57 protein-coding genes and 1 pseudogene (1 of these 58 cut by a window edge) are annotated in these 55210 nt (G+C 63.6%); 25 read left to right on the plus strand and 33 right to left on the minus strand.

Annotation, left to right across the window (positions count from 1 at the left end):
- Window positions 1-860 precede the first annotated feature (860 nt).
- The 11 genes from NTD82_RS00005 to pedF form a co-directional block, all read right to left on the minus strand.
- Entirely contained in the window at window positions 861-1901 is a 1041-nt protein-coding gene (locus NTD82_RS00005; RefSeq protein WP_262127323.1) for a Rieske 2Fe-2S domain-containing protein, read from the minus strand.
- Window positions 1902-2083: 182 nt separating this feature from the next.
- Complete coding sequence (locus NTD82_RS00010; RefSeq protein WP_262127324.1) at window positions 2084-3472, minus strand: DUF1329 domain-containing protein; 1389 nt, start codon at window positions 3470-3472, stop codon at window positions 2084-2086.
- A 150-nt stretch (window positions 3473-3622) separates the two neighbouring features.
- Window positions 3623-5212: a glucan 1,4-alpha-maltotetraohydrolase domain-containing protein gene (locus NTD82_RS00015; protein ID WP_410017015.1), complete on the minus strand. Its 1590-nt coding sequence runs from the start codon at window positions 5210-5212 to the stop codon at window positions 3623-3625.
- Window positions 5213-5439: 227 nt separating this feature from the next.
- Entirely contained in the window at window positions 5440-6648 is a 1209-nt protein-coding gene (locus NTD82_RS00020; protein WP_095153534.1) for a helix-turn-helix transcriptional regulator, read from the minus strand.
- 136 nt (window positions 6649-6784) lie between these two features.
- Entirely contained in the window at window positions 6785-7759 is a 975-nt protein-coding gene (locus NTD82_RS00025; RefSeq protein WP_095153535.1) for a WD40/YVTN/BNR-like repeat-containing protein, read from the minus strand.
- A 176-nt stretch (window positions 7760-7935) separates the two neighbouring features.
- Window positions 7936-9144, minus strand: coding sequence for an acetyl-CoA C-acyltransferase (locus NTD82_RS00030; protein ID WP_262127326.1), 1209 nt, complete (start codon window positions 9142-9144; stop codon window positions 7936-7938).
- A gap of 11 nt (window positions 9145-9155) precedes the next feature.
- Window positions 9156-9620 carry a MaoC family dehydratase gene (locus NTD82_RS00035; protein ID WP_262127327.1) on the minus strand — a complete coding sequence of 155 codons (465 nt, stop codon included), beginning with the start codon at window positions 9618-9620 and terminating at the stop codon, window positions 9156-9158.
- Between the two features lie 10 nt (window positions 9621-9630).
- Window positions 9631-10416: an SDR family oxidoreductase gene (locus NTD82_RS00040; protein WP_175650169.1), complete on the minus strand. Its 786-nt coding sequence runs from the start codon at window positions 10414-10416 to the stop codon at window positions 9631-9633.
- 80 nt (window positions 10417-10496) lie between these two features.
- A complete protein-coding gene (locus tag NTD82_RS00045; protein ID WP_262127328.1) occupies window positions 10497-11423 on the minus strand; it encodes a quinoprotein relay system zinc metallohydrolase 1 in 927 nt (308 codons plus the stop codon).
- 8 nt (window positions 11424-11431) lie between these two features.
- Entirely contained in the window at window positions 11432-12187 is a 756-nt protein-coding gene (locus NTD82_RS00050; RefSeq protein ID WP_262127329.1) for a quinoprotein dehydrogenase-associated SoxYZ-like carrier, read from the minus strand.
- Between the two features lie 4 nt (window positions 12188-12191).
- Window positions 12192-12629 carry a cytochrome c-550 PedF gene (pedF, locus tag NTD82_RS00055; protein WP_095153540.1) on the minus strand — a complete coding sequence of 146 codons (438 nt, stop codon included), beginning with the start codon at window positions 12627-12629 and terminating at the stop codon, window positions 12192-12194.
- A 315-nt stretch (window positions 12630-12944) separates the two neighbouring features.
- Between pedF and exaA the strand changes: the two genes are divergently transcribed.
- Window positions 12945-14774, plus strand: coding sequence for a quinoprotein ethanol dehydrogenase (exaA, locus tag NTD82_RS00060; protein ID WP_262127377.1), 1830 nt, complete (start codon window positions 12945-12947; stop codon window positions 14772-14774).
- 191 nt (window positions 14775-14965) lie between these two features.
- Complete coding sequence (locus tag NTD82_RS00065; RefSeq protein ID WP_262127331.1) at window positions 14966-15625, plus strand: pentapeptide repeat-containing protein; 660 nt, start codon at window positions 14966-14968, stop codon at window positions 15623-15625.
- Between the two features lie 42 nt (window positions 15626-15667).
- Here NTD82_RS00065 and NTD82_RS00070 read toward each other — a convergent pair whose 3' ends face one another.
- Window positions 15668-16324: a response regulator transcription factor gene (locus NTD82_RS00070; RefSeq protein WP_262127332.1), complete on the minus strand. Its 657-nt coding sequence runs from the start codon at window positions 16322-16324 to the stop codon at window positions 15668-15670.
- 158 nt (window positions 16325-16482) lie between these two features.
- Here NTD82_RS00070 and NTD82_RS00075 point away from each other — a divergent pair, with 158 nt between their 5' ends.
- From NTD82_RS00075 to NTD82_RS00135, 13 genes are all read left to right on the plus strand, one after another.
- Window positions 16483-17031: a PQQ-dependent catabolism-associated CXXCW motif protein gene (locus NTD82_RS00075; protein WP_262127333.1), complete on the plus strand. Its 549-nt coding sequence runs from the start codon at window positions 16483-16485 to the stop codon at window positions 17029-17031.
- Between the two features lie 46 nt (window positions 17032-17077).
- Window positions 17078-17743, plus strand: a complete 666-nt coding sequence (locus tag NTD82_RS00080) for a response regulator transcription factor (RefSeq protein WP_095153544.1) — start codon at window positions 17078-17080, stop codon at window positions 17741-17743.
- Window positions 17744-18281: 538 nt separating this feature from the next.
- Entirely contained in the window at window positions 18282-19364 is a 1083-nt protein-coding gene (locus tag NTD82_RS00085) for a 3-deoxy-7-phosphoheptulonate synthase (RefSeq protein WP_262127334.1), read from the plus strand.
- 112 nt (window positions 19365-19476) lie between these two features.
- Window positions 19477-19758 (plus strand): peptidylprolyl isomerase, encoded by a 282-nt coding sequence (locus NTD82_RS00090; protein ID WP_095153546.1) that lies wholly within the window; start codon window positions 19477-19479, stop codon window positions 19756-19758.
- Window positions 19759-19824: 66 nt separating this feature from the next.
- Window positions 19825-21672 carry an extracellular solute-binding protein gene (locus tag NTD82_RS00095; protein WP_262127378.1) on the plus strand — a complete coding sequence of 616 codons (1848 nt, stop codon included), beginning with the start codon at window positions 19825-19827 and terminating at the stop codon, window positions 21670-21672.
- A complete protein-coding gene (locus NTD82_RS00100; RefSeq protein WP_095153548.1) occupies window positions 21669-22721 on the plus strand; it encodes a microcin C ABC transporter permease YejB in 1053 nt (350 codons plus the stop codon). Before NTD82_RS00095 ends, NTD82_RS00100 begins: the two co-directional genes overlap by 4 nt.
- Window positions 22721-23743, plus strand: a complete 1023-nt coding sequence (locus tag NTD82_RS00105; RefSeq protein ID WP_262127336.1) for an ABC transporter permease — start codon at window positions 22721-22723, stop codon at window positions 23741-23743. The genes NTD82_RS00100 and NTD82_RS00105 overlap by 1 nt, the downstream gene beginning before the upstream one ends.
- Before the next feature lie 27 nt (window positions 23744-23770).
- The gene (locus tag NTD82_RS00110; protein WP_262127337.1) at window positions 23771-25165 is read left to right on the plus strand and encodes a sigma-54 interaction domain-containing protein; all 1395 of its coding nucleotides are present in this window, start codon (window positions 23771-23773) and stop codon (window positions 25163-25165) included.
- Between the two features lie 277 nt (window positions 25166-25442).
- Window positions 25443-26834, plus strand: coding sequence for a GntP family permease (locus tag NTD82_RS00115; protein ID WP_095153551.1), 1392 nt, complete (start codon window positions 25443-25445; stop codon window positions 26832-26834).
- Window positions 26835-26844: 10 nt separating this feature from the next.
- Entirely contained in the window at window positions 26845-27615 is a 771-nt protein-coding gene (hbdH, locus tag NTD82_RS00120; protein WP_262127339.1) for a 3-hydroxybutyrate dehydrogenase, read from the plus strand.
- Window positions 27616-27682: 67 nt separating this feature from the next.
- Window positions 27683-28162 (plus strand): serine protease inhibitor ecotin, encoded by a 480-nt coding sequence (gene eco, locus NTD82_RS00125; RefSeq protein ID WP_095153553.1) that lies wholly within the window; start codon window positions 27683-27685, stop codon window positions 28160-28162.
- A 34-nt stretch (window positions 28163-28196) separates the two neighbouring features.
- The gene (locus NTD82_RS00130) at window positions 28197-30158 is read left to right on the plus strand and encodes an acetoacetate--CoA ligase (protein ID WP_262127340.1); all 1962 of its coding nucleotides are present in this window, start codon (window positions 28197-28199) and stop codon (window positions 30156-30158) included.
- Between the two features lie 38 nt (window positions 30159-30196).
- The gene (locus NTD82_RS00135; protein WP_095153555.1) at window positions 30197-30472 is read left to right on the plus strand and encodes a peptidylprolyl isomerase; all 276 of its coding nucleotides are present in this window, start codon (window positions 30197-30199) and stop codon (window positions 30470-30472) included.
- A gap of 24 nt (window positions 30473-30496) precedes the next feature.
- Here NTD82_RS00135 and NTD82_RS00140 read toward each other — a convergent pair whose 3' ends face one another.
- From NTD82_RS00140 to NTD82_RS00190, 11 genes are all read right to left on the minus strand, one after another.
- Window positions 30497-30751, minus strand: coding sequence for a DUF1652 domain-containing protein (locus NTD82_RS00140; protein ID WP_371864248.1), 255 nt, complete (start codon window positions 30749-30751; stop codon window positions 30497-30499).
- A gap of 163 nt (window positions 30752-30914) precedes the next feature.
- Complete coding sequence (locus NTD82_RS00145) at window positions 30915-32027, minus strand: hypothetical protein (RefSeq protein ID WP_256587658.1); 1113 nt, start codon at window positions 32025-32027, stop codon at window positions 30915-30917.
- Window positions 32028-32226: 199 nt separating this feature from the next.
- Window positions 32227-32853 carry a LysE family translocator gene (locus NTD82_RS00150; protein WP_262127341.1) on the minus strand — a complete coding sequence of 209 codons (627 nt, stop codon included), beginning with the start codon at window positions 32851-32853 and terminating at the stop codon, window positions 32227-32229.
- Window positions 32854-32947: 94 nt separating this feature from the next.
- A complete protein-coding gene (locus tag NTD82_RS00155) occupies window positions 32948-35287 on the minus strand; it encodes a TonB-dependent siderophore receptor (protein WP_262127379.1) in 2340 nt (779 codons plus the stop codon).
- Window positions 35288-35467: 180 nt separating this feature from the next.
- Entirely contained in the window at window positions 35468-36295 is an 828-nt protein-coding gene (locus tag NTD82_RS00160) for a FecR family protein (protein WP_262127342.1), read from the minus strand.
- Window positions 36292-36813: an RNA polymerase sigma factor gene (locus tag NTD82_RS00165; RefSeq protein ID WP_262127343.1), complete on the minus strand. Its 522-nt coding sequence runs from the start codon at window positions 36811-36813 to the stop codon at window positions 36292-36294. Before NTD82_RS00165 ends, NTD82_RS00160 begins: the two co-directional genes overlap by 4 nt.
- Window positions 36814-36933: 120 nt before the next feature.
- Entirely contained in the window at window positions 36934-37875 is a 942-nt protein-coding gene (locus NTD82_RS00170) for a LysR family transcriptional regulator (protein WP_262127344.1), read from the minus strand.
- Window positions 37872-38846 carry a quinone oxidoreductase family protein gene (locus NTD82_RS00175; protein ID WP_262127345.1) on the minus strand — a complete coding sequence of 325 codons (975 nt, stop codon included), beginning with the start codon at window positions 38844-38846 and terminating at the stop codon, window positions 37872-37874. The genes NTD82_RS00170 and NTD82_RS00175 overlap by 4 nt, the downstream gene beginning before the upstream one ends.
- Before the next feature lie 133 nt (window positions 38847-38979).
- Window positions 38980-40407 (minus strand): hypothetical protein, encoded by a 1428-nt coding sequence (locus tag NTD82_RS00180; protein ID WP_262127346.1) that lies wholly within the window; start codon window positions 40405-40407, stop codon window positions 38980-38982.
- Between the two features lie 15 nt (window positions 40408-40422).
- Entirely contained in the window at window positions 40423-41883 is a 1461-nt protein-coding gene (locus tag NTD82_RS00185) for a DUF4105 domain-containing protein (protein ID WP_262127347.1), read from the minus strand.
- The gene (locus tag NTD82_RS00190) at window positions 41880-42770 is read right to left on the minus strand and encodes a PEGA domain-containing protein (RefSeq protein ID WP_262127348.1); all 891 of its coding nucleotides are present in this window, start codon (window positions 42768-42770) and stop codon (window positions 41880-41882) included. Before NTD82_RS00190 ends, NTD82_RS00185 begins: the two co-directional genes overlap by 4 nt.
- Between NTD82_RS00190 and NTD82_RS00195 the strand changes: the two genes are divergently transcribed.
- Window positions 42769-42969 carry a hypothetical protein gene (locus NTD82_RS00195; protein WP_262127349.1) on the plus strand — a complete coding sequence of 67 codons (201 nt, stop codon included), beginning with the start codon at window positions 42769-42771 and terminating at the stop codon, window positions 42967-42969. The genes NTD82_RS00190 and NTD82_RS00195 overlap by 2 nt on opposite strands.
- 98 nt (window positions 42970-43067) lie before the next feature.
- The gene (locus NTD82_RS00200) at window positions 43068-43862 is read left to right on the plus strand and encodes an alpha/beta hydrolase (RefSeq protein WP_262127350.1); all 795 of its coding nucleotides are present in this window, start codon (window positions 43068-43070) and stop codon (window positions 43860-43862) included.
- Here the strand turns inward: NTD82_RS00200 and NTD82_RS00205 are convergent.
- Window positions 43841-44539 (minus strand): metallophosphoesterase, encoded by a 699-nt coding sequence (locus NTD82_RS00205; protein ID WP_262127351.1) that lies wholly within the window; start codon window positions 44537-44539, stop codon window positions 43841-43843. The two genes, NTD82_RS00200 and NTD82_RS00205, sit on opposite strands and share 22 nt — an antisense overlap.
- 86 nt (window positions 44540-44625) lie before the next feature.
- On the opposite strand from NTD82_RS00205, the gene NTD82_RS00210 reads away from it, so the two are divergent.
- Complete coding sequence (locus tag NTD82_RS00210; protein WP_262127352.1) at window positions 44626-45123, plus strand: DUF3016 domain-containing protein; 498 nt, start codon at window positions 44626-44628, stop codon at window positions 45121-45123.
- A gap of 87 nt (window positions 45124-45210) precedes the next feature.
- Window positions 45211-45438 carry a hypothetical protein gene (locus tag NTD82_RS00215; RefSeq protein ID WP_095153568.1) on the plus strand — a complete coding sequence of 76 codons (228 nt, stop codon included), beginning with the start codon at window positions 45211-45213 and terminating at the stop codon, window positions 45436-45438.
- Between the two features lie 12 nt (window positions 45439-45450).
- Here the strand turns inward: NTD82_RS00215 and NTD82_RS00220 are convergent, their stop codons facing one another.
- Window positions 45451-45624, minus strand: a complete 174-nt coding sequence (locus tag NTD82_RS00220) for a hypothetical protein (protein ID WP_177454387.1) — start codon at window positions 45622-45624, stop codon at window positions 45451-45453.
- Between the two features lie 54 nt (window positions 45625-45678).
- Window positions 45679-46185 carry a GNAT family N-acetyltransferase gene (locus tag NTD82_RS00225; protein ID WP_262127354.1) on the minus strand — a complete coding sequence of 169 codons (507 nt, stop codon included), beginning with the start codon at window positions 46183-46185 and terminating at the stop codon, window positions 45679-45681.
- A 205-nt stretch (window positions 46186-46390) separates the two neighbouring features.
- Here NTD82_RS00225 and NTD82_RS00230 point away from each other — a divergent pair, with 205 nt between their 5' ends.
- On the plus strand, window positions 46391-46675 hold the full coding sequence (locus NTD82_RS00230; protein ID WP_095153570.1) for a hypothetical protein: 285 nt from the start codon (window positions 46391-46393) through the stop codon (window positions 46673-46675).
- A gap of 4 nt (window positions 46676-46679) precedes the next feature.
- Here NTD82_RS00230 and NTD82_RS00235 read toward each other — a convergent pair whose 3' ends face one another.
- Both NTD82_RS00235 and NTD82_RS00240 read right to left on the minus strand, forming a co-directional pair.
- Window positions 46680-47030 carry an SH3 domain-containing protein gene (locus tag NTD82_RS00235; RefSeq protein WP_218241179.1) on the minus strand — a complete coding sequence of 117 codons (351 nt, stop codon included), beginning with the start codon at window positions 47028-47030 and terminating at the stop codon, window positions 46680-46682.
- A gap of 34 nt (window positions 47031-47064) precedes the next feature.
- On the minus strand, window positions 47065-48147 hold the full coding sequence (locus NTD82_RS00240) for a PDZ domain-containing protein (protein ID WP_262127355.1): 1083 nt from the start codon (window positions 48145-48147) through the stop codon (window positions 47065-47067).
- A 166-nt stretch (window positions 48148-48313) separates the two neighbouring features.
- Between NTD82_RS00240 and NTD82_RS00245 the strand changes: the two genes are divergently transcribed.
- Window positions 48314-48640, plus strand: coding sequence for a DUF2388 domain-containing protein (locus NTD82_RS00245; RefSeq protein ID WP_262127356.1), 327 nt, complete (start codon window positions 48314-48316; stop codon window positions 48638-48640).
- A 2-nt stretch (window positions 48641-48642) separates the two neighbouring features.
- On the opposite strand, the gene NTD82_RS00250 is transcribed toward NTD82_RS00245, so the two are convergent.
- The 3 genes from NTD82_RS00250 to NTD82_RS00260 all read right to left on the minus strand — a co-directional run bounded on the left by NTD82_RS00250 (window position 48643) and on the right by NTD82_RS00260 (window position 49541).
- Window positions 48643-49017, minus strand: coding sequence for a hypothetical protein (locus NTD82_RS00250; RefSeq protein ID WP_262127357.1), 375 nt, complete (start codon window positions 49015-49017; stop codon window positions 48643-48645).
- Window positions 49018-49086: 69 nt separating this feature from the next.
- A complete protein-coding gene (locus tag NTD82_RS00255) occupies window positions 49087-49263 on the minus strand; it encodes a hypothetical protein (protein ID WP_262127358.1) in 177 nt (58 codons plus the stop codon).
- A 116-nt stretch (window positions 49264-49379) separates the two neighbouring features.
- Complete coding sequence (locus NTD82_RS00260; RefSeq protein ID WP_159985193.1) at window positions 49380-49541, minus strand: hypothetical protein; 162 nt, start codon at window positions 49539-49541, stop codon at window positions 49380-49382.
- 106 nt (window positions 49542-49647) lie between these two features.
- Between NTD82_RS00260 and NTD82_RS29120 the strand changes: the two are divergent.
- The 3 genes and pseudogenes from NTD82_RS29120 (at window position 49648) to NTD82_RS00270 (ending at window position 52972) form a co-directional block, all read left to right on the plus strand.
- Window positions 49648-49998 (plus strand): annotated as a pseudogene (locus NTD82_RS29120) (integrase).
- Between the two features lie 32 nt (window positions 49999-50030).
- Entirely contained in the window at window positions 50031-51617 is a 1587-nt protein-coding gene (locus NTD82_RS00265; RefSeq protein WP_262127359.1) for an ABC-F family ATPase, read from the plus strand.
- Between the two features lie 164 nt (window positions 51618-51781).
- Entirely contained in the window at window positions 51782-52972 is a 1191-nt protein-coding gene (locus tag NTD82_RS00270) for an MFS transporter (protein WP_262127360.1), read from the plus strand.
- Here NTD82_RS00270 and NTD82_RS00275 read toward each other — a convergent pair.
- Both NTD82_RS00275 and NTD82_RS00280 read right to left on the minus strand, forming a co-directional pair.
- Window positions 52966-53997, minus strand: a complete 1032-nt coding sequence (locus NTD82_RS00275) for an alpha/beta hydrolase family protein (RefSeq protein WP_262127361.1) — start codon at window positions 53995-53997, stop codon at window positions 52966-52968. The genes NTD82_RS00270 and NTD82_RS00275 overlap by 7 nt on opposite strands.
- Before the next feature lie 134 nt (window positions 53998-54131).
- On the minus strand, window positions 54132-54743 hold the full coding sequence (locus NTD82_RS00280) for an FMN-dependent NADH-azoreductase (RefSeq protein WP_262127362.1): 612 nt from the start codon (window positions 54741-54743) through the stop codon (window positions 54132-54134).
- 119 nt (window positions 54744-54862) lie between these two features.
- Between NTD82_RS00280 and NTD82_RS00285 the strand changes: the two genes are divergently transcribed.
- Window positions 54863-55210: the start of a LysR substrate-binding domain-containing protein gene (locus NTD82_RS00285; RefSeq protein WP_262127363.1), read on the plus strand. It continues 561 nt past the right edge of the window; only the first 348 of its 909 coding nucleotides appear in the window; the start codon lies at window positions 54863-54865; the stop codon falls past the right edge of the window.

Genomic DNA, 55210 nt, shown 5'->3' on the forward strand with positions numbered 1-55210 from the left:
ACAACTCGCGTCTTCGGCTATCGCCGAAGGTGCTGCGCACCGCCCCTACAGGCACCTCCGCTCGGCCTCCTGAAGTCGCGAAGTTACGGGCGGCGTCTGGGATGACGGGTCTTCGAAATCAAAGTTTGGTGCTGGCTTGCCGGATGAGGCCAGATGGTTTGTCACTCGGCGGAGGACGCTATCGCCGGCAAGCCGGCTCCCACAGGGTTCGCGGTGTGAGCAGTTTTTGTGGGGCCACTGATTGTCTTTTGCTGTTGCTCTTGATGCCCGCAAGTTCAGACGCCACAGATTGCGACGTCAGAAGGCCGAGTGGAGGTGTCTGTAGGGGGCAGGTGCGCAGCACCCTTCGGCGTTAGCCGAAGACGCGAGGTGAAGACTTGCGAAGCAAGTCGTAGGCCGCGTGGCCCCCGGAAGACACCGGAGGGAGGGAACCCGGAGCGCAGCGTAGGGCCGGATGCAGGAGCCAGCGGTTTTCGTCTATTTTGCCAAGACAAAATGGACTCGCCGTAAAGGCGAAAGGGGCCGGCAGCCTCGCCGCATCGAACGGATAAGCTCAGAGCCCCCACAAGGGCTGCATCACTTCAGGAACTCATAAGCTCAAGACACCCGAAACGACCATTTAACGCAAACTAGGCCAGCCCTGAAACGACGCCACCACACTGACGCAACCCGGCATCTGTCGGCAGGCTTTGACGCTGCGTGGCTCAGGCGGCACCGACACAAGCACCGTCAGCACCACGAAAAACAGAATGGAAAGCGGAACACTGTAGGCAAGAAGGCTTTTTATTTTCATTGTCGGCATTCTCCGGACCTGTGGTTCGGTCAGGGCCCGCCTGCGTGGCGACGGGCCCCGGGGTCACTCAACGCTCGTCGACGGTGACGATCTCGCGGCGCTCGGCCATGCTCGCCGGCACTTGGTCCTCGTCGGTAAAGAACTGCTCGTACCATTCGCGCAACTGATAGACCGGGCCATCGGTCTCGGCCAGCACCGGTTTGTCGATGCGGATCTTGTGCTTCCAGATGTCCACGTCCTGGTAGAACGAGGCACGGTTGCCCATGACGTAGGCCTTGGCCACTTCCTGGTTCTGCTCCTCGGTCCAGCCCGGCACGCGCTGGACCATGCAGCCGAAACGCAATTCAAAGCTGTTGGGGCCGACGGGAACGTGGCTGTTGAGCAGGATGGCGTGGATACGCACGTCGCCGAACATCGAGCTGAGGTGGGTGAAGTGGGTCGCCGGGCCGTAGTAGGCCGATTCGGCGATCAGGTCGCCGCCCAGGCGCTCGGAGTCACCGTGGAAGATCTGGTGGCCGATATGGCCTTCGAAGATGTTGGAGAAGAATTTGGTCGGGGTGCCGTGGACCGGGCCGAAGTGCTGGGCATCCACCAGGTTGTCGACCAGCTCGCGCGGGTTGGTCTCGATCAGCATGGTGTCGATGTTCCAGTCGTGGATCCAGTCAGGGCTGTCCATCACGGCCAGGTGCGGGATGACCACGCCTTCGCTCGGGGCCTTGCCTTCCGGGTTGTTCCAGATGAACAGCAGGTTGTTTTCTTCGCAGGTCAGCCAGGCGCGGGTCTTGGCTTTCGGCGGGATGCGCTTGCAGTACGGGATCTCGACGCACTTGCCGGCGGTGTCGTATTTCCAGTGGTGGAACGGGCAGACCACGCGGTCGTTCTCGATGGTGCCCTGGGACAGGTCGGCGCCCATGTGCGGGCAATAGGCATCAAGGACGCTGATGGTGCCGTCGCTGGCGGCGAAGCCTACCAGGCGGGTGCCGAAGATGTTCAGCGTGTGCAGCTTGCCATCGCGGTAGTCAGCAGCGTTGCCCAGGCAATGCCAGCCGCGCGCGTAGCGGTGAGTGCGCTGGGCATTGTCGAGGGAGATTTCAGCGAGTTTGGTCATTTTGTTGTTGTCCTCGGGTGAAAACCTGGGGGTCGGCTAATACCCCCTTTCTGAATGGGTGAATTCATGACCGCCATGATTGGGCAGATGCGCCAAGGGCTTCATCCTCCAATTGGACTAGGCGGTTTTGCAGCGTTCTCATCGCCGGCAAACCGGCGATGAGGCCCTTGGAAATCAGGCGATCACTGACCGAAACGCCGCGCCGCCTCCGGTCCGAAATCCTTCGGACTGAAGCCCGGCTTGTTCAACTGGTAGCCGTTGCGCTGTTCGTTGATCAGGTTGAACGCCAGGTAGCTGCCGGCGTTGAGGTCGTGGTACAGCCCTACCCCGGCCTGCTGGCCGAAGGACTCGTAGGCGTAGAAGTAATTGACCATCGAGGTGCGCCACAGCTCGCCACGGTTGTCGTAGTTGTCGGCGAGCATCGGGAACCAGGTGTCTTCGTCGATGTACAGCTTGCGTTTGCCGTACAGGTGGCGATAACCGGGCTTGAGGGTGCCTTCCAGTTCCCACACGCGGTGGCGCTCGTAGCGCATGGCATCGGGGTTGATATGCCCCGGGGTCAGCAGGTCGGCGTATTTGAGTTGCGGCGAATGGAGGCGGTAGGCGTTGTAAGGGATGTACATCTCGCGCTTGCCGACGATCTTCCAGTCGTAACGCTGGCCGGAGCCGTTGAACAGGCGCACTTCGTCCACGGTGATCGAGCCGCCGCTCCCCGGGAACGACATGTCGAAACCGTAGCCCGGCGACTGGCGCACGCGACGGGTGCCGGGGTCGTAGCGCCAGGCTTGGCGCGGCTCGGTCTTGTCGTTCCAGAACTCGGTGCCGGTGTTGATCTCGCCCTTGTCACGCTGCGGCAGCAGGGTTTCGTTGAGGTAGAACGAGGAGTTGCCGGTGGTGTCGCCGATCTTGCCCGGCTCCAGCGACGGCGCCAGGTTGCGCGAATGCACGCGGCCCCAGTTGATATTGCCGTCCTTGAGCACGTAGGCGTTGTCGGAGATGTATTCCTCGGTCCAGGCGCGCAGGGTGAAGGTCGAGGCGTTCTTCAGCAATTCCAGGCCGCTGCGCGGCACCGGGAACGGCGTGCCGCCGGTCTTGCCGACCACGCCTTCGCCGTCGTCCACCAGCTTGGCGATGGCGGCGTTTTCCTTGGTGGCCTGGCACACCGTGTCGCTGGGGCGGAAATCCCGGTGGCTGGGGTAGATCGGCATTTTGAAGGTGGTCGGGTACAGCTTGAACAACGCTTTCTGGCCGTCGGACAACTGCTCGGCGTACTGCGCCAGGTTGGCGGCGGTGATGACGAACAGCGGCTTTTCGTCCGGGTACGGGTCGATCGGGTGGTTGCCGGTGCCCTTGAAATCCACCTGGGGCGGCACGCCCAGCCATTTGCCGGAATACGGTGGGATGCTGCCGTCGGCATTACCGCTCTTGTCGGCGCCCAGGCAGGTCAGCTCGGCGCCCAGGCGTGGCACGTCTTCAGGGGCGGCGCTGGCGGGGGCGATGGCGGTGCAGCCAAGCAGGGCCGCAAAAGTCCACGAAGCCAGGCCACGGGGGGCCAGGTTACTGCCGGTCATTGTTGTTCTCCTTGGGATACCGATAGCGGGGAGCCCAGTATCGGCAGGCGCCGGAGGCGGCAGCATCGTCCGTGCGGACTAACGCATTTTGGGAGGTTCGGTGGTGGGGAGCCGCCCCTGTGGTGGGGCAGCCCATTTGGCATCCATCGCTCAAAAGCTGCCGGTGCTGCTGGCGCCTTCCCCAACCTTCAGCACATTGTTGTTACCCGGTTGCCAACGCGGCTCGCTGTTGGCGTCGGCCTCCCGGCGCACGATGCACTTCCATTCCAGCGTCTGTTGATCCGGTACACGGACTACCCCCTTCCAGCTCGGGTATGCACTTGTGTCCGTCAGGCGAATGGCATGCGCAGGCTTCCACTCACCCAGTTCCGCACTACTGCCCACTACGTAGACGCTTTCCCCTGGCTGAGTGATGCTTTGATTGCAGGTAAAGGTGACCTCCACGGAAGCCTGGGACTGCGCAGACCGCCACACCCGGATCTGACCGTTGTCGGCATCGAGCACTGAGGTGAATCCAGCACCGGCAGCGCTGAGGTTTGACCCCAGTGCAATCAGCAGCGTGCCTTTGCCTCCGGTGGTCCGTGCGACCAACCCGGAGTAGTTGCCCAGAAACGAAATAGCCGAGTCGGCTTTGACACCGGCGTCGCGACGAATCCTGATCAACTTGCGAATCAGCTCGCCCCGCGGCCAATCGTACATGTCTGGCCAGTACACGGTCGGTGTGCCGGGGCTGGTCAGGATGTACGCATACGCTTGACTGCGGCGCTCTTCAGGCAGAGCCCAATGGTGCTGCCCGCCATTGGGCCCTGGCGAATAGCCCGTGTCGTGGTTGTCGACGAACGTGACGGCTACCTCCCTCCAGCGTGGGTCAGGATTGCCGTTGAGCCCATGGCGCCAGTCGGCGATTGCGCCATTTTGCATGCGCTCCTTCAAGGCAAAGTCGAACACCGTGCAATGGGCGCGATCCGACCAGTCCTTCAAGGCATCCTGCCAACTGGCCTTGCTACGCCAGTCATCGCTGGCGTATTCGTTCGGTGCCTTCCACAGCTCGCCCACGCAGAAGCCTTGGGTGCCGAACCCTTGCATCCAGCTGTCGACACGCTCGGCCGCGTAGCCTTTGACAAAGTCAAAGCGAAGCCCCTGCGCACCGTAGTGATCCCGCAGGTTGGCGAATTCATCCTTGAACATCTCGAACACACGCGGATTGGCGGTATTGAGGTCGGCGTCTCCCGTCATGAACCCCTCGCCGTCATCACATTTGCTGACGGGCTGGCAATCGTCGCGCCAGAAATTCTGCCCTTTGGGTAGCTGAACTTCCTGGCCCGGAAAATTGCCGTTCATGTGATTGGGAACCACGTCATAGATCGGCTTGACGTGGACCTTGTTCAACGCCGCGGCGGCTTGCTTGAGCTGGTCATCACTGCCGTATTGACTGTTTTTGTTGAAGTCTTGCCAGAAGTACCCTTCGCCGCCGCCCGAGGTACCCGACGCGGCATCAGCCCACTTGGAGCCATCTCGCCAGGGCGGTGGCATCCAGATTGCGGTGAAGCCATCCTGCGCGATGGTTGCAGCCTTGGCCGCCAGGATCGTGTACCAGCTTTCGCCCGAAACACGGCTGGAGTTCCAGTGAAACCCCTGCAGGATGATTTCATCACCACCGTCGTTACGTATTGAACCGATGGTATTGCCTTGAAGGTCCTCTCTTGCCAGTGCAGCGTTGTGAGTACCCAGCAAAGACATAAGCAACAACGAGCAAATCGCAGCCTTCATGGTGGCCTCCCAGGTGCCATGGCCGTAACCAGACAAAACCAGACAGCGCGCCAATGGACGCTGTCCGCAGGTAGACGAAAGCAATATGGGAGATATCCAGACGCTCAACTACTGGCAAAAATGATAGTTCTCAGCGGTCTTGGTTACCGCTGATCTGCTTTTTTCAGGCGATCACCTGAAATCCGCAACAACACCCCTCACACCGCGCTGGCCGGCAACGGCAGCGTCCCCGGCTGCCCCAGCGCCACCACACTGTTGAGCATGATCCGCACCAGTTCGGTCTGCCGTCGCACACCGGTCTTGGAGAAGATCGAACGCAAATGCGCCCGGGCAGTGTTGCGACGGATATTGAGCAGCTCCGACGCTTCTTCCAGCGACAGACCGTTGGCCAGTTCCAGCGCCAACGCGGTCTCCGCCGGGGTCAGGTGATAGAGCTGCGAGGTCACCACCGTGCTGACCAGGGATTTGCCCACCGCATCGCGCACATAGACCATCACCGTCGGCTTGCCCTTGCCCTCCAGCAATTCCTGCGACGGAATCAACTCCACCACCACGCCCAGGTTGACCTGCCCGGACGGCCGCGACACCGACATGGCCTCCGCGCCCTGGCGGTCGCCCTCCCCTTGTTTGGCGCGGGTGAAGGCATTGCGCACGAGTCGGCTGAGTTCCCGATTGTCGCTCGGGTAAGTCGCTTCCAGCCGGCCGCCCACCAGCTTGAGGCCGTCATTGCTGTCGAGGATTTCCCGCGCCACCGGGTTGAGTTGCAGCACGCTGCCGCTTTCGTCGAGGACGATGGTTGCCACCGCCAGGCGGCTGATGGTCTGGCAATACAGGCTGCCCAGCGATTCGCTGCGGTCCAGCAGCGAATGCATGTGCAGGGCCCGGCGCAGGTGCGGGATGAGCATGGCGCACATGGCCCGCTCGGTGTCGCCGAAGCGCGCCTGCTCGCGGGTGCGGTTGATGCGCAGGCGCAGGATGCCGCCGTCCGGCATGCTGATATCGACGCCGAGCATCTGGTGGCAACCGTAGGGTTCGCAGTACAGCAGGTAGAACGACGACCCCAGCCATTCGGCCTCGGTCATCAGGTCGTCGATGGTGAACACCTGGTCGGAGGGCAATCGGTCGAACAGGGTCGATTTGGCGTAGTAGGCGTAGTGGTTGACGCCGCCCTCGCCCAGTTCGATGTCGCCGGCGACCATCATCGGCGACAGGAACGGTTCGTCCGCCACCCGCAGGATCAGGGTGACGAAATTGGCCTGGAACAAGGCGCGGACCTGTTGCAGCGACTCGGTCATGCAACGGGTGTCCATCGCCGCGTCGTACATGTTGCCGATCAGCCGCTCGTACTCGGCCAGCTCCAGTCCCATTGTTTCGAGGACACGGGCGTTGGGCATCACGGTTTGCATGGTCAATCCCCCACGGGCCCGGCCCCCCGGAGCCCGCAACATTGTTTTTATTGTGGTGGAGCATCCGGGCGAGGTCGCCCGGCAGCACGCCGGCACCGGCGCACGGGAAACGCCAGGCGGTTCATCAACAATCGTCTTACTTCACGGCGGCCAGCGCGCTGTCGCCACTGCCCTGGAATACGCCGCGCTCGCCGGCCACCAACAGGTGGCGGGCATTGAGCACCAGCGCCGAGGTCAGGGTGCCCAGGCCCATGCGCTGCGAGCTGTCGAGCAGAGTGCCTTTGGCATCCAGGCGGATCAAGCGACTGCCGGCACCCACCAGCACCAGGCCCTGATTGTCGGGTAAAAGCGCGTGGCCGTAGATCGGTTGGGTGCTGCCGACATCGACCGGCTTCCAGCTCTCGCCGAAGTCGGTGCTGAGAAACACGTTGCCGCGCATGCCATACGCCAGCCAGCGCTCGGCGGACAAGCGCACCACGCCAAACAGCGAGCCGCTGTAGAACGGCGTCAGGCTCTGCCAATGCTGGCCGGCATCGCTGGAACGCAGCACCAGGCCCTGTTCGCCGACGAGCATCTGCCGGCCATCGGCACCGCCGTCCAGTCCGTTGAAATGCGCGCCGTCGCCGGGCATTTCGCGCGCGCTCCAGTGCTGGCCGGCGTCGCTGGACTCCAGGTATTTGCCGTAGCTGCCGTAGGCCACCACGTGTTGGCCGTCGCTGCTCCAGACCCCCAGCAGCGGCTCGCCCAGTTCGGCGTCGTAGTGCATTTCCTGCCATTGCTGGCCGCCGTCGGTGGAACGCAGGATCCAGCCGTCGTGACCGACCGCAATCAGCAGGCCGGGAGCCAGGGCGGTGACCGCGGTCAGCGTCGCTTCGCGCTCGCCGCCGACCTGGCGGGTCTGCCAGGACCGTCCGCCGTCGTCGCTGGTGAGGATCGTGCCGCGTTCGCCGACGCCCAGCAGTTGCGGGCCGTCGGCCACCAAGGCGTTGACCTGGACGCGGTCGGCGTTAATCTGCGAGACCGCCAGCGGCGCCGGCTGGCGAGGAGAGAAGGCCAACGCGACGGCGGCGATGACGATGGCGCTCATGGCGTATCCGATCAGATTGCGCATGACGGACTCCATGACGACAGGTGCGGGCACGGTGCAGGCTTCATCGGGTGATCCTCTGGTTTTTTCTTGTCAGCGGATCATCTGACCGGGTGGTCGCGGAGGCATCGTCCAAATGGGGTAGCTGGTTGTTACAAGGGCCGTCATCGCTGGCTCGCCAGCGATGAGGCCGGTAAAGATCAAGGAAGCTCGAACAACCCCGCCGCCCCCATCCCGCCGCCAATGCACATGGCGATCACCACATACCGCACGCCACGCCGCCGCCCTTCCAGCAGCGCATGCCCGACCATCCGCGCCCCGGACATGCCGAACGGATGGCCGATGGCGATCGCGCCGCCGTTGACGTTCAGCCGCTCCGGCGGGATCTGCAGGGCATCGCGGCAATGCAGGACCTGGCAGGCGAACGCTTCGTTGATTTCCCACAGGCCGATGTCCGCGACATTCAAGCCAAAGCGCTTGAGCAGTTTGGGGATCGCCACCACCGGGCCGATGCCCATTTCTTCCGGCGCGCAGCCGCCCACGGCGATCCCGCGGTAGATGCCCAGCGGTGTCAGCCCGCGACGCTTGGCCTCGGCGCTGCTCATCAGCAGGCTGGCAGCGGCGCCGTCGGAGAACTGCGAGGCGTTGCCGGCAGTGATGAACTCGCCCTGCCCGATCCATTTGCCGTCCTTCCACACCGGCTTGAGCGCAGCGAGGTCGTCCAGGGTGGTGGCGGGCCGGTTGCACTCGTCGCGTTCGACGATCACCCGCTCATGGCCGGCAGGCTGGCCTTCTTTGTCGAACAACAGGCGGTCGGCGGCGAGCGGTACGATTTCGTCATCGAACAGCCCGGACCGTTGCGCTGCCGCGGTGCGTTGCTGGCTTTGCAGGCTGTAGTCGTCCTGGGCGGCGCGGCTGATGCCGTAGCGGCGCGAGACGATTTCGGCGGTTTCCAGCATCGGAATGTAAGCGGACGGCATCACCTCCAGCACCGCCTGGGATTGGGCGCGGTAGGTGTTCTTGTGTTTGGTCTGGGTCAACGACAGCGATTCCACGCCGCCGCCGATGGCGATGTTCATTTCTCCGGCCATGATGCCCTTGGCCGCCACGCCAATGCTCATCAGGCCGGACGCGCACATGCGGTCCAGGGCCATGCCCGGCACGCTGTCCGGCAGGCCGCCGGTGTAGGCACACAAGCGGCCGATGTTGTAGGCCTGGGTGCCCTGCTGCACCGCCGCGCCCATGATCACGTCTTCCACCGCGTCGGCTTCGATGCCGGCGCGCTCCACTACCGCCCGCACCACATGGCCGCCCAGCACCGGGGCCTCGGTGTCGTTGAAGGATCCACGGAAGGATTTCGCCAGGGCGGTACGCGCCGTGGCAACGATTACGACTTCATTCAGGCTCATGACGGGTTCTCTCAAACAGGATTGAAGGTGTAGCGGCTGATGGTGTCGACCACGCAGCCTGGGCGGCTTTCGCCCTCGATTTCGACGCTGACGCGGACCACCGCCTGCACCGCCTCGCCCAATGGCTCGACGCGCAGGATCAGGCCATGCCCGCGCACGCGCGCGCCGACCCGCACCGGGGCCGGGAAGCGCACGCGGTCGGAGCCGTAGTTGACGCCCATGGCCATGTTTTCCAGGGTCATCAGTTGCGGCAGGAACAGGTTGGCCAGCGACTGGGTCAGGTAGCCGTGGGCGATGCACACGCCGAACGGGCCGCTGGCGGCGCGCTCGGGATCGACGTGAATCCACTGATGATCGCCGGTGGCTTCGGCGAACAGGTCGATGCGCGCCTGGTCGATCGTCAGCCACTCGGTGCGGCCCAGGTCCAGGCCCTCGGCATCGAGCAGCGCCCGGGCACTGCTGAAGGTTTGGCTCATGGCGGACTCCTCAGGCCTGTTGCGAACTGACGGACAGCACTTCGCCGACCATGTACGAGGCGTAGTCGCTGGCGAGGAACATCATCACATTGGCCACTTCCCAGACTTCCGCGGCCCGGCCGAAGGCTTCGCGCCCGGCGAGGCTGGCCAGCAGTTCTTCGCTGGAGGCTTTCTTGAGGAAGTCATGCAGGGCGATGGACGGCGACACCGCGTTGATCCGCACGCCGTGTTCGGCGGCCTCGAGTGCGCTGCAACGGGTCAGCGCCATGACCCCGGCCTTGGCGGCGGCGTAGTGGGCCTGCTCCTTTTGCGCACGCCAGCCAAGCACCGAGGCGTTATTGACGATGGCGCCGGCGCCGCGGCGCTGCATGTGCGGGAGGATGGCGCGGGTCATGCGGAAGGTGCCGGTGAGGGTCACGTCGAGCACCCGCGACCATTCTTCGTCGCTCATCTCGACCACGGTTTTCTGGCCGCCGAGGCCGGCGTTGTTGATCAGCACATCGACGCCGCCGAGCTGGTGTTCGGCGGCGTCGACCAGGGCCTGGACCTCGGCTTCGACGGTGACGTTGCACAACTGGCCGTAGATCGCCTGCAGGCCGGTTTCCGCCTTCAGGCGCTCGACGGCCTCTTCCAGGCGGCGCGGATGGATGTCCGAGATCATCAATGCCCGGCAGCCTTCCTCGGCGCTGCGCCGGGCCGCCGAATAACCGATCCCGGCACCGGCAGCGGCGGTGATCAACACCGATTTGCCGGCCAGCAATTGATGGCCGGGTACATAAGGGGGAGCTTGTTTCACAGCGGTTACCTCCAGGTAAATAACCCTGAGAGGTATACGGGGGCGGGATCAGGTGGGCATCGTCAAAACGGGGTATGGAATCACTGCTCCACCCGACTCATCACCGCCTGCTCATACCGCGGATACAGATGCGTCACGCTGCGAATCAACTCGTACTTGCTCAACTTGACCGAGGCAAAGCGCTCGGGAATCGGCGTCGCGATCACTTCGTTCATGTCCAGGCCATGCACCGCGCTGTCGCGCAGCAGGTCGTCCAGCCAGCCGAGGTAGTCGACCATCTGGTCGAACGGCGCGCGGTCGTGGCTGACCGGGCCATGCCCCGGTACCAGCACTTTCCACGGCAAGCGCTGCAACTGTTGCAGGTCATCGACCCACTGGTTCAAACCCGGGCTGTGCGGGGTGGTCAGGGCGCGCTGGTAGAACAGCAGGTCACCCGCAAACAGCACGCCGGTCTTTTCGTCGAGAATCGCCAGGTCCGCGCCGCTGTGCCCGCTGAACGCCAGTAGCTTCAACGGATGCGAACCGAAGGTCTTCACCCCCGGCTGCAACGCCTGATCCGGCAGGCGCACCTGGGTGCCGCGCATCCAGTCGCCGACCATGCGGTACATGTTCTCGCTGAGGGCATCGCCCTCTTTCTCCAGTTGCTCGCGGGTGCCGGGCAAAGCGCCGATCGGCACGTCGGCGAACGCCTGGCTGCCCAGCGCGTGGTCGGGGTGGTGATGGGTGATCAAGACCTGCACCACCGGCTTGTCGGTGACCTTGGCGATGGCCTGGCGCAGGGCCTGGCCGTAGCGCAGCGACGGGCCACTGTCGATCACCACGACGCCGTCCTCGCTGACGATGAACCCGGTGTTGACGATGTTGCCGCCGTTGTCGCGGGAGAAGTTGTCGGTGCTGCCTTCCAGCACGTAAGTGTCCGCCGCCACCTGGCGCGGTTCGAGTCGGTAGTCCAGCTCCGCCAGGCTCGGCAGGCTGACAAGGCTCAACAGGCACAACAAAGCACGCATCAGCGACCTCATTCGATAGCGGCGTCGAACGCATTGCCGTTGTTGTCACGCAGGCTCAGGCGTACCGGGCCCGGACGGCGCAGGTCGAACGACAGGCTGGGGTTTTCGCTCACGGCCGGGAACAGTTCCAGGGTCGCCAGCGACTGGCCCTGGGCGTCGAACAGTTCGGCGTGTTCGATGAAGAATTCCGGAATCCCGGCCATCAGGCCGTTATCCATGGGGTGCGAGACCGACAGGCGCAGGCGGCTGTAGTCTTCGCGCGGGTAGCGGCCACCGAGCACCTGGCCCAGCCGCTGTTCCCAACCGGGCTCACTGCGCGCCACGCTGGGCGCGGTGCAACCACCACCGGCGGCCTCGATCAGCGTCGAGCCGACATGCCAGACGCCCTCCTCGGTCTGCACCGCGGCCCGCAACGCCGTGGCCTGTTCGATACGCACGCGGATCGCCAGCCAGGGCAGTACTTCGGGACCGGGAGCGAAGTCGACGATGCGCGGAATCGGGTTCAGTTCGGCCCATACCAGCATGCGCTTGACCTTCCCCGGCAGGCCGCGCGCATCGATCTGCAGCGGAACCTGCCGGGCGTCCTCGGCGAACGGCGGCGCGATGACCTTGATCCGCTCGTCGAAGCGGTAAGGCTCATCGCCAATCCATTGTTTTCGGTAAAACTCCCACATCACCGAGGGCACCGGGTCGGGGCCCGGATCCAGGGCGTATGCCGGGGCGCCGACGAGCAGCGCCATCAGCAGGAACGGCACCCGGCCCATGGCATCACTCCTCGACGTGCACGCTGTCGAGGTAAGTACGGATCGCCCAGAGCGCTTCCTGGCTCAGGTAGTCCGCCATTTTCGGCATGTACACGCGACCGTCGCGCACCGAACCGTGTCGCACGCGCTCGACGAACCACTCATCGCCCACCGCGCCTTCGTCCAGCATGCGCAGGTCCGGGGCGATACCGCCGGACTTGGCTTCCAGGCCATGGCAAGCCGCGCAGTTCTGGTTATAGGCCGAAGCACCGATGCTCAACGCTTCGTCGTGATTCTTGCCCGTGCGGTACGGGTTTTCCGTACGCCATTCCTCGCCGAGCTTTTCCAGATTGCCGGTATTGACCGCCGTCGGCGTCACGTTGCCGTGGGCCATGACCGCCCCTGCGCTCATCAGGCCAGCCATAAAGATGGCGCTCATCCAGGCGTTTTTCACTGTTGTCATTGTTTTGCCCTCGACTACTTCAGGTTGCACGATTTGCACGCGAAAACCTCTCTGGCGAAAGGTTCTGCCGGCCATCTTAGGAAGCGCGCCGTACAGCCCCCATGCTGCTTTGGTGGTCGCGACCCAGTGCTTTGGTAGTAGCGCTTGTGGGGCAGTGCCAAATCATGTCCGAACCGGGAAGTTTTCCCGGCAAGGGCGGGAGTTTTTCCGTTTCTCGAAGGGCGTTGGCGTTCCAGTCTATGCAGGCCAAAACCTCCATTGGGAAACACCAACATGACAATAAGATCGTTACCCGCCGCTCTCTCTCCTCTGTCCATGGCCGTCCAGGCCGTGCTGCTGGTCAGCACCCTGGCCATGGCGCCTGCCAGCCAGGCCAAGCCTGTGACCTGGGAAGACATCGCCGACGACCACAAGACCACCAACAACGTGCTGCAATACGGCATGGGCACCAACGCCCAGCGCTGGAGCCCGCTGGCTGTGGTCAACGACAAGAACGTGTTCAAGCTGACCCCGGCCTGGTCGTACTCGTTCGGTGACGAGAAGCAGCGTGGACAGGAGTCGCAAGCGATCATCCATGACGGCGTGGTCTACGTTACCGGTTCCTACTCGCGGGTCTTCGCGCTGGACGCCAAGACCGGCAAACGCCTGTGGACCTACAACCACCGTCTGCCGGACGACATCCGTCCATGCTGTGACGTGGTCAACCGCGGCGCCGCCATCTTCGGCGACAAGATCTACTTCGGCACCCTCGACTCGCGCGTCATCGCGCTGAACAAGGACACCGGCAAGGTCATCTGGAACAAGAAATTCGGCGATCACAGCGCCGGCTACACCATGACCGGTGCGCCGACCCTGATCAAAGACCAGAAGACCGGCAAGGTCCTGCTGATCCACGGCAGCTCCGGTGACGAATTCGGCGTTGTCGGCCAACTGTTCGCCCGCGACCCGGACACCGGTGAAGAAGTCTGGATGCGTCCGTTCGTCGAAGGCCACATGGGCCGCATGAACGGCAAGGACAGCACCCCGACCGGCGATGTGAAAGCACCGTCCTGGCCGGATGATCCGACCACCGAAACCGGCAAAGTCGAGGCCTGGAGCCACGGCGGCGGCGCCCCTTGGCAGAGCGCGAGCTTCGACGCCGAGACCAACACCATCATCGTCGGTGCCGGCAACCCTGGCCCATGGAACACCTGGGCACGGACCTCGAAAGACGGCAACCCGCACGACTACGACAGCCTTTACACCTCCGGCCAGGTCGGCGTTGACCCAACCACCGGTGAAGTGAAGTGGTTCTACCAGCACACCCCGAACGATGCCTGGGACTTCTCCGGCAACAACGAACTGGTGCTGTTCGACTACAAGGACAAAGACGGCAAGCAGTACAAGGCCACCGCCCACGCTGACCGTAACGGCTTCTTCTATGTGGTCGACCGTACCAACGGCAAGCTGAAGAACGCCTTCCCGTTCGCCGACAACATCACCTGGGCCAGCCACATCGACCTCAAGACCGGTCGCCCGGTCGAGAACGAAGGCCAGCGTCCGCCGAAGCCAGAGCCAGGCGAAACCCGCGGCAAGTCGGTCGAAGTCTCGCCGCCGTTCCTCGGTGGCAAGAACTGGAACCCGATGGCCTACAGCCAGGACACCGGCCTGTTCTACGTGCCGTCGAACCAGTGGAAAGAGGAATACTGGACCGAGACCGTCAACTACAAGAAAGGCTCCGCGTACCTCGGCATGGGCTTCCGCATCAAGCGCATGTACGAAGACCACGTCGGTTCGCTGCGCGCCATGGACCCGACCACCGGCAAGATGGTCTGGGAACACAAAGAGCGTCTGCCGCTGTGGGCTGGCGTACTGGCGACCAAGGGCAACCTGGTGTTCACCGGCACCGGTGACGGCTACTTCAAAGCGTTCAACGCCAAGACGGGCGAAGAGCTGTGGAAATTCCAGACCGGTAGCGGCATCGTTTCGCCACCGATCACCTGGGAACAAGATGGCGAGCAGTACATCGGCGTGACCGTCGGTTACGGCGGCGCTGTTCCACTGTGGGGCGGCGACATGGCCGAGCTGACCAAGCCAGTGGCACAGGGCGGTTCGTTCTGGGTATTCAAGATCCCTGCCTGGGATACCAAGACCGCACAACGTTGATCTGAGCTGAACGAGGGGGCCTGACAGCCCCCTTTCGCTTTCGACTTCAGGGCCCGCCACCCGCCCCCCTTGTAGGAGCGAGCTTGCTCGCGATGGCGATCGACAGACAGCCACGGTGGTGGCGTCTGACGCCATCGCGAGCAAGCTCGCTCCTACAAGGAAGGCACGGCACGCCTTCCAAGGAGCTATCCATGAAATACCTCCCGCTACTTCTCGCCATTGCCATTTCCCCTGCCTTCGCCGCCATCGCCAATGACGACGGCGGCGACGACCAGCCGCTGAGCATCAACGGCTGCGTGATCCAGCCGGGCAGCCAGTGCCCCAACGCCAACCTCGAAGGCGCTGACCTGAACAACCAGGACATGAGCAAGATGAACCTGGCCGGCGCCAACCTGCGCAACGCCAACCTGCGTCACGCCAAGCTCGACCTGGCCAATCTGGAAAAGGCCCAGTTGCAGGGCGCCAACCTCAACCGCGCCAGCCTGCAACAGACCAACCTGCGCATCGCCGACCTCACCGGTGCCAGCCTGGTGGCCGCGCAAGCCTGGGGCATGTTCGCCCAGGGCGCGAAATTCAACGACGCCAATCTCAGCGCTGCCTACCTTGAATTCGCCCGCCTTTCCGGGGCCAAGATGCACAACACCAACCTGCAAGCCGCCGACCTGGAAATGACCTGGCTGAGCCGCGCCGACATGAAGGGCGCGATCCTCGCCGACGCCAATCTGCAAGAAGCCAAGTTCGGCGAGAGCAACCTGGAGAAGGCTGACCTGCGCGGAACCCGCAAGCATTACGCGAACTTCCAGGATGCCAACATGGAAGGCTGTGAAGGCTGTCCGAAGACCTGGGACTGACGGCAACTTCAAGCTGCAAGCGACGCGGCTCGCCGAGCGCGCTTAACTTGCAGCTTGCAGCTTGAAGCTTGTCACGTCGCGAAGCAGCCCCGTCTGGATCGCCAGGTGCACCATCTCCGCATGGGAACTCACCTGCAGCTTGCTCTTGAGTAGAGTCAGGTAGTTGGAAACCGTCTTGCCGCTCAGGCACAGGTGTTCGGCGATCACCCGCATCGGCGTGCCCTTGGCGAGCATCAGAAAGATTTCCGTCTCGCGCTGGGTCAGGCCATTCAGCCGCGCGTCCTTGTCCTGTGCCCGCTGCGGCTGGGTTGCCAGTTGCGTGGCGAGGGCCTGTTCGATGTAGGCATGGCCGGACAACACCCGTCGCACCGCTTCCAGCAGCGTGGCCGGCGTCACTGATTTGGACAGGAAGCCGCAGGCGCCAGCGTCCAGCGCCTGGCGCACCAGACCCAGTTCGGTATGTTCACTGAAAAACAGCACGCGCAGTTGTGGCAGGCGCTGGCGCAGGCGGCGGGTGGTTTCCAGGCCGCTGATGCCGGGCAGGTCGAAATCCATCAGCACCAACCCCGGCACCTGTTCGTGCACCCGTTGCAGGGCTTCTTCGCCCGAGCCGGCTTCACGCACCGGCAGTTCCTCGGCGAGCACGGCACTGAGGCCCAGGCGCAGCATGGGGTGATCGTCAACCAGCAGGATGTCCATCGGCGTGGTTCTCGTTGTTGTTCGCCAAACCCCATGCTAGAGCCCTGCCCGGCCTGCCCGGCTACTACTTTGGTAGCGCTTTTGCTGTCGATGGTCGCATTCACAAAGCCGCGCTACTGACCTGTAATACCGGCATAACAAAAATGAGACTGCCGACCATGCTGCCCCGCGTCCTGTCCGCCCTCGCCTGCCTGACGTTTTCAGGCCTGCTCGCCAGCACTGCCCTGGCCGACACCCCGTTGTTTTCCGCCGACGGCTACCGCGCCACCCTTTACCGCAGCCCGACCCCGGCCAGCGCCGAGGGCGCGCAAACCCTCGACACCCCCGGACTCCAGGCACTGCTCGCGGCCCAGCCGCAGCCGCTGCTGATCGACGTCTACAAACGCCAGTGGCTGCACGGCCAGTTCATCGACAGCGAAGCCCACGCCAATCTGCCCGGCAGCCACTGGCTGGCCAACACCGGCGACGGCGAGCTGAACCCGCAGTGGTCGGAGTATTTCAGTCGTCACCTGCAACGCCTCAGCAACGGCGACCGGCAGCGGCCGATCGTGTTCTATTGCCGCTCCGATTGCTGGCTGAGCTGGAACGCGGTCAAGCGCGCCACGGCGCTGGGCTACACACGCCTGTACTGGTACCGTGACGGCCTGGATGCCTGGGAAGCTGCGGGCCTGCCCGTGGTTGCCGCCACGCCCGAGGTCTTTCCCTGAACGACGATTCCTTGCGGTCAACGCCAAAACAATAAGGTGCAAAGCCATGTACAAGATTCTGATCGCTGACGACCATCCGCTGTTTCGCGAAGCCATCCACAACGTCATCAGCGATGGTTTCCCCGGCAGTGAAGTGATGGAAACCGCCGACCTCGACAGCGCCCTGGCGCTGACCGGCGAACACGACGACCTCGACCTCATCCTGCTCGACCTGAACATGCCCGGCATGCACGGCCTGGGCGGGCTGATCAACCTGCGTAACGAAGCGCCGACCATCCCGGTGGTGATCGTCTCCGCCGAACAGGACAAGCAAGTGGTGCTGCAAGCCATCACCTACGGCGCGGTCGGTTTTATCACCAAGTCCTCGCCGCGCTCGCAGATGACCGAGGCCATCGAGCAGATCCTCAACGGCAACGTCTACCTGCCACCGGACATCATCCGCACCCAGAAGAGCGGCAGCCGCCGCAGCCAGAACGAAACCCAGGGCTTTGCCCCGGAACTGCTGCAAGCGCTGACCCGCAAGCAGTTGCTGGTGCTGGAGCGCATGACCAAGGGCGAATCGAACAAACAGATCGCCTACAACCTCGATATCGCCGAAACCACGGTCAAGGCCCACGTCTCGGCGATCCTGCGCAAGCTCAACGTGCACAACCGGGTTCAAGCAATCCTCAGCGCCGGCGATATCGACTTCACGGCGTACCTGCGACGTTAGGCGTAATTAATCGTTTCGATTGAAATTAATCGTTGAAACACGCAGTTACGCTGAAGTAAGCTCGAACGCATTCAACTGGAGCACACCATGCAATCCACCCCTCACAACCACGCACAACACACCGCCCGCCTCGCGCGCGCCGTCGTGTCCGTGGCTGCCTGCGGGACTGCGGCTCCAGTCGGCTTTTATTTTGGGTATTGGTTTAGCCAAAGGCGCCGCTGATACCCACACCGGCGCCCACTCAAAGGGGCCGCCGAACACGAGAATACTCAAACCCCCGGTCGGCCCCGCCCTCCGGGGGTTTTGTTTTTTGGGCCCGATCACACCGACACCATTGAGGAACGACAGATGAACACCACCACTGACTACCGTTACCAACGCTCTGCCTGGCGATTTAGCCACTGCCGTTCGGGCCAGCCAGCCGCCTCCGACCGGTCCAGTACAGGTGGCAATCACACACTTACACGTATCTGTCGAACACAGCGATAGGGCCGAAGGCGCGGGACAGAACCCGCCTTCCGCCCAGGGAAATCCGAACATGCAAGCGTCCAGCCAAGCACTGCCCCTGAACACCAACGCCGCGGCCAACACTCCGGTCAGCCTGCGTCTGCCAAGCCCCGTGCAACTCAAGCAGCAGTTGCCGCTTTCCACGGCCCTCACGGCCCAGGTCCAGCACCACCGCCAGGCGGTGAAAAACATCCTCGACGGCAACGACCCGCGCCTGCTGGTGATCGTCGGCCCCTGCTCCCTGCACGATCCCCGCGCCGCCCTCGAATACGCCGAGCGCCTTGCCGCGCTGTCGCAGCGTGTCGGCGACCAGTTGCTGCTGGTGATGCGCGCCTACGTCGAAAAGCCGCGGACCACGGTCGGCTGGAAAGGCCTGGCCTACGACCCGCACCTGGACGGCAGCGATGACATGCACGGCGGCCTGCGCCTGTCCCGCGAATTGATGCTGGGGATGCTCGAACTCGGCCTGCCGGTTGCCACCGAACTGCTGCAACCCATGGCCTCGGGCTACTTCGACGACCTGCTGAGCTGGGCGGCAATCGGCGCACGCACCACCGAATCGCAGATCCACCGCGAGATGGTCAGCGGCCTCGGCCTGCCAGTGGGCTTCAAGAACGGCACCGACGGCGGCGTCGGCATCGCCTGCGACGCGATCCGCAGCGCCGCCCATCCGCACCGGCATTTCGGCCTCGACGCCCAGGGCCACCCGGCCATCGTCGAAACCCTCGGCAACCCCGACACCCATTTGGTATTGCGCGGCGGCCACAAGGGCCCGAACTACGACGCGGCGAGTGTCGAGCAAGCGCGCCAGGGGCTGGCCAAGGCCGGGATCGCGGCACGGATCATGGTCGATTGCAGCCACGCCAACAGCGGCAAAGACCCGCTGAAACAGCCGGCGGTGTTCGATGATGTGTTGCGTCAGCGGCTGGACGGCGACCGCTCGCTGGTGGGCGTGATGATCGAAAGCCACCTGTTCGACGGCTGCCAGGCGCTGGGCAAGGGGCCGCTGGAATACGGCGTATCGATCACCGATGGCTGCCTGGGCTGGGAAGGCACCGAGGCGATGTTGCGCAAGGCGGCGTGTGAATTGCGCAAGCAACGGGCGGGGCACTGAAGCCCGGACGTTCAGCACAAAGTCTTGAGTGCGGAGTCTTACCACAAGGTTTCAGGAGAAATCGCCAAACAATTGCGTTAGGCTCTGGCTTTTCCCAACAGGAGTACCCCCCATGGCCCGAGCCAGCGCACGCCACATCCTCGTCAGCAGCGAAGACAAGTGCAACGAACTGAAAGCACAGATCGAAGCCGGCGCCGACTTCGCGGACGTTGCCAAAGCCAACTCCACGTGCCCATCCAGCCGCCAGGGCGGTGACCTGGGCTCGTTCGGTCCAGGCCAGATGGTCAAGGAATTCGACACCGTGGTCTTCAGCGCGCCGCTGAATGAAGTACAGGGTCCGGTGAAGACCCAGTTCGGTTACCACCTGCTGGAAGTGACCAGCCGCCAGGACTGATCGGTCTTGCGCCGATACCAGGGACCGCTCTGCGGTCCTTCGCGAGTGAACTCGCTCCTACAGAAGATGTTGCGCAATACCATCACTGTAGGAGCGAGCTTGCTCGCGACGGCGCTCTGCCTGACTGCCCAGGCCGCCCCTTCCCACGCCCTCACCGTCTACGACGAAGCCCCGCGCTATGCGGAGCATTTCCGTCACTTCGACTACACCAACCCTGATGCCCCCAAAGGCGGCAGCCTGCGCCGCTCGGCCATCGAGATCGGCCAGTTCGACCACATCCTTCCGTATATCGACAAAGGCATCGGCGTCAGTGAAATCGACGGCTGGCTCTACTCGCCGCTGGCGGTACGCTCGCAGGACGAGCCCTACACCGTCTACGGTCTGGTCGCCCGCCGCATGGAACGGGCCGCCGACGGTCTGTCGCTGCGTTTCTACCTCGACCCGAAAGCCCGCTTCGCCGACGGCAAGCCGATCCGCGCCGAAGACGTGCGCTTCACCTACGACCTGCTGCTGCGCGAAGGCAACCTGAAATACCGCACCCAGTTCGCCGATGTCGCCGATGTGGTGGTGGAGTCGCCGACGCAAGTGCGCTTCGACTTCAAGACCAACCAGAACCGCACCCTGGCTCTGGACCTCGCGTCCCTGCCGGTGCTGCCGGAACACTGGTGGCGCGACCGCGATTTCGCCAACGGCGGCGGTTTCGAAGCGCCGCTGGGCAGCGGGCCGTACCGCGTGGCGCGGATCGACAACGGCCGCAGCATCACCTTCGAACGCGACCGCGACTGGTGGGGCAAGGACCTCGCGGTCAACCGTGGCCGCTACAACTTCGACCAGTTGCGCATCGAGTACTTCGGCGACACCGATGTCGCCCGCCAGGTCCTGCGCGGCGGCGGCTACGACTACAACCGCGAGTTCTCCGCCACCGGCTACACCATCGGCTACAACGGCCCGGCCCTCGACGACGGCCGCCTGCAACGCGCGCACCTGGCCAAGGACATGGCGCAAAGCGCCCAGGGCTATGTGTTCAACCTGGAACGCCCGATGTTCCAGGACCGCCGCGTGCGCCAGGCCATCGCCCTGCTCTGGGACTTCGAATGGAGCAACCGGCGGATGATGCGCGACCTGTATATCCGCCAGCAGAGCTACTTCGCCAACAGCCCGCTGGCTGCCCGCGAATTGCCGGACGCCGACGAGCTGAAACTGCTGGAGCCGCTGCGCGGAAAAGTCCCCGATGAAGTCTTCATCCAGGTGTTCGAGGCGCCGAAAACCGATGGTTCCGGCTTGATCCGCGACAAGCAGTTGCAGGCCCTGGCGCTGTTGCAGGCGGCCGGCTGGCGCCCGGACGGCGACCGCCTGGTGAATGCCCAGGGCGAGCCGCTGAGTTTCGTCTTCCTCAATGGCCAGAACGGCCTCGAACGCTTGCTGCTGCCGTGGAAACGCACGCTGGCGCAGATCGGCATCGACATGCAGATACGCCGCGTCGACGCCGCCCAGTACGTCAACCGCCTGATGGCCCGCGACTACGACATGATCGTCACCGGCTACCCGGTGTCGCCCTCGCCGGGGCTGGAGTTGTACAGCTACTTCGGCTCGGCGGCGGCCAACGATCCCGGCTCGAACAACTTCATGGTGCTCAAGGACCCGGTGGTCGATGGCCTGATCGACGGCCTGGTGCGCGCCGCCACCCAGGCCGACATGCAACGCCATGCCCATGCGCTGGACCGGGTGCTGCAATGGAATTACTACTGGATCCCCAACTATTACCCGCCGGGCACCTCCAGCGTCTGGTGGAACCGCTTCGGCCTGCCGAAAATCCCGGCCGCCAATGACCCGGCCCTCGACACCTGGTGGGAAGTCAGCCCGACCCCGCTGACCAACGCGCAAATGGCCGAACGCAGCGGAGCCGCGAAATGACCGCCTATATCCTGCGGCGCCTGCTGCTGATCATCCCGACGTTGCTGGTGATCCTGCTGGTCAACTTTGTCATCGTCCAGGCCGCCCCCGGCGGACCGGTGGAACAGGCGGTGGCGCGCCTGCAAGGCATCGGCGGCGGTGCGCCAGGCTCGTCGTCGCTGCAGGTGGATTCGCGGGCCAGCCGCGGCCTCGACCCGGCCCTGCTGGAAACCATCAAAAAACAATACGGCTTCGACAAATCAGCACCGGAACGGCTCTGGCTGATGCTCGGCAACTACGCCCGCCTCGATTTCGGCGACAGCTTTTTCCGCGGCGCCAAAGTCACCGACCTGATCCTCGACAAGATGCCAGTGACGATCTCGCTCGGCTTCTGGGCCACCTTGATTACCTACCTGGTGTCGATCCCGTTGGGTATTCGCAAGGCGGTGCGCCATGGCAGCGCCTTCGATGCCTGGAGCAGCAGCCTGATCGTGATCGGCTACGCGCTGCCGGCGTTTCTCTTCGCCCTGCTGCTGATTGTGCTGTTCGCCGGCGGCACCTCGCTGAACTGGTTCCCGGTGCGCGGGCTGGTGTCGGAAAACTTCGCCGAGCTGAGCCTGATCGGCAAGGTCGCCGACTACTTCTGGCATTTGGTGTTGCCGGTGGGCGCGCTGGTGATCGGCGGTTTCGCCACCCTTACGCTGCTGACCAAAAACGCCTTCCTCAACGAAATCACCCGCCAGTACGTGGTCACCGCCCGCGCCAAGGGCCTCAGCGAGCGCCGCGTGCTCTACGGCCATGTGTTCCGCAACGCGATCCTGCTGGTCGTCGCGGGCATTCCGCAGGCGCTGATCACGGTATTCTTCGCCGGCTCGCTGATGATCGAAGTGATCTTCTCCCTCGACGGTCTCGGCCGCATGAGCTACGACGCGGCGGTGAGCCGGGACTATCCGGTGGTGTTCGGCTCGCTGTTCATCTTCACCCTGTTCGGCCTGCTGATCCGCCTGCTGGGTGACATCTGCTACACGCTGGTGGACCCGCGCATCGACTTCGCGACGAGGGCCCGCTGATGTTTCGCCTGTCGCCGCTGAGCCGGCGCCGCCTGCAGAATTTCCGCCGCAACCGCCGTGGCTGGTGGTCGCTGTGGATCTTCGCCGCCTTGCTGACCCTGAGCCTCGGCGCCGAGCTGATCGCCAACGACAAGCCGCTGCTGCTCGGCCACCAGGGCAGCCTGTATTTCCCGGCGTTCAAGCGCTACACCGAGCAGCAGTTCGGCGGCCAACTGCCGTTCCAGCCGGACTACCGTAGCCAGTACGTGCGTGAACTGATCGAGGGCGACGGCGGCTGGATGCTGTTTGCGCCGGTGCCGTTTAGCGCCGACACGCCCAACTACGATTTGCAGGTGCCGGCTCCCAGCCCGCCCAGCGCGAGCAACTGGCTGGGCACCGACGACCAGGGCCGCGACGTGCTGGCGCGGGTGCTCTATGGCACGCGTATCTCGATCCTGTTCGCCCTGGCGCTGACCGTCATCAGCACGCTGATCGGCGTCACCGCCGGCGCCCTGCAGGGCTATCACGGCGGCTGGGTCGATCTGATCGGCCAGCGCTTGCTGGAGGTCTGGTCGGGGCTGCCGGTGCTGTACCTGCTGATTATCCTCAGTGGCTTCGTCGAGCCGAATTTCTGGTGGTTGCTGGGGATCATGGCGCTGTTTTCCTGGCTGGCGCTGGTGGACGTGGTGCGTGCCGAGTTCCTTCGCGGACGCAACCTGGAGTACGTGCAGGCGGCGCGGGCCATGGGCCTGCCGGACCGGCTGGTGATCGTCCGGCACATCCTGCCCAACGCCATGAACGCCACCCTCACCTACCTGCCGTTCATCCTCACCGGGGCCATCTCGACCTTGACCGCGCTGGACTTCCTCGGCTTCGGCATGCCCGCCGGGAGCGCCTCGCTGGGCGAGCTGGTCAACCAGGGCAAGCAGAACCTGCAGGCGCCGTGGCTGGGTTTCACCGCGTTCTTCGCCCTGGCGCTGATCCTCACCTTGCTGGTGTTTATCGGCGACGCCCTGCGCGAGGCGTTCGACCCACGGGCCTGATCACCTTTTTCTTTGACGGAACACCTCATGCACGACAGCGACAGCCTCAAGGACTACCAGCGGGTGCGCCGCCTGGCGATCAAATCGCTGTTCGAAATCATCGAGCAGTCCAGCGAAGGCACGGTGATCGTCGACCGCGACGCGCGGATCGTCTGGATGAACGAGCGCTATGCCCGGCGCTTCGGCCTGACCGACGCCAGCGCCGCGATTGGCCAGCCGTGCGAACAGGTGATCCCCGGCAGCCTGATGCGCGACGTGGTCACCCAAGGCCGCCCGGCGCTGCTGGACATGCTCGACACGCCGAAAGAACCACTGGTGGTGATGCGCCTGCCCATCCACGATGCCGGCGGCGCGGTAATCGGCGCCATCGGTTTTGCCTTGTTCGACGAATTGCGCAGCCTGTCGCCGCTGCTCAAGCGCTACGCCAGCATGCAGCAGGAGCTGGCCTCGACCCGCTCGCTGCTGCGCGCACGCCAGGCCAAATACAGCTTCAACCAGTTTATCGGCACCAGCGCGCAAAGCCTGGAAGTCAAACGCCGCGCCCGGCGCGCGGCGAGCAGTGATTCGGCGGTGTTGCTGCTGGGCGAGACCGGCACCGGCAAGGAACTGCTGGCCCACGCCATCCATGCCGCCTCACCGCGGGCGCACAAAGCCTTTGTCAGCATCAACAGCGCGGCGATCCCGGAAACCCTGCTGGAAGCCGAGTTCTTCGGCACCGCGCCGGGCGCCTTCACCGGCGCCGAGCGCAAGGGCCGCGCCGGCAAGTTGCAGCTTGCCGAAGGCGGCACACTGTTCCTCGACGAAATCGGCGACATGCCGCTGCCGCTGCAAAGCAAGCTGCTGCGGGTGTTGCAGGAAAAGGAATACGAACCGGTGGGCTCCAACCAGATGCTGCAGAGCGACGTGCGCATCATCGCCGCCACCTCGCGGGACCTGCAGGCGGCCATGGCCCGGGGCGAGTTCCGCGCCGACCTGTATTACCGACTGAACGTGCTGCCGATCGAAGTCCCGGCGTTGCGCGAGCGGCTGGACGATTTGCCGGCCTTGAGCGAGACCATCCTCGAGGAACTGGGCAGCCGTCATGAACTGGAACACGACGCCCTCGCCCTCTTGGGCCGGCATGCCTGGCCGGGGAATATCCGCGAGTTGCGCAACGTGCTGGAGCGGGCGACGTTGCTGGCGGATCAGGCGCGGCTGGGAGTGACGGATATCCAGTCGGCGCTGGGGCCGTTGCAGCCGCTGGCGGTGGTGGATGCGCCGGTGCAGGGGTATCGCGAGGCGTGCGAGGCGTTCGAGCGGGAATTGCTGCAAAACGCGCTGGCGCGGTGTGCCGGGAATGTGCCGGAGGCGGCGCGGCAATTGGGGCTGGGGCGGTCGACGTTGTACAAGAAGTTGGTGGCGCTGGGGATTTCGTCTCCATAAAGAGACTTATGTCTCTTTTTTGGGATTGGACTTTCTGGCCCCATCGCTAGCAAGCTAGCTCCTACAGGGAATCGGGTGCCCGAGTCCCCTCTGTAGGAGCTAGCTTGCTAGCGATGAGGCCCTCAAACCCTAAAAAATTCTCACTTAAGAGACAAATTCGTCCACCCAGACCAAACAACAAACCTTTCCCCTTACAAATCAGCCACTTAACCAATTGGCACGATTCCCGCTATCTCCTTGAACCCAACAAAAACAAGATTCACCAAGGAGACACTCGATGAGTGTGATCATTGCCCTCGCAGCCCTGGCGCTGCTGATGCTCGCTGCCTATCGCGGTTACAGCGTCATCCTGTTTGCCCCCATCGCCGCCCTCGGCGCTGTCCTGCTCACCGACCCGTCCGCCGTCGCGCCCGCCTTCACCGGGGTGTTCATGGAGAAGATGGTCGGCTTCATCAAACTCTATTTCCCGGTGTTCCTGCTCGGCGCGGTGTTCGGCAAGCTGATCGAGCTGTCGGGCTTTTCCCGCTCCATCGTCGCCGCGGCGATCCGCCTGCTCGGCACGCGCCAGGCAATGCTGGTGATCGTGCTGGTCTGCGCCCTGCTGACCTACGGCGGCGTGTCGTTGTTCGTGGTGGTGTTCGCGGTCTATCCGTTCGCCGCCGAGATGTTCCGCCAGAGCAACATTCCCAAGCGGCTGATTCCGGCGACCATCGCCCTGGGCGCGTTCTCCTTCACCATGGACGCCCTGCCCGGCACGCCGCAGATCCAGAACATCATCCCTAGCACCTTCTTCAACACCACGGCCTGGGCCGCGCCGTGGCTGGGGCTGATCGGCACGCTGTTCGTGTTTTGCAGCGGCATGCTTTACCTGCAACGCCAGCGCAACAAGGCCCAGCGCGCCGGCGAGGGCTACGGCACCGAACTGCGCAACGAGCCGGAAACCGCTGACGACCTGAGCCTGCCCAACCCGCTGCTGGCGCTGTCGCCGTTGCTGCTGGTGGGCGTCATGAACCTGCTGTTCACCCACTGGATTCCTGAGTGGTACGGCAAGAGCCACAGCCTGCAACTTCCGGGCATGGCCGCGCCGGTACAGACCGACATCGCCAAGCTCACCGCAATCTGGGCGGTGGAAGCAGCCTTGTTGCTGGGCATCCTGCTGGTGCTGGTGGCAGGCTTCAAGGCGATCAAGAGTCGTCTGGCCGAAGGCACCAAGAGCGCGGTCGGCGGCGCCCTGCTGGCGGCGATGAACACCGCGTCGGAATACGGCTTCGGCGCGGTGATCGCCTCGTTGCCGGGCTTCCTGGTGCTGGCCGACGCCCTGCGCGCGATTCCCAATCCACTGGTCAACGAAGCGATCACCGTGACCCTGCTGGCGGGGATCACCGGCTCGGCATCCGGCGGCATGAGCATCGCCCTGGCGGCGATGTCCGACAGCTTCATCGCCGCGGCCAATGCCGCCAATATCCCGCTGGAAGTGCTGCACCGCGTGGCCGCCATGGCCAGCGGCGGCATGGACACCCTGCCGCACAACGGCGCGGTGATCACCTTGCTGGCGGTGACCGGCCTGACCCACCGCGAAGCCTACAAGGACATTTTCGGTATTACCCTGATCAAGACCCTGGCGGTGTTCGTCGTGATCGCCACTTTCTACGCCACCGGCATCGTTTGAGGAGCCACACATGAGTCTTCACGGAAAAACCGCACTGGTCACCGGCTCCACCAGCGGCATCGGCCTGGGCATCGCCAAGGTCCTGGCCGCCGCCGGCGCCAACGTGCTGCTCAACGGCTTCGGCGACCCGACCGCGGCGCTGGCCGAAGTCGCCGGCCATGGCGGCAAGGTCGCCCATCACCCGGCTGACCTCGGCGACGTCGCCCAACTCGCAGCGCTGTTCGCTTACGCCGAAGCGGAATTCGGCGGCGTCGATATCCTGGTCAACAACGCCGGTATCCAGCATGTCGCCCCGGTGGAGGAATTCCCGGTGGAGCGCTGGGACTCGATCATCGCCCTCAACCTCTCGGCGGTGTTCCATTGCACACGCCTCGCCCTGCCGGGCATGCGCGCGCGCAACTGGGGGCGGATCGTCAATATCGCCTCGGTGCATGGCCAGGTCGGCTCGGTGGGCAAGGTCGCTTATGTGGCGGCCAAGCACGGTGTGGTCGGGTTGACCAAAGTGGTCGGCCTGGAAACCGCGACCACGCCGATCACCTGCAACGCGATCTGCCCCGGCTGGGTGCTGACGCCGCTGGTGCAGAAGCAGATCGACGACCGCATCGCCAACGGCGTCGATCCACAACAGGCGCAACACGATCTGTTGGCGGAGAAGCAGCCATCCGTGGCCTTCGTCACGCCGCAACATCTGGGTGAGCTGGTATTGTTCCTCTGTAGTGAAGCCGGCAGCCAGGTGCGCGGCGCCGCCTGGAACATCGATGGCGGCTGGCTCGCCCAGTGATCGACAGGGCGAGCGACGCCCGCGGCTGACCGGCATGACTGACCCGAAAAACCTGCAAGGAGCCGCTATGCGCCCGCTTTCCCTGACTGCCCTGTTCACCTTGTCGCTGGCGATCAGCCCGTTCGCCGTGGCCGCCAGCCTCAAGGATGTCGCCCCCTACCCGGAAGCCGAGAAAGGCTTCACCCGCCAAGTCATCCACCTGCCCGCCCAGGAAGACGAAAGCGCCTTCAAGCTCGAAGTGCTGGCCGGCAAGGAACTGCTGGTGGACTGCAACCGCCAGCGCCTCGGCGGCACGCTCGAAGAGAAAGATCTGCAAGGCTGGGGCTATCCCTACTACCGGCTGGAAAAAGTCTCCGGCCCGGCGTCGACCCTGATGGCCTGCCCCGACAAGAGCAAAACCAAAGCCTTCGTCCCGGTGATCGGCGACGGTTTCCTGCTGCGCTACAACAGCAAGCTGCCGGTGGTGGTTTACGTTCCTGAAGGGGTCGAGGTTCGCTACCGAATCTGGTCGGCCTCCACCGAGGTGAAAAGCGCCAGCGTCGAATAAACTCAGAACAGGCCGTTGAACAAGGGGAATCGGCATGAACGATGTGCTCTGGCGCCCAAGCGAGGCGCGTATTCAGGCAAGCCACATGGATCAGTTCCGCGGCGAGATCAATCGCCGGTTCAACCTCGGACTGGCCGACTACCACGACCTGCACCGCTGGAGCATCGAGCAGCGCCCGGCCTTCTGGCAGGCGCTGGCCGAGCGCTTCGGCGTGCGCTGGCAGCAACCTCCCACCCAGGTGCTGGAAGAAGGCCCGCGGATGCCCGATGCCCGCTGGTTTCCCGGCGCCACCCTGAATTTCGCCGAGCACCTGCTGCGCCGCCGTGATAACGCCACGGCACTGGTTTCAGTCCGCGAAGACGGCCAGCGCGTCACCCTCACTTACGCGGCACTGGCGGCCGAGGTTGCCGGTCTGCAACGGGCCTTCAAGGCCATCGGCATCGGCGTCGGCGACCGGGTCGCGGCGTGCATGCCCAACACCTGGCAGACCGTGGTGGCGATGCTCGCCTGCACCAGCCTCGGCGCGATCTGGTCCAGTTCGTCGCCGGAGTTCGGCACCCAGGGCATCGTCGAGCGCTTCGGCCAGATCGAGCCGAAGCTGCTGCTGGTCTGCGCCGGCTACCAGTACGCCGGCAAATCCCTGTCCCAGGTGGACAAGATCAACGAGGTGCTGGCGGCCCTGCCCGCCCTCGAACAGTTGCTGGTGGTGCCATACAGTCAGGACGATATCTGCCTGGACGCCTTCCACACCCCGGCCCGCACCGGCCTGTGGCACGACTTTTATCAGCCCGGCGGCGAGCCCGAATTCGTCGCCCTGCCCTTCGATCATCCGCTGTACATCCTCTATTCCAGCGGCACCACCGGCGTGCCCAAGTGCATCGTCCACAGCGCCGGCGGCGTCTTGCTCCAGCACCTCAAGGAACACGGGCTGCACAACGACCTGCGCGAGGATGACTGCCTGTTCTACTACACCACTTGCGGCTGGATGATGTGGAACTGGCTGGTCAGCGGCCTGGCCCTCGGCGCCACGCTGGTGCTGTATGACGGCTCGCCCTTCCATCCCGGACCGGAACGCCTGCTCGACCTGATCGACGCCGAGGGCATCAGCGTCTTCGGCACCAGCGCCAAGTACCTCGCGGCCCTCGAACACGCCGGCCTGCACCCACGCCACAGCCACCGCCTGGAGCGCCTGCGCCTGTTGCTGTCCACCGGCTCGCCGCTGTCGCCGCACAGCTACGATTATGTCTTCCGCGACATCAAGGATGATATTTGCCTGGTTTCCATGTCCGGCGGCACCGATATCGTCTCCTGCTTCGTCCTCGGTAACCCGACCCTGCCGGTGCGCCGCGGCGTGATCCAGTGCAAGGGCCTGGGCATGGCCGTCGAGGTGTGGAACGACCAGGGCCGGCCGGTGCTGGACGAAAAAGGCGAACTGGTCTGCATCCGGCATTTCCCGGCGATCCCCCTCGGTTTCTGGAACGACCCCGACGGCGAACGCTTCAAGGCCGCTTATTTCAGCCAGTTCGACGGCGTCTGGTGCCAGGGCGATTACGCCGAGGAATTCAGCAACGGCAGTCTGGCGATCCATGGCCGCTCCGACGCCGTGCTCAACCCCGGCGGCGTGCGCATCGGCACCGCGGAGATCTACCGTCAGGTGGAAAAGGTCGAGCAGGTAGTGGACAGCATCGCCATCGGCCAGCAATGGCAACACGACGTGCGCGTGGTGCTGTTCGTCCGCCTGGCCGACGGCGTACAACTGGATGACGCCCTGCAGACACGGATCCGCAAGATGATCCGCGACAACACCAGCGCCCGCCATGTCCCGGCGGTGATCGTCCAGGTGGCGGACATCCCGCGGACCATCAGCGGCAAGATCGTCGAGCTGGCGGTGCGCAACGTGGTTCACGGCCTGCCGGTGAAAAACACCGACGCCCTGGCCAACCCGCAGGCGCTGGAGCATTTTCGCGACCGCATCGAGCTGCGCGATCAGGCATAATCGCCGGCTTTTACCCGCAACCCCGAGGCACCCGCATCATGAAAGCACAGGCCCGACACATCCTCGTCAAGACCGCAGAAGAGGCCGAGCAGCTCAAGCAGCGCATCGCCAAGGGCGAAGCCTTCGACGTGCTGGCGAAGAAATACTCCACCTGCCCTTCGGGCAAGCGCGGCGGCGATCTGGGTGAAGTACGTCCGGGCCAGATGGTGGGCGCGATCGACCAGGTGATCTTCAAAAAGCCCCTGCGTACCGTGCATGGTCCGATCAAGAGCAAATTCGGCTATCACCTGGTGCAGACGTTCTATCGCGATTGAGCACACTACAACATGGGGGTGCAGTTACCCGGCGTCGCGCAGTTGAACCACATTGTTCTGCTTGTCCAGCAGATCGCAGCGCAACTTGCTCACCAGGCTGGAAATGGCGCGGCTGCTGTTCAACTGCTCGACACGAATGCCGTTCACCTGCAGGTCGACGCGCTGGCTGCGGTCGAACAACTGCACAGTCAGCGAATGATCAGCGGCCAAGGTGCAGCGGCAGCGAACCGGTAAAAAACTCTTCTCGACGATATCGCGCAGTTCCAGCGTAGATAGCATGTCCATGACTCCCTGACTGTTGAAGGACTGCAGCTCCGAGCTCGCAGTGCGTCTTCAAGGATAGGCCAGCGCCTTGTTTGGTCTCAGAACATTTCCCAATAAGGCATCGGGTTTTTCCGCTCACCTGATATTTCTGGCCTGCATCGTCCTGGCAAATCGTCTATCAACGCCCCGCTGACCTCAGATAATTATCTCCGGATGAAGAGACCCGGGTTTTTATGGCCAAGGCAAATACACAACCCTCCAGATAAGGCTTGACCTCGGCCCAGGATTTCTTGTCGGCAAAAAGACCTCTTAGCCTCTTCCCGGCGTCAACCACATCAGGATCATGTCTCATCAGCGTTTGCCTGGCGCTTTCGCTCGCATCGTCATCCTTGTGCTTGCCATGGTCCTGCCCCGCATAAGAGTGAAACTCTCTGATTCGCCCGAAGACCGCCTGTGTGCCGTCCGCGCATTTTTCCCCATTGATTTCTTCACGACGGTCCACGTGCCCTTCGGCAAAACTGTCCTGGACAAGGTGCATCAGACTGCCGAGTGCCACTTCGTTGACATGAGCCCGCAGCCACGGGCGACCTACGGTGAACAGATCCTGCACCGTCTGGTCATTGCTGAAGTGCCGCTCCCAACCCTCGATGGGAATGTCCTTCAAGTAGGTTCCGAGCGAATAGGTGCCGTCCGCCACACCCCATGCGAACTCAGCCCACATCAGGATCTCAGCGCGAGTGACCTCTGCTGGCACCCCGTCCTGCGAAGCCATGGCGTGGAGAAATTGCAGATCACCAAAATGCGAACGGCTGATGTAATTGCCCTTTCCCATATACGCCTGCGGGTTGCTCGCACTCTCCTCCTCGGCTTTGTTGAACAGATTGATCCAGCAGCGCGTCTGGGTGATGAAGCCAACCGAGTATTTGCCATTGCAGCCGCGTGTCTTCCCGTCTTCGAGGCTGGGCATAAACACCGGGTCATCATTCCAGCGCACGCCTGCGATCACATAGGGGCCAGCGTTCTCCAGATCCGGCGTATTGCAATATTTCCAGTCACCATCGCAGCCGAAGATTCGCTGGGTCAGTGCTTCATGCGCAGGATCGGCAAAGCTGTGTACTGCGGCGTCAAGGAACGGGACGGACGCTTTATAAATGACCCCCTGTGTCCTGGCCATTTCCCGTTCAGCAACTGTGCCGTTGGGAGAAAGCTGGAATGCGTGAGCCTGAAGCGCACAAACCGCTACAGAAAAGAAGCCAGCGGTTTGTCCCATTATTTTGATTGTCCGCTTCATCAATACCGTCCTGGAAAAGTGGTAGCACCATGACGCCGCCGGCACGTCATGCCTGAGCTTGATTGCAACTAGATTGCGGCGAAAAGCCATCAACGCAGAATAGCTCGGCACCTTGAGGTGTCGAGGGCAGGCTCCCCAAGGGGAGCGCATCGTACAGGCCAATGAATGGCGGCCCGGAAGGGCCGCCGTCGAGCACATCTCAGCCCCGCCGCGCCGCCAGCAACCCCAGCCCCGCGCAGCTCAACAACCCGGCGCTGACCCGGTTGAACACCCGCCGCGGCCCGGGCTGGTTGAACCAGCGTTGCAGGTAGGCGCCGAGCCAGGCGTAGATGCCGATCGCCAACCATTCCAGCATCAGGAACATCACGCCGAGCCAGAGCAGTTGCTCGCTGACCGGCACGGGGCTGTCTATCACGACGAATTGCGGCAGGAAGGCGGTGAAGATGAGGATGGCCTTCGGATTGCCTGCCGCGACGAAAAACTCCTGCCGCGCCAGCCGCATCACCCCGCCGTTGCGCTCTCCCACCAGTCCGCTCTGCCCGACCGGCGCCCGCCACAGTTGCCAGGCGATGTAGAACAGGTAGAAGGCCCCCACCACCTTGATTACCAGGAACAGGTATTCGCTGGTGTGCAGCAGCACCGCCAGGCCCAGCGCTGCCAGCACGATCATCCCGGCGAAGGCGAACAGCCGGCCGACGCCCGCCACGCAGGCGGTGCGCAGGCCGTAGCGGCTGGCGTTGTTCAGCGATAGCAGGTTGTTCGGGCCGGGGGCCATGTTCAGGGCGAAGCAGGCGGGGATAAATAGCGCAAGGGTGGCGAGGTCCATGACAGGCTCCTGTGGGTGATTGCCAAGCTTCCCCGGCGCGCTGGCCCACCGTCAAGTACGGTGAAGCCAACGCGTCATTCACCTGCCGCGGCACTCACCACTGATGCGTGTAGCTCGCTGTCAGCACCGTGCCCGGCGCCGGCAGGTGGCTGGTGTTGGTGCTGTTGCGCATCAACTGGCTGTACAGCGGGTAGTAGTCGCGGTTGAACAGGTTCTGGATGCCGACGCTGATCTGGTCATCGGCGCTCAGCCGGTATTGGCTGATGAGGTCCACGGTGGCATAGCCGTCGACCTTGCGCCGGCCAAAGCTGGCAACGCCGTCGAGGCGATAGTCGTCGCTGTCGAACCAGGTCAGCTGGGCACGGTGGCTCCAGTCCTCATCAGGTTTGTACTGCACGTAGGCCGTGACTTTCAGCGGCGGGATGCGGTAGCCGGTCATGTCTTGCCAGTCGCCGTTGTCCGGTTTCTCGCGGCCCTTGAGCCAACTGAACGAGCCGCCTGTGCCCCAGCGCTCATCGGCGGTCAGCCAGTCGGCGCTGCCTTCGACGCCGTAGATGCGCTCCTGGGTGCGGGTGAGGATCAGGCCGTTGTTGAAGCTCTGCACGTCTCCCAGCTTGGAGGTGGTGTAGAACAGCGCGAGGCTCGCCAGGGTCTGTTCACCCACGGCGCCACGCCAGCCGAGCTCGTAGTTGTTGGTCTTGACCGGCTCCAGGTTCGAGGAGTCGATATCGAAACCGCGTCGGGCGTTGCGTATCTGCACGCCGATGTCCGGCAACTGGAAGCCCTGGCTGAAGGCCGCGTACAGCGTCTGCCCCGCCACTGGCGAGTAGCTGAGGCTGATGTTGGACAGCAAGGCGTCGTAGTTGACCTCGCCGCCGGCGACGGTCACCGGCGAAGTAGCCGTGGATTCCGAGAGCGGCACGAAGTCGTCATAGCGCGCCGTGGCGTACTCGTAGCGAATGCCGCCCTCCACCGACCATTGCTCGTTGAACTTGTGCTGCAACTGGGCGAAGCCGCCCAGGCTGCGGGTGGTCAGGTCGGGCATGTAGCTGAGTTTGCCGATCTTCTCGAAGACCCGGCCGCCGCTGGCGTCGAACACCCGTGGGTCGAAGATATCGATGGGCATGTCGCTGCGTTCATGGTTGAAGTCCGCACCCCACAGCAGTTCGGTGTCGCCGGCTTGGCCCAGCGGCGTGCGCAGGGTCACGCGGCTACCGAACACTTCGCTGTTCTGCGTCACCTGGTCGACATTGCGCCCGCGCGTGGCCACGCCGCGGGCGTCGAACGGGGTAAAGCGGGTGAAGAAGTCACGGTAGTAAATCTGCGCGTTGAGCGTACTGCCGAGCACATCGGCGTGGGCGTATTCCAGGTTGAGCAAGGTGTTCTTGATCTGGTTCTGCTCATCCAGCGACAGCCCGGACAGCGGCTGCGCCGCCACCGAGCCAGGCGGCAGGCGTGACACGGAGGGATCGGCGGTGTAGTCGGTGTCCTGGTCGGCGTTGTAGTGGCTGGCGGAGAGCTGGATGCGCTGCTCGTCATCGATGCGCAGGCCAAGCTTGCCGCCGATGTTGTAGGCGTTGGCATCGAACAGGTCGCCCTGGCTGGGCTCGGGGGCAATGCGTTTGCCGTTGGCATCGTAGGACGCGCCGATATGCCGGGCACCGAAGTCCAGCGCGTAGTCCACCGGCCCTTGCGCGCCGGAAAAATGCTGCTGCAACTGACCGCCAAGGCCGTCGCGGCCCAGCCGGCTAAGGGGCGACACCGCCGTCAGGCTGGTCTCGGCGCGGGTTTCGCCGCCCGCCGGGCGAGTGGTGATGGAGATGATGCCGCCGGTCGCCCCCGCGCCGTAGATCGCGCTGCTGCCGCGAATCACTTCGACACGCTCGATCAACGCCGGGTCGATGTTCGCCAGGTTGCGCGACGAGTCGCGGTTGGTGTTCAGCGGCACGCCGTCCACCAGCACCAGCATCGTTCGTCCACGCAGGGTCTGGCCGTAGTCGGTGATGGTGCGGCTGGAGTCGGCCATGCCGGGAATGCTCTTGGCCAACACTGTTGCCAGACTGTCCGAGCCCTGGCGCAGTTGCTCCAGTTGCTCACGCTCGATCACGTTGACCTGACGGGCTTGCGGCACCAGGTTGCTGCTAGTCCGGGACGAGGTGATTTCCAGGCTGGACAGTTCGACGGCAGCACCCGCGCTGGCCGGCACTTCCACAGGTTCCGCGGCGCCCGGCACGACGATGAAGGTGTGCTCGTCACGCTCCTGCGCCTTCAGGCCGCTGTTGTCCAGCAGTTGGCGCAAGGCCTGCTCCAGGGTGTAGCGCCCCTTGAGCGCCGGAGCCGCCTTGCCCGCGGTCGCCTCGCCAGCGAAGAGAATCTGCGCATTGGCCTGGCGCGCCAGGGTGTTGAGCGACTTTTCCAGCGATGCCGCCGGCATGTCGACCTCCAGCACAGCGGACTGGGCCAGGACGAACGGACTCGACAGCAGGCCGGCAACCAGTAATGACAGGGGCAACGGCGCGCGTAAAAGGGACTGACTCACGTACTGCACTCCACGAAATAAGGGGACATGGAGATAGCCGTCACCCGCCGCGCACAACCCTACCCCGTGACGACATTATTTTTTCACCCGCGCCGTGATCAGCACCGAACTGTCGGCGGCAGTGTTCACGGTCAGCGGCAGAATTCCCGGCAGCAAGGCCAGCAGCCGGTCGACATGGCCGCTGTCGAACACGCCGGACACCGGCAGACTGTCCAGGCCCGGGCCGCCGAGGCGTATCGGCTGCGCGTGATAACGCTGGATGACGCCGATCACTTCGGCCAGCGGCGTGCTTTCGAAGATCAGTTGACCGTTGCGCCACGCCCCCACCTCACCGGCGTCGGCCCGCGCCACCGGCTCCAGTCGCCCGTCATGCACACGCACTTGCTGGCCAGGCCCAAGCAGGCTGGACGCCTCGCCAGCGCGCACCGCGACCCGCCCTTCGGCGACGGTGACCCGCACATCGCTGGCCTGGCGACTGACGTTGAAACGCGTTCCCACCACCCGCACCTGCGCGGGCCCTGCGTCCACCAGGAAAGGTCGGTAGACCCTCGGCGACACCTCGAACAGCGCCTGCCCACGGCGAAGTTCGCTGCGGCGGCTGAGCAGGTGCCAACTGACCGTCAGCTCGCTGGCACTGTCCAGCGCCACCTGGCTGCCGTCGGCCAGTTGCAGGGTCTGCCGTTGGCCGACCTGAGTCAGGTAATGCTCGCTGTGATACGCCGGATCGAGCCAGGCCACTCCCGCCAACAGCGCCAACGACAACAGGCCGACGTGGGTCGCCTTGAGCCGCTTCGTGCGTGGCGCCGGGTCGGGCATCGGGAAGCGCTGCTTGAGCGCCTCACGCAGTTGGGCGATGGCCTGGTCTTCCTCGATGTACTTGCCCGGTTTGGGGTTGCCGCTCATGAAGCCACCTCGCGGCCCAAATACTCGCGGCAGGCGGCCATGCCCAGGCGCAGGTGTTTTTCGACGGTCTTCAGGGAAATACCGAGACGTTCAGCCACCTCGGCTTGCGGCAGTTCATGGATCTTGTGCATGACAAACACCATCTGGCAGCGCGGCGGCAGGTGCTCGACGGCATGGATCAAACGCTCCAGGGTTTGCGCGGCGTCCAGTTGACGCTCATGGCTGGCGATCCCGGCATCCACCTCGGGCAACTCAGGCACCGCGACAAGCCAGGTCTGGCGGCGGCGGTCACTGCGGTAGCGGCTGACGGCGTTGTCATGGGTGATCTTGCGCAACAACGCCAGCGGCGTGCGCACGCCCTCTTTCTCGTGCTTTTCCAGCAGTTGCACGCACACGTCGTGGACCACTTCGCGAGCGAAGCCCCGCTCACCGAAACGGCGGCGAACATGCTCCACCAGTTCGTCGTAATGACGAACCAGGGTGGACAACAACGAGGGTTTCGGGGGATCGGCCTGCACGGTGACCTGCACGGGGAAACAAGGCCCGGGGTGGGCATTGGGTGCAGGAGTATAAATGCGAATCTATTTCATTTGAATAGGTTTGTGTCGGGACGGGTGTGCTGGCCGAGTGCTGAGTGCTCACTCCGACTTCTTTATCTCGATCCACGGCGCCACCGGGCTGAAGCGCGCTTCGATCCAGTGCTTGAACGCCAACACCGTGGCCGCAGGAAACCGCGCCGATGGCCGGACCAGAAACACCCCACCCGTGGGGTCCAACTGCCAGTCCGGCAACACCCGCACCAGGCGCCCGGCGGCCATATCGCGGCTCATCAGCCACTCCCCGGCGCCAAGAATGCCGGCATCATCACGCGCAGCGGCGAGCAGCGATTCACTGTCGTTGGCAGTCAGGCTGCCTTTGGGCGTCACCGTGTGTTGCTGGTCCCCGGCATACAGCCGCCACTGCGGAAACGATGCCAGCCCGCTGAAACGCAGGCAATTGTGTTCGGCGAGTTGTTGTGGCGAATGCGGTACGCCGTGGCGTTGCAGATAGCCCGGTGAAGCGCAGAGGATCCTTCGGTGATCGCAGAGCTTTTTCGCGATCAGGCGGTTGTCGTCCAGTTCGCCGATGCGGATGGCGATATCGAAGCCTTCCTCGATGATGTCCACCAACCGCTCGCTGTAGTCGGCGACGATCGACACCTGCGGGTACTCGCGCAGGAACGCCGGCAGCATGGGTCCGATACACAGCCGACCCATGGCCGCCGGCAACGCCAGGCGCAAGACGCCGCGCACTTCGCTCGCCCCGGAAATCGCCTGTTGCTCCGCCTCGGCGATCATGCCGAAGGCCGCGCGCAGGCGTTGTTCCAACTTCTCGCCGACAGGCGTGACGCGCACCTGCCGGGTCGAGCGCTCGATCAGGCGCACGCCTAGGCGTTTTTCCATCGCTGCCACGCGCTTGGACACCACCGTGGGGTGGCGTTGCAGCAGGCGCCCGGCGGCGACGAACGAGCCTTGCCCGGCCACGGCAAGAAACGCCGCGATCTCGTCGCTGTGGGTGTTGTCCAGTACATCGCTAGTCATGGTGTAAGAATAATCGCTCCGCTAGATCGCCCGTTTTCCAGATCGGCGTGGGCCCGCGCCGCATCGGCCAGGGCGTAGCGGCCCCAGATCCGCGGCGTGATGATACCGGCGCTGACCGCCGCCAGAACATCGGCGGCGCGTTCCTGGTATTCCGCGTGGGTGGCGGTGTGGGCGGCCAGCGATGGCCGGGTGATGAACAACGAGCCCTTGCTGTTCAGCGTGGCCATTTCCACCGGCGCCGGGGCGCCGCTGGAGGCGCCGAACGACACCATCAGCCCGCGCGGGCGCAAGCTGTCCAGCGAGGCGTCGAAGGACACCCGGCCGATCGGGTCATACACCACATCCACCTTCTTGCCGTCGGTAATGCGGGCGACCTCGGCGGCCAGCGTGGCGGGGTCGAACACCAGCACTTCGTCACAGCCGAGCGCCCTGGCCTTGTCCACGCTGGAGGGCCGCGAAACCACGCCGATAACGAACGCCCCCAGGTGCTTGGCCCACTGCGCCATGATCGAGCCCAACCCGCCCGCCACGCCGTAGAGCAGCAGCGTGGTGCCCGGACCTACTGGATACGTCGACTTGAGCAGGTACTGCGCGGTAATGCCCTTGAACAGCACCGCCGCGGCGTCCTCCGACGACAGCGAATCCGGCAACTTCACCAGCCGCTCGGCGGGAAACAGCCGGGCACTGGCGTAGGCCCCCAGCGGTCCGGTGGCGTAGGCAACGCGATCACCCTCGGCCACGTTGCTCACCCCGGCGCCGACCCGCACCACCCGGCCAGCGCCTTCCAGCCCAAGGCCTCCGGGCAACGGCAGCGGTGCCGCGCCCTTGCGCTGGGTGACATCGAGGAAGTTGACGCCGATGGCGTCCTGCTCCAGCCAGACTTCGCCAGGACCAGGCGCGGCTCCGTCGACCGTGCGAAGCTCCAGCACCTCAGGGCCGCCTGTCTGGTTGATCCGAATTGCTGCCACCATTGCCATGCTCCTTCGCCCTAATGCGGGCCTGCGTTCACGATGGGGCGAAGTATGTGAACTGACGGAATAGGCAACAAGATAGCCGGTTTGCAGTTCATTGCTGCACGGATTGCAGCAATGAACAGTTGAACCCTTACTGTTTGTCCTGGCCGGTGTAGGGAATGTCGCAACGCCCGCTGGAGAAGGCCTTGCAGATATAGGAGCGACGCGGGGTGACCATGTTGTAGCGTTTGGCGACGTCATAGTCGCCCGGTCCTACACCGTGACCGCACTGGTAGGCCTGCCATTGCTGGCCTTTGATCACCGGGCCACCGACAGTCGGCGTGCCGCCCGAGCAACGCTGCCGCGCAAGGGCACTTTCCACGGTGGGCTCGTCGACCAGCGTCTGATTGTCCAGGGCGCCATTGCATTCCCACATTTTGCTTTTCTCGGATTGGCGGCAGATCGCCAGCGCCTCCTCTTGCACTGCGCCCCACTGGCTCTTCTGGCCGCCTGCGTCAGTAGATGAGGTGCCGCCTTTCTTGCCCGGCGCCGTGCTCGATCCGCCCGAGCTGGAACCCGCACCAGAATGTCCGGCACCGCCACTGCCCTGCTCGGTCTGCGCACTCGCGACCTGCTGGCCCGCGCCACTGGTGCCGTCCTTGAGGCAATACGCCGCGCCGGAACCGGCGGTGACCGTGGTGCCATTGGGATTGCGGGCAGGCGACGAACCGGCCGGGCATTCTTCGCGCCACGTCGGCAGCGTTACGTGCTGCGGCACGTACTGGACGATCTGCGGCTGCGGCCGGCTACTGGCGGAGTTGCTGGCAGCGGCCGCTGCCGTGGCTTGATCCTGCCGGGCCTGTTGGCGGGCTTCGGCCTGCAACCGCGACTGTTCCTGCGCATCGGCGCGGGCCTGCTGTTGCTGTTGCTGCTGGCGTTGTTGCAGCTCGCGCTGCTGGGCGCGCAGGTTTTCCCGCTCCTGCGCCTGGCGGCTCTGGTCCTCGCGGATACCTTGCACAGCGGAGTTGAAGTTGCTTGCGTCGGAGCCCTGGGAATAGCTGTCGCGCTGGATTGCAGCCATCAACTGGGCCTGGCGCTCCGGCGACAACTGCCCGCCACCGCCCAGCGCAAGCCCGGCGGCCATCGCCGCGTATTTGTTGCGCTGGTCCTGGGCTGCACGCTCCTCGGCCAGTTCCTGGGCACGGACGGCCCGTTCCTCGGCAATCCGGTCGGCTTCTTCCGCTTCCTTCTGCTCGCGCCGGGAACGTGCCTCGGAGGCGACCAATTCCTGCTCCATCTGCAGGTTGTCGCGGGTCAGTTGCAGTGCGGCCTTGTCCTGGGCGTTCTTCGCCACGCGCTTGGCCTGGGCGATGTATTTCTCGGCGCAGTCGAAACTCTGTTGCTGAACGCAGGCGTTGGCCTTGGCATTGCGTTCGAGGAAGTCCTGATGGTCCAGCTCATCGAGTTGCGCGAGCTGGTCGAGCATCTGCTGTTGCTCGGCGGTGGAAGCGGCCATCGCCGGCGCTACCGCCGACAGGCAGAGCGCAAGGGCAAATCCGCGGGTTGTTCTTGTAAGCATGGGCTGTCCTGCCGGCTAGGGGCGAAGTTGTCGGAGAAATACGATGTTGTCGAGGGTGTCTGCCCGGTAACGGGTCAGGCGGTTCAATTGTTGCCACTGTTCGCTGCCGTCGTCCGCGACCGTCAACATGGCCTCGGTCAGCAGGCGGCGGGCCTGTTCTGAGCGGCACTGCGCGGCGAACGCGGGAAGATCAATGAAGCGGTCGGCACTGTCGGGAATACCCGAGGTGCGCCGTGGCGGGCCGATGCGTTGGCGCAACGGGCGCAGGAAACAGGCTTCGAAGATCTCACCATGGGCCGGGTCCAGCACCGTGGCCCGTGCCGAGAAATCCTGCCGACGCAGGTACTGCGCCGCCTGCCCAAGCAGCAGCCGCTGGCTGCTGAACAAGGCGTACTCCTCCAGCATCAACTGTGCGTCGAGGGCGCGCGATTCCGCCGTCAGGCGCTCGGCGTAGGCCGGGTCTTGCAGCGCAGTGCGGCGGATCTGTGGCGCAATCTCGATGTAGTCCCGCAGGCTGGAAAACCCCTCGCCGGGCATGTGCTGCCGAACGCGGGACAGCGCCTCGTCGTAGAACGGCCGGGTGCTGGAGAAGTAGAAACCGTCATGCTCCGCCTGCTCCAGCGAGGCCAGCGCGGCGCCTTCGGCCAACGGGCTGTCACGAAGTGCGGCGAACAGGGTGTCCGGGCGCAGGAAACGCTCGGCCATGTCTGGATTCTCGGCGTACTCGCGCCAGGTCGCGCGCAGCGCTTGCTGCAGCAGGGTCGCGCAGTTGCGGGTGAAAAAGTCGTAGCTGCCGGAAAACTGCCAATGGATCTGCGCCATGTCGCGCACCAGCGCCTGTCGCTGCCCGGCATCCAGGCGCAACGGCAGGGAATACAGCTCGCGGAACTCACCGATGGCGTACTGCTCGTAGCTGTCCATGAAGCGGCTGGCGAACAGGCGAGCCTGGTATTCGCCGCCCAGCGCCTTGAGCACATCGAGGGTGAAGTCGTCGACATGGGCCTGGAAACTCAGGACCAGGTGCTCCGCAAGGTTGCTGTCGCAACTGGCCGGCGAGCTGTCCGCAGCGGGGCAAACCACCAGGCGCAGCGCCACATGGCCGAAGCGCGAGGCCGGGCTCGGGCTGTTGCCGGCAAACAGCAAGTGCACCGCGCTGACCCGCGCCGGATCGATCCAGACCACCCGCACGCCCTCGTCCGGCGTCTGCACGGCAAACGGCACGCTCGCCGCGCACGGCGCCGGCGCTGCTGCGGCAACGCCCTGGCGCAGAAACCACGCGGCGTAAAGCGGCTGGCGACAGGCATAGGCCGGATCGTGTTGGTAGCGTTGCAACTGGTGTTGGTAGTCCGCAGACGAAGGCGCCGCTGCGCCGGTCGCCACGGCGGAAACCGCGGCGAAATCCGGGTCTACCGCCTGTGGCTTGAGCGCACAGCCCGACAGCGCGAGCACCGCGAGCAGGACAAGCAGCGGCCTCATTGGCTGGCGAGGACCGCTTCCTGGCGTTGCGCCGCGCGGGCGATCATCGAGTCAGGGTTGCCGAAGGTCGCGGGGCGCATGACCGCTTCGCTGCGGATGCGCATTTGCCGGCTGGTGACGCTGGGGCTTTCGATGACGCCGATAAACAGCGAGGTGGGCACCAGGGTGGTACTGGAGGTGAACATGCCCGGGTCGTTGAAGTTGTAGTGCTTCACGTCATTGAAGAAGCCGTTGGCCTGCAATTGCTGGTTCAGCGAGGTGTCCTTGGCCCGCTGGCGCCAGGCGGCGGCCTTGACCGGGTCCTGAGGGACACCATTGCCGGACTGGTAGGCATTGGCGACAGCGTACATGGCAGCCACATCACCACCGCTAGCGCGTTGCACGGTGGCGAGGAATTCGTCCTGGGCGACCTTGAGTTTTGCCTGGGTCGCCATGGTTCGCCAGTGCTCGGCCTTGGTCGGGCTCTTGTCCACGCCCTGCCCCGCGTCATACAGCGCGGCCATGGCGTTCATCGAATCGACGTCGCCGTTCTGCGCCGACTCCAGCACTTGCGCGGCGTTCGCCTGGGCCTTGGCCTTCACCGCGCCGGCGGTGAGTTTCGGCGCCGACAGTTCGGCGTCCACCGATTGCGGGCGACCGTCCACCAGGGTGACTTGTTTCTCGAAAACCTGTTCCTTGTCGCTGCCTACCGTCTTGACCACACGCACTTGGTAAGTACCCGCCGGCATCGCGGTAATGACCGGGCAATTGCCCACCGCGTTGTTATCAATCGATACGACCGCATCGCTATCTTCATCAGCGCACGTCACGCGCAGCAGGCTGTCCGCGTGGGCGAACGAACTTGCCAGCATTGCCACACAGGCAAACTGTTTGATTGCGAACTTCATGCTGCTCCCCGAAATGAAAAAGACCCTGACGGCCCCGGTTTTATTGGATTTTGGCGGAGCATCGCACTGGCTAATAGCACTTGGCTACATATTTCGTAACAACGCTGAAAAAGCCATCAAACCTATTGAAAACACAGAATCTCTGGCGGCGGCAATTTGGCGAAAAAGTTGTTGGAACAGTCAAACTTTTCGGGTTTGATTTCTTCGTTTCGGGTGGCACTTGCGTACAAAATCCGTTTGCGAGCGCGGTCAGGTTTTGTTACTTGTCTGGAACAAGAACCTGAATCGGAACGCCCTATGTCGCCTGTTACAACGGAAGTCTTCTGGATCGAAACCCCGCAGGGTCGCCTGTTCGCCCGGCGCTGGTTCGCCACTCCCAACGTCTCGGACAAACCGGTCATCGTGCTGTTTCATGACTCGCTGGGCTCGGTCGAACTGTGGCGCGACTTCCCGCAGCAACTGTGCGACGCCACCGGGCTGGACGTTGTGGCTTATGACCGGCTCGGCTTCGGCCAGTCGGCGCCTTATCCGGGCCACCTGCCGCTGACCTTCATCCAGGACGAAGCCGAGCGCTTCTTCCCGCAACTGCGTGAAGCGCTGGGCATCGAGCGCTTCATTGCCTTCGGTCACAGCGTCGGCGGGGCCATGGCCAGCCACTGCGCCGCAAACAACCCACGCGATTGCCTGGCGCTGATCACCGAATCGGCCCAGGCCTTCGTCGAGGACCGTACGTTGCAAGGCATCCGCACCGCCAAGCAACAGTTCCAGGCGCCCGGTCAACTGGAGCGACTGGGCAAATACCACGGCGACAAGGCGCAGTGGGTGCTGGATGCCTGGACCGAAACCTGGCTGTCGGCGGCTTTCAGCAACTGGACCCTGAAACACAGCGTGGGCTCCGTGCACTGTCCGCTGCTGGCACTGCACGGCGATCTGGACGAATACGGCTCGGTGCTGCACCCGCAACGTATCGCCGCGCTGGCCGGAGACCGCGGCGAAGCGGTGATTCTCGAAGGCTGCCACCACGTGCCGCACCGCGAGGACTCGGCGCGGGTTCTTGCCAAGGTCATCGACTATCTGGGGCGGATCGGCTGAGCGATTTCCAGCGTGGCCAGGTCCAGCAAGGTGAAATGCCCCTTGGACCAGCCACCGGTGTCGATATGCCAGACATTGCCCAGCACCCGTACCGCCTGCTGCGGCGTGTGCCCCACCAGCAAGGCGCGCAGGCCCTCGACACCGCGCGCGTCTTCATCGCGCAAGCGCTGCCGCGACCATTGGCAGACCTCCTGCACCTTCGCTGGCACCGGCGTCTGCTCCAGCAGCGGCAACAGGTCTCGCCAGCGCAGGCACGGACAATCGGCGTGGAGGATGCCGACCGGGCCTTGCGCGGTGTCGACTTCCAGCGCCAGCGGCAGCAACGCGAAACCCTCGCCGAAATGCGCTTGCCGCGCCGGGGCCAGATCGAGAAACCAGGCACCGCCGGCAGCCCGGTACATCGCGTAATCCAGCCACTCGCCACGCACATGCGATAACGCCAGGGCTTCGTGATTACCTTGCACGGCGTGAAACCAAGGCTGCGCCAGCCACTCCAGGACCTCTTCGCACTCAGGCCCGCGATCGACGAGATCACCGACGCTGAACAGCCGGTCCCGCGCCGGGTCGAAATCCACCGCCTCCAGCGCCTCGCGCAGGCGGGAAAAATGCCCATGCACATCACCGACGGCCAAGTCCCGCCCAAGTGGATTGCGCGCTACACGAACAACAGTGTTCATCGCCTCTCTCCTGCTCCATCCGAGGATCACGGGCGTACAATAAACGCGGCTGCGCTTCGCAGTCCTGCGCTCCCGGAGGTGTCATCATGCGCCTGGCCCTGACTTTCGCCACCCTCGTCATGCTGGCTTTAAACAGCATGGCCTACGCGGCCTCGCCGAGTGTCCAGGTCAACTTCATCCAGCCGGAGAAATTCCGCGACGCCAGCCTCAGAAGCAACGGCTACGAGCGCGGCGCCGACGAACAGGTCATGAAAGCACTGCGCAGTTATCTGGAATCCCTTGGCACGCGCTATCTGACTGCCGGACAGACGTTGCGCATCGATATCCGCGATATCGACCTGGCCGGACGCTACGAACCCTGGCAAACCAACGCCAACTCGGTGCGCTTCATGCGCGACATCACCTGGCCAAGCATCGACCTTCACTACACCCTGCAACAACAGGGGCAGATAGTGAAGCAGGCCGACGTGCGAGTGGACGACAAGTTCTACCTGCAACGCCCCGGGCGGGTAGGCACAAGTGATCAGTTGTATTCGGAAAAGGCGATGCTCAACGATTGGTTTCGTAACCTGGTCAAGCCCTGACGCAGCGCGGTTGCGTGCCGACGGCTGGCACCCGGCCAGTTCACCAGGGTGCTGCTACACTGAATTCGCTTACAGGAGGAATGAGTCATGTCCGACAAAGACATCAAAACCCTGCTGACCGTCATCAACCATCGGCAAGACAAGCTGGCCAGTGCCTGCAAGGACATTGCCGACTGGATCGACCGTCAAGGCGATGACCCGGTAGCCGGCAAGATCCGCGAAAGCCTGCGGGCTGTCGAGGCTGACGAAGTGCTGGTCAAACGCACCCTGACGAGCCTGCAACTGGAGCGACCGCTACCGCGCTTCCGCCCCTAGACTGAGGGTTGCTCACCAGTCCTCGTGATCCTCGTCGTCCAGCACATCGAGGCCGTATTCCTCGTCTTCGTCCTCGACGTCGTCGAACATCGGGTCGGCCTGGGTTTCGCGTTCGTCATCGTCATGAAATTCATGGTCGAGCAGGTGGTCATGCTCGGGTTCGTGAATATCGTCTTCATCATGCATGGGAAGTTTCCTGCTGCGGGTACGGATTGACCGCGCCTGTATAGGCCGTCGCTGTCATGCCGTCAACGGCGTGTGGTCTGCCGGCAACAACGATTGCTTCATCTGCACCAGCGCCACGCGATGGCCGGCCGGGTCCTGACGCTCCTCGATGCCGAACGGCACGAAGCCCAGTGCCGGGTAGAGCAACAAGCCGGCGGTGTTGTGATTGAAGCAGGACACTTTCATTTCCCGCGCCTGATGCCGACTGCGCGCCACCTCGATCATCTGCTGAACCAGGTAACGTGCCACGCCCCGTCCACGCGCGGCGGGCGAGACCAGCACATTACCCAGCGAGCAGGTGCCGCCCTGCTCCCACTGGTAGAAGTTGGCGAACGCCAGCACCTCGTCGCCCTCGACCACCACCGATGAGTCGCTGCGCTGCGCGATGGCCGCGGTCATTTGCTCGGGCGTCACCGGAAACGTGCACTTGGGAAAGAAGAAAAACGCCTCGTCGGCGGTCTGGGCGAAGCGGCACACGGTTGGGATATCGCTGGCCTGCACGGGGCGGAAACTCAAGGTCACAGCTAGTTGCCTCAAGACGGATGGCTAGGTGCCACGGCAAGTCAGTTAACTACAGCGGCGAAGCCCTGTAAACGCTGGGCAATTGATCTGCGCCGCTCTATCACAGGCAATTCGCGACTAGTGTAAGACCATGCGCCAATGTCATTACGTCAGCGCTAATGATAATATTTCGCAATTCAAGGACGTTCAGCCTACAGGCAGGGACATGCAGGACAAGTACGAGATTCACTATGTAAAGAACGGCCTGAAGAAGGTCGTCGTTACCGATCGCAACGGCATGAGCTGGCTGGAAGCCTGGAAAGCCGCGCTGCTGATCGACGGCGCCTGCGTCGGCGCCACCGTGGGCCTGCGCTGCATCACTGACGCCATCGCCCGCGCCGAAGAAAATGGCATCAGCAAAGTGCGCTGGAACAAGGCCAGCCACACTGCCTCCTGGAGCGAACGTGCGCGGATGAACGAGAGCAAGCTGCTGGTCAAACAACTCGATTGAGGCGTCAGTCGCCGTCGGCCCGCAGATTGCGTAGCGGTACCCAGCCGGATTCGGCGTGCCGATCACACCAGACCCAACCATTGAGTTGCCGTCCGCCCAGCAACCGCTGGCCCACCTCGACCTCCAGCTCCCGCGCCGTGTAATCCTCCCGCGCCACGCCCTGTCCCGGCGCCAGCATCCGGATCACCTGCGCCGGCACCCAACCGCCACGCTGCCCTGCGGTTTCGCAGAAATACCAGTGTTCCCAACCTTCATCGCCCTCATAGGCCTCGCCCACCTGCAGCGAGGTACCCTCCGTGAAGGTGATGGGTTCGGGGAACTCGCTGCGATGGGGCTCCATAACAATGAATTTCAACCAGGCCTCCTTGCCTTGGCGACGGGCCTGCGTGTCAGGGCTGCCAGAGGATCTTCACGCTGGTGGAGTTGGTGGCCAGGAACGCAGGGTGCTTGCGCGAATTTTCTTCGGCTTCGAGGAAGGTGTTTGCATTGCCGATGCCCTGGCTGCAGATGCCGAACGCCTCCTTGACCGTCTCGGGATTCACGCCCTGGCTCAGCAGGTACTGCTTGAACTGCTGACCCACCGCTTTTCCGCGCTCGGCGGCATTGCTGACCGTTGCGCCCGGCAAGGCGAATGGCGTGCTCAACCAGTAACTACCGCCGCCGGGGATGAGTGTGCCGGGCATCGCCATGGCATAGCAGTAGATAAGCGAACCCGTCGCCGCGTAAATCGGCGGTGGCTGGGTGCCTGCCAAGGTCGCGACAAGGGTGATGCTGCTGCGGTTGCGCCATAGTTTCAGGGTCACCGGAGTGCCCGCCTTGTTCGAGGCAAGGTAGGCGATCAACTGGGTGGTCTGGTCGAACACCTGGCCATTGATGGACTGGATCACGTCTGCGGCCTTGATCCCGGCTTGAGCCGCAGCACTTCCCGGGATGACACCGGTTACCAGCACGCCGTGGCTGTCGGGCAAGCCCAGGTCCCGAACCAGGACGTCGTGCAGCTTGTCGGCAGGAAGCAACGAGGCACCCAGCCAGCCCCTTCCGGACGTTGGCGGAGCGACATTGACGGTAAGTGGCGCCCCATTTGCAGTGGACGCCGTATTGGTGGCAGGCACCGTATTTACAGCCGGTGCCGGTGCCACTGTCGCAGCGACTTGGGCCTCGGCCGGACAGCCTTTTTCCGCCTTGACCTGGCGGATGGCTTCCAGCGCCGTCGGCACGATATTGTGCTCGCCGGGCTCGCCCAGATTGGTTCTCAGCGCCCCGTCGGTGACGTCCAATTGTCGACAATCCTGCCCCCTGTACATGTCCTTGAGGGGGGTCAGGTGGTCGATAGGCTCCGGATCATCCGGCGTATAGGCGGCCTGGGCCAGGGTCAGGCCGATGCCCGCGGGATCGAGCATGCAGCCATGCAGGCTGGACAATGCCGCCCCAACGGCCAGTAGCCGAACACCTTTTACCAGCAGATTCGCCATGTTCCTTGCCCCGCACGCGATGATTGTCACAGAACGATAATGGCAAGATGCCTTATGTCAATCCGTTTGCGGTGAAATACCCCAAATGGCCGGCCGTATTGTTTCTCGCGAGCCTCCGCCTTGCTATGGTGATGCCCCTCGATAGCAACCCAGGACGCGGCACGGAATGGACTCATGGAAAACGCTGATCATCGCCACCCTGGTAATGCTCAGTCCTCAAGCCCTGGCGGATGAGAACAAGGGCTCGTACGACAGGTCGATGCTGCTGGTACTGCTCTCCCCAACCTTCCTCGTTTCAGGAACCACCGGGCTTAGCGAACTGGCGGTGCACAACTTCAAGCCTGCCAAGGCCGATGCCCTCGCCTTCATCGGCTCAAGTGGAGAAATCCGGGGGGCGCAGTTCGAACAAGCGACTCGCTACTACCACGCGGCCTACGCCCCGCCACACATGACCGACGAGCAACTTGCGCTGGCAATCGCAACAACGTTTTGAACTTACTCGGCAAACGACTCTGGCTGGGCAACCTTCAGGTATAGAAAGCACCCTCTATGCATGTCGTCGGTGAATTTATCGGCGACTGCCATTTTCTTCTCTTTCGTGCTTTCTATGGGGTAGTCTTCGGCCATCTTGGTGAACTTTCCCCTCATCTTTTCATGGATATCGGAATACGCTTCATAGGCATATGACAGCGGCGTACCCATTTGCCTGCTGTACATGATAGCGGCAGCATCCATCGCCCCTGCCTCGCAGAAATTCCGCTCAGCCGCATTGAACTGGATGACGTCGCCCTTCATATACCAGGACCACGCATTGGTACACGTCATGAGGGCGGCACCGGCCAACACTACGGATACCCTGTTGATCTTCATGATGTGGTCCTTCACTGCAAAACCGCGATGCTAGCAGACTGAATTACTCAAGGAGCACCAGCATCTTCCCTACACTTTCCGAAGCCTGGAGGCCATGTTCCAGAGCGACACGGCAAGCACCAAATAAATCGGCGTTGCCGCCAAGTACCAATGGTTTTCGGTGAACCCCTTCCAGACAACCACGGCGCCGGACAAGGCCGACAGCACTGCTCCAACGGTGAACGCCCAATACTTAACCTTACTCATCCATTCCTCCTATAGGCCAGGGCGCGACGGTATCAGGGAGAGGGGTGAACCACAAATGAGCGACTCTCATTAGCGATGATGCGGGCGCAACATTCCAGTGAAAGCCCTTTCCATAGTTAGCTTACAACTCGACCTGCCGGATCAATAACCCGGGCAAACGGATACTTCGCCCTCAACCGAGAAAGCTCCTGCATACATCCCATTTCGGAGCCATAGGTTTTAGTTTGCCACTGCTGATTTGCAGAGGATTTGTACTGCGCTTGATAGTTAGTCGACATGGGAGCGTCCTTGGCAAAAGGCTTGTATAGCACAAAGCCTCGATCCCCCGTTCCACCCCATACTGAAAGCTAAATAATGCGCCTGAGGGATGCAACGCTGCACCGCATGACCTCCAAGTCGGCGGGCCTGGTCAGCCCTTTCGTGCTTCAACCGAGCAAAGGTGGGCTGTGGATCAACGAGCCAGGTGTTACAATCCGCGCCTTCAAATCAGCGCTCAAGGCGCTGAGCATCCGTGAACGCCGTCAGTAAGACACCCGCCACACCTACGCAACCACGTGCCTGATGGCCGCGATGAACCCTGGGCTCATCGCGAATCAGCTTGGGCACAGCGTCTGGATGTTGCCTTCTACCTACGCGAAATGGATCAGCTCCTCGTCTGACTGGAGGGAGCTGGAGAAGCTGCCGCCTAGCGTCGAATTGGCCCAAGATTGGCCCAACGCTGACACGAGCGACTAAATACACCTCTGGAACCCCCGCAGGACAAGCACTTGATTTCTACCGCTAATATCACCATGCAGTTCGGCGCCAAACCTCTGTTCGAGAACGTCTCGGTCAAGTTCAACAACGGCAATCGCTACGGCCTGATCGGCGCCAACGGCTGTGGCAAGTCCACCTTCATGAAGATTCTCGGTGGCGATCTGGAGCCGAGCGGCGGCCAGGTCATGCTCGAGCCGAACACCCGCCTCGGCAAGCTGCGCCAGGATCAGTTCGCCTACGAGGAGTTCACCGTGATCGACACGGTGATCATGGGCCACGAGGAGCTGTGGAAGGTCAAGGCCGAGCGCGATCGCATCTATTCGCTGCCGGAAATGACCGAGGAAGACGGCATGGCCGTCGCCGAGCTGGAAACCGAATTCGCCGAGATGGACGGCTACACCGCCGAATCCCGCGCCGGTGAGCTGCTGCTGGGCCTGGGTATTCCGCTGGAACAGCATTTCGGTCCGATGAGCGAAGTCGCTCCAGGCTGGAAGCTGCGGGTGTTGCTGGCCCAGGCGCTGTTCTCCAATCCGGAAGTGCTGCTGCTCGACGAACCAACCAACCACCTGGACATCAACACCATCCGTTGGCTGGAAAGCATCCTCACGGCGCGTAACAGCACCATGATCATCATTTCCCACGACCGTCACTTCCTGAACAGCGTCTGCACCCACATGGCCGACCTGGACTACGGCGAGCTGCGCCTGTTCCCGGGCAACTATGACGAGTACATGACCGCCGCGACCCAGTCCCGCGAGCAGTTGCTGTCGGACAACGCCAAGAAGAAAGCCCAGATCGCCGAGCTGCAGACCTTCGTCAGCCGCTTCTCGGCCAACGCCTCGAAAGCCAAGCAGGCCACCTCCCGCGCCAAGCAGATCGACAAGATCCAGCTGGCCGAGGTCAAGCCGTCGAGCCGGGTCAGTCCGTTCATTCGTTTCGAACAGACCAAGAAGCTGCACCGCCAGGCCGTGACCCTGGAGAAAGTCTCCAAGGGCTTCGACGGCAAGCCGCTGTTCAAGGACTTCAGCTTCACCATCGAAGCCGGCGAGCGCGTCGCGATCATCGGCCCGAACGGTATCGGCAAGACCACCCTGCTGCGCACCCTGGTCGGTGAAATGACCCCGGATGCCGGTGCGGTGAAATGGACCGAAAGCGCCGAAGTCGGTTACTACGCCCAGGACCATGCCCACGACTTCGAAGACGATGTCAGCCTGTTCGACTGGATGGGCCAGTGGACCCAGGGCGAACAAGTGATCCGTGGCACCCTCGGCCGCATGCTGTTCTCCAACGACGAGATCCTCAAGTCGGTGAAGGTGATCTCCGGGGGTGAACAGGGCCGCATGCTGTTCGGCAAGCTGATCCTGCAAAAACCCAACGTGCTGGTGATGGACGAACCGACCAACCACCTGGACATGGAATCCATCGAGGCGCTGAACCTGGCGCTGGAGAACTATCCGGGCACGCTGGTATTCGTCAGCCACGACCGCGAGTTCGTTTCGTCGCTGGCAACCCGCATCATCGAGCTGAGCGCCACCGGCGTGGTGGACTTCAGCGGCACCTACGACAATTACCTGCGCAGCCAGGGCGTCGTGGTCTGATCCTCGCTTAGCGGTAATACAGCGGGCCGGCCCGTCCCATACAGCGGGAACGGGCCGGCCCGCTGTTGTTTTCGGCTGCCGATTCATTCGTTAGCCTGCTTTCTTTTCTTCCCGCCTGCCGCCATGATGTAACGCTTCAACCGCTTGCCTGCGAACGAAACCCCATGCCTGCTTCACCCTCCGCGACGCCCACAACGCCCTCGGTCACCCTGCAGATCCTGTCGATCGTTTTCTACACCTTCATTGCCTTCCTCTGCATCGGCCTGCCGATCGCGGTACTGCCGGGCCATGTCCACGATGTGCTGGGCTACAGCGCGATAATCGCCGGCCTGACCATCGGCATCCAATACCTGGCGACCCTGCTCAGCCGGCCGATGGCCGGGCGCCTTGCCGACAGCCTCGGCACCCGCCGCACCATCGCCTATGGCCTGGCCGGGATAGGCGTCAGCGGCCTGTTGACCTGGGGCTCCGAGCTGTTGGTCAGTGTGCCGTTGGCGAGCCTGACCCTGCTGCTGGTGGCGCGCGTGCTGCTGGGCATCGCCCAGGGTTTGATCGGCGTCGGCACGCTGAGCTGGGGCATTGGACAGGTGGGCGCCGAACACACGGCGCGGGTGATTTCCTGGAATGGCATCGCTTCCTACGGCGCGATCGCCATCGGTGCGCCAGTCGGCGTGTTGCTGGCGCAGGAAACCGGCTTCTACAGCATCGGCCTGGCGTTGACCGCGTTGGCCGTGTTGGCGCTTTTGGTGATTCGCACCCAGCCATCGCTGCCCGTCATGCGCGGTGAACGCCTGCCGTTCTGGGCTGCGTTCGCTCGCGTGGCGCCGTGCGGGGTGGCGCTGACCCTGGCCTCCATCGGCTACGGCACCCTGACCACCTTCGTCACGCTCTTCTACCTGGAGCGCGGCTGGACCGGCGCGGCCTGGTGCCTGAGCGCCTTCGGCGTGTGCTTTATCGTTTCCCGATTGATGTTTGTGAATGCCGTCAACCAGTGGGGCGGCTACCGCGTAGCGATTGCATGCATGGCGGTGGAGACGCTCGGCCTGACGCTGCTGTGGCTGGCACCGTCGCCGCTGTTGGCGCTGCTCGGTGCGGGGCTGACCGGCTTCGGGCTGTCGCTGGTGTACCCGGCGCTGGGGGTCGAGGCGATCAAGCAAGTGCCGCCGACCAGTCGCGGGGCCGGGCTGAGCGCTTATGCAGTGTTCTTCGATCTCGCCCTGGCGATCGCCGGGCCGGTGATGGGTGCGGTCGCGGCCCATCTGGGTTACGCCTGGATTTTCTGTGTGGCGGCGCTGCTGTCGCTGCTGGGCGTCGGCCTGACCCTGACGCTGCTACGCCGCTCGCCCCCTCACTGATCGGCGGTATGCAGTCCCGCGCGACTGGGCACGCCCAGCGCGCGATTGAAGAAGTGCGACGTTTCGGACTGTAACGACAGGTGAATACCCACCCGATCAACGCCGTCGGCATCGGTACATAGCGCCGCCATGCGCTCGCGCTGGGCTGCGTCACAGGGCGACATGAAGACGAAATGCCCAGCGCCGGCCAGCCGCCGGTAGTTGGGCGTGACCGGCAGCTTGCGCGCCAGGGCCTCGGCGTTCTTGTCGATGGCCAGCAACTGGTCGTGGTCACCGCTGTAGATCAATGACGGCACCTTCACCTCGGCCAGCGCTTGGCGACCGAACATCAGGCTCAACGGCGCCATCAGCACCAGGGCCCTCACCCGCGGATCGGCCTCGGGCAACAAATCGTCGCGGTCAGCGACCAGTTCGCCGTGGCGTGTGCAGGCGTCAGCATCCAGCGGACGTTCCTCACAGTAACGTTTCAGTCGCTGAAGATCGGGACGTGCTCCGGAAAGAATCAATGCGGTTTCGGCACCCGCCGAATACCCGATCATGCCCACCTGTTCGCCGCTGACATAGGGCGCCAGCAGTGCGTCCTCCAGCGTGGCGCTGATCGCAGCGCTGATTTGCAGCGGACGGCCATAGAGGTTGCTCAGGGTGCCGAGTCGGCTGTGGTCCTTGGCGTTGTCGCCGGGATGGACCGCCGCAACCACCACGAAGCCGCGCCGCGCCAGGGCGCTGGCCAGGTCATGCAAGGCCAGGGGCGTGCCGGTGTTGCCGTGGGACAAGGCGAGCAAGGGAAAACGGCCCATCACCACCGGTGCTTCGGCGGCGACATTGAGGCGATAACCGTCGATCCGGCGCCAGTGCGCCAAGCCGCTCGAGGGGTAGAACACCAGCACCTGCATGGGCTGGCCGTCCAGCGGATCGGGAATGCTCATGCGGTGCAGGCCGACGTTCCACTGTTGCGCCGGCTCGGCCTGCACCACAAGGCTGCAGCACAACGCACCGAGCACCAACAACGTCCGAAGAACCTGCATTTGCTTTCACCTTGACCCAATGGCGATGACCCGCCTAATGCAAAGCATAGAGCGGGCCACATTGGTGCAGATGAAAGCTCGATGAAACTCCTGACAGCCAGGGCGGGCATCTACTGCCCGCGAAGGCCGGAGACTCAGGCCGCGGCGAACAGGTCGTTGGCGATCTGAGCCTGGGCAGCCTGCAGCGCATTGTTGCGTGGCTCGTCGCCGTAGGCCAGACCGTGGGCGCGGACGAATTCGATGTCGGTGATGCCGATGAAACCGAGGAACACCTTGAGGAAATCTTCATGGCCGACACCAGTAGGCTGACCGACATGCAGACCGCCCGCGGTGGAGACCACGATCACTTTCTTGTTACCGCACAGGCCTTCCGGGCCGGTTTCGGTGTAGCGGAAGGTCTTGCCGGCGACAGCAATGCGGTCGATCCAGGCCTTGAGCTGGCTGGCGATGCTGAAGTTGTACATCGGCGCGCCGATCACCACGGCGTCAGCGTCGAGAAACTCCTGCAGGGTATCGGCGCTCAGATTGGCTTCGTGGGCCAGAGCGGCGTCGCGTGCTTCTTCCGGAGTGCCCGCGGCCAGCAGGGTGGCGGAGGAGAAATGGCTGATGGCATCGGCGGCCAGGTCACGGTAGACCACCTGGACCGATGGCTCGGCGGCTTGCCAGGCCTGGACCACTTGCTGGCTCAGTTGGCGCGAAGCGGAGTTGTCGCCGAGGATGCTGGAATCGATGTGCAACAGTTTCATGGGGCTCTCCTGAATGAGGACCACTGGTCGGCGGTCACGATGGAGACAATCCTAACGGCACAACCAATAGCTGATAAGCTCGCAAAATTGCGTTAGTTCGTCCCACTGATGGAACAATCATGCAAGACCTCAATGACCTGTTCTACTTTGCCCGCGTGGTTGAAGCTGGTGGCTTCGCCGCCGCCGGGCGCCAACTGGGGATTCCCAAGTCGCGATTGTCGCGGCGGATCGCCGAACTGGAAGAGCGCCTCGGTACCCGCTTGCTGCAACGCACCACCCGGCAACTGAAGCTGACCGCCGTGGGCGAGCGCTACCTGCGCCACTGCCAGGCGATGCTGCTGGAGGCGGAAATGGCCGACGAAGCGGTCGCCAGCATGACCAGCGAACCGCGAGGACGATTGCGCGTGTCCAGCCCGGTGGGCCTGGCCCACGCCTTTCTGCCGGAGGTGATCACCCGCTTCCTGGCG

The sequence above is a fragment of the Pseudomonas sp. 5P_5.1_Bac1 genome, assembly GCF_025466015.1.
Classification (GTDB): domain Bacteria; phylum Pseudomonadota; class Gammaproteobacteria; order Pseudomonadales; family Pseudomonadaceae; genus Aquipseudomonas.

Bases quoted from the DNA above. Each gene is read 5' to 3' on its own strand.
- NTD82_RS00005 (WP_262127323.1), bottom strand. From the start codon at position 1,901: ATGACCAAACTCGCTGAAATCTCCCTCGACAATGCCCAGCGCACTCAC.
- NTD82_RS00010 (WP_262127324.1), bottom strand. From the start codon at position 3,472: ATGACCGGCAGTAACCTGGCCCCCCGTGGCCTGGCTTCGTGGACTTTT.
- NTD82_RS00015 (WP_410017015.1), bottom strand. From the start codon at position 5,212: ATGTCTTTGCTGGGTACTCACAACGCTGCACTGGCAAGAGAGGACCTT.
- NTD82_RS00020 (WP_095153534.1), bottom strand. From the start codon at position 6,648: ATGCAAACCGTGATGCCCAACGCCCGTGTCCTCGAAACAATGGGACTG.
- NTD82_RS00025 (WP_095153535.1), bottom strand. From the start codon at position 7,759: ATGCGCAATCTGATCGGATACGCCATGAGCGCCATCGTCATCGCCGCC.
- NTD82_RS00030 (WP_262127326.1), bottom strand. From the start codon at position 9,144: ATGAGCCTGAATGAAGTCGTAATCGTTGCCACGGCGCGTACCGCCCTG.
- NTD82_RS00035 (WP_262127327.1), bottom strand. From the start codon at position 9,620: ATGAGCCAAACCTTCAGCAGTGCCCGGGCGCTGCTCGATGCCGAGGGC.
- NTD82_RS00045 (WP_262127328.1), bottom strand. From the start codon at position 11,423: ATGCGTGCTTTGTTGTGCCTGTTGAGCCTTGTCAGCCTGCCGAGCCTG.
- NTD82_RS00050 (WP_262127329.1), bottom strand. From the start codon at position 12,187: ATGGGCCGGGTGCCGTTCCTGCTGATGGCGCTGCTCGTCGGCGCCCCG.
- pedF (WP_095153540.1), bottom strand. From the start codon at position 12,629: ATGACAACAGTGAAAAACGCCTGGATGAGCGCCATCTTTATGGCTGGC.
- exaA (WP_262127377.1), top strand. From the start codon at position 12,945: ATGGCCGTCCAGGCCGTGCTGCTGGTCAGCACCCTGGCCATGGCGCCT.
- NTD82_RS00065 (WP_262127331.1), top strand. From the start codon at position 14,966: ATGAAATACCTCCCGCTACTTCTCGCCATTGCCATTTCCCCTGCCTTC.
- NTD82_RS00070 (WP_262127332.1), bottom strand. From the start codon at position 16,324: ATGGACATCCTGCTGGTTGACGATCACCCCATGCTGCGCCTGGGCCTC.
- NTD82_RS00075 (WP_262127333.1), top strand. From the start codon at position 16,483: ATGCTGCCCCGCGTCCTGTCCGCCCTCGCCTGCCTGACGTTTTCAGGC.
- NTD82_RS00080 (WP_095153544.1), top strand. From the start codon at position 17,078: ATGTACAAGATTCTGATCGCTGACGACCATCCGCTGTTTCGCGAAGCC.
- NTD82_RS00085 (WP_262127334.1), top strand. From the start codon at position 18,282: ATGCAAGCGTCCAGCCAAGCACTGCCCCTGAACACCAACGCCGCGGCC.
- NTD82_RS00090 (WP_095153546.1), top strand. From the start codon at position 19,477: ATGGCCCGAGCCAGCGCACGCCACATCCTCGTCAGCAGCGAAGACAAG.
- NTD82_RS00095 (WP_262127378.1), top strand. From the start codon at position 19,825: ATGTTGCGCAATACCATCACTGTAGGAGCGAGCTTGCTCGCGACGGCG.
- NTD82_RS00100 (WP_095153548.1), top strand. From the start codon at position 21,669: ATGACCGCCTATATCCTGCGGCGCCTGCTGCTGATCATCCCGACGTTG.
- NTD82_RS00105 (WP_262127336.1), top strand. From the start codon at position 22,721: ATGTTTCGCCTGTCGCCGCTGAGCCGGCGCCGCCTGCAGAATTTCCGC.
- NTD82_RS00110 (WP_262127337.1), top strand. From the start codon at position 23,771: ATGCACGACAGCGACAGCCTCAAGGACTACCAGCGGGTGCGCCGCCTG.
- NTD82_RS00115 (WP_095153551.1), top strand. From the start codon at position 25,443: ATGAGTGTGATCATTGCCCTCGCAGCCCTGGCGCTGCTGATGCTCGCT.
- hbdH (WP_262127339.1), top strand. From the start codon at position 26,845: ATGAGTCTTCACGGAAAAACCGCACTGGTCACCGGCTCCACCAGCGGC.
- eco (WP_095153553.1), top strand. From the start codon at position 27,683: ATGCGCCCGCTTTCCCTGACTGCCCTGTTCACCTTGTCGCTGGCGATC.
- NTD82_RS00130 (WP_262127340.1), top strand. From the start codon at position 28,197: ATGAACGATGTGCTCTGGCGCCCAAGCGAGGCGCGTATTCAGGCAAGC.
- NTD82_RS00135 (WP_095153555.1), top strand. From the start codon at position 30,197: ATGAAAGCACAGGCCCGACACATCCTCGTCAAGACCGCAGAAGAGGCC.
- NTD82_RS00140 (WP_371864248.1), bottom strand. From the start codon at position 30,751: ATGCTATCTACGCTGGAACTGCGCGATATCGTCGAGAAGAGTTTTTTA.
- NTD82_RS00145 (WP_256587658.1), bottom strand. From the start codon at position 32,027: ATGAAGCGGACAATCAAAATAATGGGACAAACCGCTGGCTTCTTTTCT.
- NTD82_RS00150 (WP_262127341.1), bottom strand. From the start codon at position 32,853: ATGGACCTCGCCACCCTTGCGCTATTTATCCCCGCCTGCTTCGCCCTG.
- NTD82_RS00155 (WP_262127379.1), bottom strand. From the start codon at position 35,287: ATGCCGGCGGCATCGCTGGAAAAGTCGCTCAACACCCTGGCGCGCCAG.
- NTD82_RS00160 (WP_262127342.1), bottom strand. From the start codon at position 36,295: ATGAGCGGCAACCCCAAACCGGGCAAGTACATCGAGGAAGACCAGGCC.
- NTD82_RS00170 (WP_262127344.1), bottom strand. From the start codon at position 37,875: ATGACTAGCGATGTACTGGACAACACCCACAGCGACGAGATCGCGGCG.
- NTD82_RS00175 (WP_262127345.1), bottom strand. From the start codon at position 38,846: ATGGTGGCAGCAATTCGGATCAACCAGACAGGCGGCCCTGAGGTGCTG.
- NTD82_RS00180 (WP_262127346.1), bottom strand. From the start codon at position 40,407: ATGCTTACAAGAACAACCCGCGGATTTGCCCTTGCGCTCTGCCTGTCG.
- NTD82_RS00185 (WP_262127347.1), bottom strand. From the start codon at position 41,883: ATGAGGCCGCTGCTTGTCCTGCTCGCGGTGCTCGCGCTGTCGGGCTGT.
- NTD82_RS00195 (WP_262127349.1), top strand. From the start codon at position 42,769: ATGCTGCTCCCCGAAATGAAAAAGACCCTGACGGCCCCGGTTTTATTG.
- NTD82_RS00190 (WP_262127348.1), bottom strand. From the start codon at position 42,770: ATGAAGTTCGCAATCAAACAGTTTGCCTGTGTGGCAATGCTGGCAAGT.
- NTD82_RS00200 (WP_262127350.1), top strand. From the start codon at position 43,068: ATGTCGCCTGTTACAACGGAAGTCTTCTGGATCGAAACCCCGCAGGGT.
- NTD82_RS00205 (WP_262127351.1), bottom strand. From the start codon at position 44,539: ATGAACACTGTTGTTCGTGTAGCGCGCAATCCACTTGGGCGGGACTTG.
- NTD82_RS00210 (WP_262127352.1), top strand. From the start codon at position 44,626: ATGCGCCTGGCCCTGACTTTCGCCACCCTCGTCATGCTGGCTTTAAAC.
- NTD82_RS00215 (WP_095153568.1), top strand. From the start codon at position 45,211: ATGTCCGACAAAGACATCAAAACCCTGCTGACCGTCATCAACCATCGG.
- NTD82_RS00220 (WP_177454387.1), bottom strand. From the start codon at position 45,624: ATGCATGATGAAGACGATATTCACGAACCCGAGCATGACCACCTGCTC.
- NTD82_RS00230 (WP_095153570.1), top strand. From the start codon at position 46,391: ATGCAGGACAAGTACGAGATTCACTATGTAAAGAACGGCCTGAAGAAG.
- NTD82_RS00240 (WP_262127355.1), bottom strand. From the start codon at position 48,147: ATGGCGAATCTGCTGGTAAAAGGTGTTCGGCTACTGGCCGTTGGGGCG.
- NTD82_RS00245 (WP_262127356.1), top strand. From the start codon at position 48,314: ATGGACTCATGGAAAACGCTGATCATCGCCACCCTGGTAATGCTCAGT.
- NTD82_RS00250 (WP_262127357.1), bottom strand. From the start codon at position 49,017: ATGAAGATCAACAGGGTATCCGTAGTGTTGGCCGGTGCCGCCCTCATG.
- NTD82_RS00255 (WP_262127358.1), bottom strand. From the start codon at position 49,263: ATGAGTAAGGTTAAGTATTGGGCGTTCACCGTTGGAGCAGTGCTGTCG.
- NTD82_RS00260 (WP_159985193.1), bottom strand. From the start codon at position 49,541: ATGTCGACTAACTATCAAGCGCAGTACAAATCCTCTGCAAATCAGCAG.
- NTD82_RS00270 (WP_262127360.1), top strand. From the start codon at position 51,782: ATGCCTGCTTCACCCTCCGCGACGCCCACAACGCCCTCGGTCACCCTG.
- NTD82_RS00275 (WP_262127361.1), bottom strand. From the start codon at position 53,997: ATGCAGGTTCTTCGGACGTTGTTGGTGCTCGGTGCGTTGTGCTGCAGC.
- NTD82_RS00280 (WP_262127362.1), bottom strand. From the start codon at position 54,743: ATGAAACTGTTGCACATCGATTCCAGCATCCTCGGCGACAACTCCGCT.